The 57,671-nt window shown below is 70.3% G+C and carries 51 protein-coding genes (2 of these 51 running past the window's edge); 30 read left to right on the forward strand and 21 right to left on the reverse strand.

The annotated features are described in order from the left end of the window. Together IU476_RS25795 and IU476_RS25800 are read left to right on the forward strand one after the other, a co-directional pair. Positions 1–105, forward strand: partial view of a PfkB family carbohydrate kinase gene (locus IU476_RS25795; protein WP_195104256.1) — the end only. 30,834 nt of this gene lie to the left of the window's left edge; only the last 105 of its 30,939 coding nucleotides appear in the window; its start codon lies beyond the left edge, outside the window; the stop codon is at positions 103–105. Between the two features lie 76 nt (positions 106–181). Beyond that, the gene (locus IU476_RS25800; protein WP_195104258.1) at positions 182–835 is read left to right on the forward strand and encodes a hypothetical protein; all 654 of its coding nucleotides are present in this window, start codon (positions 182–184) and stop codon (positions 833–835) included. Between the two features lie 9 nt (positions 836–844). On the opposite strand, the gene IU476_RS25805 is transcribed toward IU476_RS25800, so the two are convergent. Continuing rightward, a complete protein-coding gene (locus IU476_RS25805) occupies positions 845–2,089 on the reverse strand; it encodes a cytochrome P450 family protein (RefSeq protein ID WP_195104260.1) in 1,245 nt (414 codons plus the stop codon). A 479-nt stretch (positions 2,090–2,568) separates the two neighbouring features. Here IU476_RS25805 and IU476_RS25810 point away from each other — a divergent pair, with 479 nt between their 5' ends. Next, positions 2,569–3,834 carry a cytochrome P450 gene (locus IU476_RS25810; protein ID WP_195104261.1) on the forward strand — a complete coding sequence of 422 codons (1,266 nt, stop codon included), beginning with the start codon at positions 2,569–2,571 and terminating at the stop codon, positions 3,832–3,834. Between the two features lie 76 nt (positions 3,835–3,910). Here IU476_RS25810 and IU476_RS25815 read toward each other — a convergent pair whose 3' ends face one another. The 4 genes from IU476_RS25815 to IU476_RS25830 form a co-directional block, all read right to left on the reverse strand. Then, positions 3,911–5,185, reverse strand: a complete 1,275-nt coding sequence (locus IU476_RS25815) for a cytochrome P450 family protein (protein WP_438944072.1) — start codon at positions 5,183–5,185, stop codon at positions 3,911–3,913. Positions 5,186–5,481: 296 nt separating this feature from the next. Then, positions 5,482–7,254 (reverse strand): 3-deoxy-7-phosphoheptulonate synthase, encoded by a 1,773-nt coding sequence (locus IU476_RS25820; protein WP_195104263.1) that lies wholly within the window; start codon positions 7,252–7,254, stop codon positions 5,482–5,484. A gap of 24 nt (positions 7,255–7,278) precedes the next feature. Continuing rightward, complete coding sequence (locus tag IU476_RS25825; RefSeq protein WP_195104266.1) at positions 7,279–8,760, reverse strand: NAD(P)/FAD-dependent oxidoreductase; 1,482 nt, start codon at positions 8,758–8,760, stop codon at positions 7,279–7,281. Between the two features lie 570 nt (positions 8,761–9,330). Further along, on the reverse strand, positions 9,331–10,389 hold the full coding sequence (locus IU476_RS25830; RefSeq protein WP_195104268.1) for a hypothetical protein: 1,059 nt from the start codon (positions 10,387–10,389) through the stop codon (positions 9,331–9,333). Positions 10,390–10,820: 431 nt separating this feature from the next. Here IU476_RS25830 and IU476_RS25835 point away from each other — a divergent pair, with 431 nt between their 5' ends. Both IU476_RS25835 and IU476_RS25840 read left to right on the forward strand, forming a co-directional pair. Continuing rightward, complete coding sequence (locus IU476_RS25835; RefSeq protein ID WP_195104271.1) at positions 10,821–12,050, forward strand: cytochrome P450 family protein; 1,230 nt, start codon at positions 10,821–10,823, stop codon at positions 12,048–12,050. Between the two features lie 235 nt (positions 12,051–12,285). Further along, on the forward strand, positions 12,286–12,486 hold the full coding sequence (locus IU476_RS25840; RefSeq protein ID WP_195104272.1) for a hypothetical protein: 201 nt from the start codon (positions 12,286–12,288) through the stop codon (positions 12,484–12,486). 8 nt (positions 12,487–12,494) lie between these two features. On the opposite strand, the gene IU476_RS25845 is transcribed toward IU476_RS25840, so the two are convergent. Beyond that, complete coding sequence (locus IU476_RS25845) at positions 12,495–12,926, reverse strand: hypothetical protein (protein ID WP_195104273.1); 432 nt, start codon at positions 12,924–12,926, stop codon at positions 12,495–12,497. A 157-nt stretch (positions 12,927–13,083) separates the two neighbouring features. On the opposite strand from IU476_RS25845, the gene IU476_RS25850 reads away from it, so the two are divergent. From IU476_RS25850 to IU476_RS25875, 6 genes are all read left to right on the forward strand, one after another. Then, positions 13,084–13,920 carry an AraC family transcriptional regulator gene (locus IU476_RS25850; protein WP_324194312.1) on the forward strand — a complete coding sequence of 279 codons (837 nt, stop codon included), beginning with the start codon at positions 13,084–13,086 and terminating at the stop codon, positions 13,918–13,920. A 199-nt stretch (positions 13,921–14,119) separates the two neighbouring features. Beyond that, a complete protein-coding gene (locus tag IU476_RS25855; RefSeq protein ID WP_195104274.1) occupies positions 14,120–15,952 on the forward strand; it encodes an ABC transporter ATP-binding protein in 1,833 nt (610 codons plus the stop codon). Next, entirely contained in the window at positions 15,949–17,655 is a 1,707-nt protein-coding gene (locus IU476_RS25860; protein WP_195104275.1) for an ABC transporter ATP-binding protein, read from the forward strand. The genes IU476_RS25855 and IU476_RS25860 overlap by 4 nt, the downstream gene beginning before the upstream one ends. A gap of 105 nt (positions 17,656–17,760) precedes the next feature. Further along, positions 17,761–18,444: an arsenate reductase ArsC gene (locus IU476_RS25865; protein ID WP_195104376.1), complete on the forward strand. Its 684-nt coding sequence runs from the start codon at positions 17,761–17,763 to the stop codon at positions 18,442–18,444. A gap of 117 nt (positions 18,445–18,561) precedes the next feature. Then, on the forward strand, positions 18,562–19,332 hold the full coding sequence (locus tag IU476_RS25870; RefSeq protein WP_324194314.1) for a PaaI family thioesterase: 771 nt from the start codon (positions 18,562–18,564) through the stop codon (positions 19,330–19,332). A gap of 350 nt (positions 19,333–19,682) precedes the next feature. Continuing rightward, positions 19,683–20,456: a PRC and DUF2382 domain-containing protein gene (locus IU476_RS25875; RefSeq protein WP_195104276.1), complete on the forward strand. Its 774-nt coding sequence runs from the start codon at positions 19,683–19,685 to the stop codon at positions 20,454–20,456. 52 nt (positions 20,457–20,508) lie between these two features. On the opposite strand, the gene IU476_RS25880 is transcribed toward IU476_RS25875, so the two are convergent. Next, positions 20,509–20,700: a hypothetical protein gene (locus IU476_RS25880; protein WP_195104278.1), complete on the reverse strand. Its 192-nt coding sequence runs from the start codon at positions 20,698–20,700 to the stop codon at positions 20,509–20,511. Positions 20,701–20,948: 248 nt separating this feature from the next. Between IU476_RS25880 and IU476_RS25885 the strand changes: the two genes are divergently transcribed. Then, complete coding sequence (locus tag IU476_RS25885; protein ID WP_195104380.1) at positions 20,949–21,989, forward strand: alpha/beta hydrolase; 1,041 nt, start codon at positions 20,949–20,951, stop codon at positions 21,987–21,989. 186 nt (positions 21,990–22,175) lie between these two features. After that, positions 22,176–22,676 (forward strand): hypothetical protein, encoded by a 501-nt coding sequence (locus tag IU476_RS25890; RefSeq protein ID WP_195104280.1) that lies wholly within the window; start codon positions 22,176–22,178, stop codon positions 22,674–22,676. A gap of 7 nt (positions 22,677–22,683) precedes the next feature. On the opposite strand, the gene IU476_RS25895 is transcribed toward IU476_RS25890, so the two are convergent. Both IU476_RS25895 and IU476_RS25900 read right to left on the reverse strand, forming a co-directional pair. Continuing rightward, positions 22,684–23,961 carry a glycosyltransferase 87 family protein gene (locus IU476_RS25895; protein WP_324194315.1) on the reverse strand — a complete coding sequence of 426 codons (1,278 nt, stop codon included), beginning with the start codon at positions 23,959–23,961 and terminating at the stop codon, positions 22,684–22,686. 172 nt (positions 23,962–24,133) lie between these two features. Continuing rightward, positions 24,134–24,715, reverse strand: coding sequence for a TetR/AcrR family transcriptional regulator (locus IU476_RS25900; RefSeq protein ID WP_195104283.1), 582 nt, complete (start codon positions 24,713–24,715; stop codon positions 24,134–24,136). Positions 24,716–24,784: 69 nt separating this feature from the next. Between IU476_RS25900 and IU476_RS25905 the strand changes: the two genes are divergently transcribed. The 9 genes from IU476_RS25905 to IU476_RS25945 all read left to right on the forward strand — a co-directional run bounded on the left by IU476_RS25905 (position 24,785) and on the right by IU476_RS25945 (position 34,284). Beyond that, positions 24,785–25,609, forward strand: coding sequence for a class I SAM-dependent methyltransferase (locus tag IU476_RS25905; protein WP_195104285.1), 825 nt, complete (start codon positions 24,785–24,787; stop codon positions 25,607–25,609). A gap of 85 nt (positions 25,610–25,694) precedes the next feature. After that, positions 25,695–26,690 carry an alpha/beta hydrolase gene (locus tag IU476_RS25910; protein WP_195104286.1) on the forward strand — a complete coding sequence of 332 codons (996 nt, stop codon included), beginning with the start codon at positions 25,695–25,697 and terminating at the stop codon, positions 26,688–26,690. A 1-nt stretch (position 26,691) separates the two neighbouring features. Next, positions 26,692–27,600: an SDR family NAD(P)-dependent oxidoreductase gene (locus IU476_RS25915; protein WP_195104287.1), complete on the forward strand. Its 909-nt coding sequence runs from the start codon at positions 26,692–26,694 to the stop codon at positions 27,598–27,600. A 1-nt stretch (position 27,601) separates the two neighbouring features. Then, positions 27,602–28,522 carry a ferritin family protein gene (locus tag IU476_RS25920; protein ID WP_195104288.1) on the forward strand — a complete coding sequence of 307 codons (921 nt, stop codon included), beginning with the start codon at positions 27,602–27,604 and terminating at the stop codon, positions 28,520–28,522. Beyond that, positions 28,519–30,042 carry a flavin-containing monooxygenase gene (locus IU476_RS25925; RefSeq protein WP_195104289.1) on the forward strand — a complete coding sequence of 508 codons (1,524 nt, stop codon included), beginning with the start codon at positions 28,519–28,521 and terminating at the stop codon, positions 30,040–30,042. The genes IU476_RS25920 and IU476_RS25925 overlap by 4 nt, the downstream gene beginning before the upstream one ends. Beyond that, positions 30,042–30,914, forward strand: a complete 873-nt coding sequence (locus IU476_RS25930) for a MerR family transcriptional regulator (RefSeq protein ID WP_324194317.1) — start codon at positions 30,042–30,044, stop codon at positions 30,912–30,914. Before IU476_RS25925 ends, IU476_RS25930 begins: the two co-directional genes overlap by 1 nt. A gap of 257 nt (positions 30,915–31,171) precedes the next feature. Then, complete coding sequence (locus IU476_RS25935) at positions 31,172–31,465, forward strand: hypothetical protein (protein ID WP_195104290.1); 294 nt, start codon at positions 31,172–31,174, stop codon at positions 31,463–31,465. Next, complete coding sequence (locus tag IU476_RS25940; protein ID WP_195104291.1) at positions 31,462–33,375, forward strand: hypothetical protein; 1,914 nt, start codon at positions 31,462–31,464, stop codon at positions 33,373–33,375. The genes IU476_RS25935 and IU476_RS25940 overlap by 4 nt, the downstream gene beginning before the upstream one ends. 24 nt (positions 33,376–33,399) lie before the next feature. Then, positions 33,400–34,284 carry a hypothetical protein gene (locus tag IU476_RS25945; protein WP_195104292.1) on the forward strand — a complete coding sequence of 295 codons (885 nt, stop codon included), beginning with the start codon at positions 33,400–33,402 and terminating at the stop codon, positions 34,282–34,284. 5 nt (positions 34,285–34,289) lie between these two features. Here the strand turns inward: IU476_RS25945 and IU476_RS25950 are convergent, their stop codons facing one another. The 3 genes from IU476_RS25950 to IU476_RS37115 all read right to left on the reverse strand — a co-directional run bounded on the left by IU476_RS25950 (position 34,290) and on the right by IU476_RS37115 (position 38,673). Then, positions 34,290–35,660, reverse strand: a complete 1,371-nt coding sequence (locus IU476_RS25950) for a dihydrolipoyl dehydrogenase family protein (protein ID WP_195104293.1) — start codon at positions 35,658–35,660, stop codon at positions 34,290–34,292. A 154-nt stretch (positions 35,661–35,814) separates the two neighbouring features. Continuing rightward, positions 35,815–36,261, reverse strand: a complete 447-nt coding sequence (locus IU476_RS25955; protein WP_195104294.1) for a hypothetical protein — start codon at positions 36,259–36,261, stop codon at positions 35,815–35,817. Positions 36,262–36,342: 81 nt separating this feature from the next. Next, entirely contained in the window at positions 36,343–38,673 is a 2,331-nt protein-coding gene (locus IU476_RS37115; protein ID WP_195104295.1) for a galactose oxidase-like domain-containing protein, read from the reverse strand. Between the two features lie 233 nt (positions 38,674–38,906). Between IU476_RS37115 and IU476_RS25965 the strand changes: the two genes are divergently transcribed. Beyond that, a complete protein-coding gene (locus IU476_RS25965) occupies positions 38,907–40,139 on the forward strand; it encodes a cytochrome P450 family protein (RefSeq protein ID WP_195104296.1) in 1,233 nt (410 codons plus the stop codon). Positions 40,140–40,220: 81 nt separating this feature from the next. Next, positions 40,221–41,714 carry a carboxylesterase/lipase family protein gene (locus IU476_RS25970; protein WP_195104297.1) on the forward strand — a complete coding sequence of 498 codons (1,494 nt, stop codon included), beginning with the start codon at positions 40,221–40,223 and terminating at the stop codon, positions 41,712–41,714. A 42-nt stretch (positions 41,715–41,756) separates the two neighbouring features. Here IU476_RS25970 and IU476_RS25975 read toward each other — a convergent pair whose 3' ends face one another. Then, positions 41,757–43,283 carry a bifunctional phosphatase PAP2/diacylglycerol kinase family protein gene (locus IU476_RS25975; RefSeq protein WP_324194318.1) on the reverse strand — a complete coding sequence of 509 codons (1,527 nt, stop codon included), beginning with the start codon at positions 43,281–43,283 and terminating at the stop codon, positions 41,757–41,759. Between the two features lie 166 nt (positions 43,284–43,449). Between IU476_RS25975 and IU476_RS25980 the strand changes: the two genes are divergently transcribed. The 4 genes from IU476_RS25980 to IU476_RS25995 all read left to right on the forward strand — a co-directional run bounded on the left by IU476_RS25980 (position 43,450) and on the right by IU476_RS25995 (position 47,523). Beyond that, positions 43,450–45,105, forward strand: coding sequence for an alkaline phosphatase D family protein (locus IU476_RS25980; protein ID WP_195104298.1), 1,656 nt, complete (start codon positions 43,450–43,452; stop codon positions 45,103–45,105). Positions 45,106–45,210: 105 nt separating this feature from the next. Next, the gene (locus IU476_RS25985; RefSeq protein ID WP_195104299.1) at positions 45,211–45,612 is read left to right on the forward strand and encodes a hypothetical protein; all 402 of its coding nucleotides are present in this window, start codon (positions 45,211–45,213) and stop codon (positions 45,610–45,612) included. A gap of 134 nt (positions 45,613–45,746) precedes the next feature. Beyond that, positions 45,747–46,097 carry a hypothetical protein gene (locus IU476_RS25990; protein ID WP_195104300.1) on the forward strand — a complete coding sequence of 117 codons (351 nt, stop codon included), beginning with the start codon at positions 45,747–45,749 and terminating at the stop codon, positions 46,095–46,097. Between the two features lie 220 nt (positions 46,098–46,317). Then, positions 46,318–47,523, forward strand: a complete 1,206-nt coding sequence (locus IU476_RS25995; RefSeq protein WP_195104301.1) for a hypothetical protein — start codon at positions 46,318–46,320, stop codon at positions 47,521–47,523. Between the two features lies 1 nt (position 47,524). Here the strand turns inward: IU476_RS25995 and IU476_RS26000 are convergent, their stop codons facing one another. The 6 genes from IU476_RS26000 to IU476_RS26025 all read right to left on the reverse strand — a co-directional run bounded on the left by IU476_RS26000 (position 47,525) and on the right by IU476_RS26025 (position 53,374). Further along, positions 47,525–48,568: a fused (3R)-hydroxyacyl-ACP dehydratase subunits HadA/HadB gene (locus tag IU476_RS26000; RefSeq protein WP_195104302.1), complete on the reverse strand. Its 1,044-nt coding sequence runs from the start codon at positions 48,566–48,568 to the stop codon at positions 47,525–47,527. Positions 48,569–48,593: 25 nt separating this feature from the next. Beyond that, on the reverse strand, positions 48,594–48,815 hold the full coding sequence (locus IU476_RS26005) for a hypothetical protein (RefSeq protein WP_195104303.1): 222 nt from the start codon (positions 48,813–48,815) through the stop codon (positions 48,594–48,596). Between the two features lie 161 nt (positions 48,816–48,976). Continuing rightward, positions 48,977–49,876 carry an N-acetylmuramic acid 6-phosphate etherase gene (murQ, locus tag IU476_RS26010; RefSeq protein ID WP_195104305.1) on the reverse strand — a complete coding sequence of 300 codons (900 nt, stop codon included), beginning with the start codon at positions 49,874–49,876 and terminating at the stop codon, positions 48,977–48,979. Between the two features lie 40 nt (positions 49,877–49,916). After that, on the reverse strand, positions 49,917–50,789 hold the full coding sequence (locus IU476_RS26015; RefSeq protein ID WP_195104307.1) for a MurR/RpiR family transcriptional regulator: 873 nt from the start codon (positions 50,787–50,789) through the stop codon (positions 49,917–49,919). Then, complete coding sequence (locus tag IU476_RS26020) at positions 50,776–52,377, reverse strand: sodium:solute symporter (protein ID WP_195104309.1); 1,602 nt, start codon at positions 52,375–52,377, stop codon at positions 50,776–50,778. The genes IU476_RS26015 and IU476_RS26020 overlap by 14 nt, the downstream gene beginning before the upstream one ends. Positions 52,378–52,450: 73 nt before the next feature. After that, entirely contained in the window at positions 52,451–53,374 is a 924-nt protein-coding gene (locus tag IU476_RS26025) for a BadF/BadG/BcrA/BcrD ATPase family protein (protein ID WP_195104311.1), read from the reverse strand. Between the two features lie 178 nt (positions 53,375–53,552). On the opposite strand from IU476_RS26025, the gene IU476_RS26030 reads away from it, so the two are divergent. Continuing rightward, a complete protein-coding gene (locus IU476_RS26030; protein WP_195104313.1) occupies positions 53,553–54,626 on the forward strand; it encodes a CHAP domain-containing protein in 1,074 nt (357 codons plus the stop codon). A gap of 198 nt (positions 54,627–54,824) precedes the next feature. Further along, entirely contained in the window at positions 54,825–55,874 is a 1,050-nt protein-coding gene (locus IU476_RS26035; protein WP_324194319.1) for an MCE family protein, read from the forward strand. 2 nt (positions 55,875–55,876) lie between these two features. Here IU476_RS26035 and IU476_RS26040 read toward each other — a convergent pair whose 3' ends face one another. Together IU476_RS26040 and IU476_RS26045 are read right to left on the reverse strand one after the other, a co-directional pair. Continuing rightward, complete coding sequence (locus IU476_RS26040) at positions 55,877–57,379, reverse strand: aldehyde dehydrogenase family protein (RefSeq protein WP_195104315.1); 1,503 nt, start codon at positions 57,377–57,379, stop codon at positions 55,877–55,879. Beyond that, a protein-coding gene (locus tag IU476_RS26045) for a GMC family oxidoreductase (protein WP_195104317.1) crosses the window boundary here: on the reverse strand, positions 57,376–57,671 show its end. 1,327 nt of this gene lie beyond the right edge of the window; the window shows 296 of its 1,623 coding nt (coding positions 1,328–1,623); its start codon lies off the right edge, out of view; its stop codon occupies positions 57,376–57,378. The genes IU476_RS26040 and IU476_RS26045 overlap by 4 nt, the downstream gene beginning before the upstream one ends.

Raw genomic sequence — 57,671 nt, forward strand, 5'->3', positions numbered from 1 at the left:
CTCACCGATGTGGCCGCACGCCTGGGGATTTCCTCGACCACCGCCGTTCAGCTCGCGGCCGAGGCGGCACGCCGTCTCCGCGGGGTCTTCGACCGACCGGAATGAGCGGGCGCCGAGTTCATGTCGTGAGCGGTCGGCTCGGCGCGGGGGGTTCGTCGGTGGGCGGGGCTAGGGTGCGGGGATGGTCAAGGCTGATACGGCGTTGCGGCGGTTGCTGCGGGAGACGGGGAAGTCGCTGGGGCCCTATGGGTTCGACGGGGGCGAGCCGGTGTGGGTGCGGGTGTCGTCCGGCGGGGTGGCCGCGGTGGGACGGACCAGGGTGTCGCGCACGTGGACCGGTGGGCAGCAGGTGCTGCGTTTCGGGCTCGAGCTGGCCGCCACGCCGGTGGCCTGGTGGGAGTTTCGCAGGTGGCGGGACGAGCGGCTGGGGCTGCCGGTGGTTCCGCTCGAGCGGGCGAGCGGGCCGGGGCTGCTCGGCGCCGGGGAGCTGGCCGACGAGCTGACCACGCCCTGGTCGGTGCGGGTGGACAACGGCCACGCCGTGCAGGCCGACATCGACACCGTCCGTGCGGAATTGCCGCGGCGGGTGCACGCGTACGCGCGCCGGGCGCTGCGGCTGGTCGAGCCGGGTCGCTACCTCGAGGAGCTGCTGAGCCTCCCGCACCGCGACGGCCGGCATTGGGAGGCGATCGTCGTCCTGCTCGCCGAGCAGGGGCCGAGCCCGGAGCTGGACGACGCGTTCGCCCGACTACGCGAGTGTTACGCGGACGCGGACGCGCTCGTCTACGCCGACGAACTCATCGGCTACGCGCGCGACCGAGCCGCTTTGGTGTGAGCGTCTGCGCTACTCCGACGGAGTCAGCGCCACCTGGAGCACACGGTGGCCGTTGGAGATGAACCCCGGGACCGCCCCGAGTTCGTCCGGCGCGGCGGCCAGCGCCATCTCGGGGAAGCGCTCGAACAGCATGGACAGCGCCGTGGTGGCCTCCAGGCGGGCCAGGGGAGCGCCCAGGCAGAGGTGCTTGCCGTAACCGAAGGCCAAGTGCTGCTTGTCCGCCCGGGTGACGTCGAAGGTGTCGGCGGTCGGGCCGTAGACGCGAGGGTCCCGGTTGGCACCGGCGTAGGAGGCGAGGATGGCATCGCCCTTGTCGAGGTGGATCCGGCCCGCGGGGCTGTCGAGGTCGATGTCCTCGACGGCGTAGCGCAGCGGCAGGTGGGCCACGGGCGCCTCGAAGCGCAGCACCTCCTCGATCAGCTCCCGCCACTCGACCTCGCCGGAGACCACCTTCGCGCGCTGGTCGGGATTGCCGAGCAGCAGGAAGATCGCCTGGTCGAGCAGATTGACGGTGGTCTCGTGGCCGGCGCTGATGATCAGCAGCAGGGTGTCGACCAGCTCCTGTTCGGTCAGCTGGGTGTCGTCCTCCTCGTCGCGGTGGGTGATCAGCACGCTGGTCATGTCGTCGCCGGGGTGCTCGCGGCGGTAGGTCACGAGTTCGCGCAGGATGGCTTGCATCTCCACGAAATTCGCGACCTCCTGCTCGGCGGTCAGCGTGGTGTCGAAGATGCCGTCGACGCACTTGCGCAGCCCCGGGCCCAGCGCCTCCGGCACGCCCATCAGTTCGGAGATCACCCGGATCGGCAGCGGGTAGCAGTAGCCCTCGCGCAGGTCGACCGGGTGGCCGGGTGGTGTCCGGGCCAGCTCGTCGAGCAGGTCGGTGGCGATCGCCTCGACGCGCGGCCGCATCTCCTGGGTGCGGCGATGGGTGAAGGCGGGGGAGACCAGCTTGCGCAGGCGGGTGTGCTCGTCGCCGTAGGCGGTGAACATGTTGTTCACCGCGACCCAGGTGAACAGCGGCCAGCGATCGGTGATCTCGCCGTTGACGAAGGCCGGCCAGTGCTGGCGGGGATCCTTCGAGACGCGCGGGTCGCGCAGCAGCTCCCGCAGGATCGACTGGTCGGTCACGGACCAGGCCGGGACGCCGTCGGGCAGCAGCACCCGGGCGAGCGGGCCGCGGGCGCGCAGGCGCGCGGATTCGCCCTGGATGTCGCCGCCCTCGAGGTCCAGCACCAACGGGCCGTCGTGCTCCATCGCGATCTCCTCCGCAGCAACGTGATCATCAAAAGTATTGTCCCCGAGCATAATTCGGGTCGACGGTCGTCTATCGTACCGACTCGGACGCCTGTCCGCATGCCGAAGGGGAGAGCCGGGGAAGAAGTTGCTGGCAGCGCGCGTGGAGGTAGCCGAGATCCGTTCCGGGCGGACCTCGCCGCCGCCCGAATCGGACAGCGCCGCAGCTCAAACAAACAAACCGGCCGTTCCGCGTAAAAAATTCCCTCCGGTCTGCTCGGTTAGCCTGCGGGATGCTCCGCGGTTGACTACGATGTAGGGCTTGTTGCACCCGAAATATGTTCGGGGGCAACGAGTTTGATGCACCCCGCCGGTATCGCGCGCCTCGACGCTGCTCGGGCGCCCGGACCACCACGTTCTCGTCATCGGAGGGGGAAGTTTGTGCCGAGTGCTGCTGCCGGTGACCGAATTTCGTCTTCCCGACCGTTTGGAGATCACTTGTGACCACTTCCCATCCACCGGGTGCGCAGGCAGCGCCGGGCCGCTCCAGCACGCAGGATTCGCCGCTCTTCGTCGACGGGCAGCGGTTCTCGATGTACACGCCGGAATTCGCCGCCGACCCGCACGCCGCCTACGCGGAGATGCGGCGGCAGCACGGGTCGCTGGTCCCCGTCATGCTCGCACCCGGGGTGCCGGCCACCCTGGTGATCGGTTACCGGGCCGCGGTGCAGATCCTCAACGATCCCGCGCACTTCCCCGCCGACCCGCGCACCTGGCAGCAGTCCGTCCCGGAGGACTGCCCGGTCCTGCCGATGCTCGGCTGGCGGCCGAACGCGCTGCGCACCTCGGGCCGTGAGCACGACCGCTACCGCGACGCCAACACGGCCGCCATCGACGGCATCGACATGCACCACATGCATTCGGTGATCGAGCGGATCGCGATCGCGCTGATCAACGAGTTCTGCGACGAGGGCTACGCCGACCTGCTCGAGCAATACATCTACAAGCTGGTGCGCAACACCCTCGACCACCTGCTGGGGTGCACGCCCGAGATCGGCCAGCGGGTGGCCACCGGCTCGGCGATGATGTTCGACGCCCAGGGCGACGCGGAGGCCGGCAACGCGATGCTGCTCGACGCCCTGCGCGAGCACATCGCCTACAAGCGGTCCCATCCCGGCAACGACATCACCAGCCGCCTGCTGAACCACCCGGCGGGCCTGGACGACGAGGAGATGATGCACCAGCTGGTCACGCTGTACGCGGCGGGCGTCGAGCCGGGTGTGCATCTGATCGCGAACACGTTGCGCCGCATGCTCACCGACGACCATCTGGGCGGCGACCTGATCGGCGGCAGCCTCGCCACCCGCGACGCGCTCGACGAGGTGCTGTTCACCGACCCGCCGCTCGCGAACTACTGCGTGAGCTACCCGCGCCAGCCCATTCTCATCAACGAGGTCTGGCTGCCGGCGCATCAACCGGTCGTCATCAGCATGGCCGCCGTCGGCGCGGATCCCGGTGTCGCCGGGGGTGATCGGACCGGCAACCGGTCGCATCTGGCGTGGAGCGCGGGCCCGCACGCCTGCCCGGCGCGCTCGGTCGCCTATCTGATCGCGCGCGACGCGATCGACCAGCTTCTCGACGCGCTGCCGGAGATCCAGCTCGCCGTCCCGGCCGAACAGCTGGTGTGGCGCCCCGGCCCGTTCCACCGCGCGCTGGTCGCGCTGCCGGTCGCCTTTCCGAAGTCGGCGCCGTTCAATCTCGGCTGACGACCCCCGCGGCCCGCACGTCCCGCCGCACAGCGGATTCGGTCGGTGCGGGCCACGCTCGGGTCGGCGACCCGGCTCAGCCCAGGTACAGCGGCGGGGACGGCGCGAAGGTGACGGGCAGCGACGCGAGCGCGCGGTGGAACGGGCCCGGCCGCCAGGCGAGTCCGTCCTTGCGCACGGCCAGCGTCAGGTCGGGGATGGCGTCGAAGAGCTGATCGATGGCGTGCTGCACGGTGAGCCGCGCGGGGTCCTGCGCGGGGCAGGCGTGCGGGCCGACGCTCCACGCCAGGTGCGAGCGGTTCCCGATGCTGCTCTCGCCCAACTCCGCACCCCGGATCGCGGGATCGTTGTTGCAGGCGGCCAGGCTGATCACGACCGGCTTGTGCGCGGGCAGCCAGACCCCGTCGACCATGATCGGCTGGCGCGGGTAGGTGGTGCAGAAGTTCGCCATGGGCGGGTCGTTGAACAGCACCTCGTCGACCGCGTCGACGGTGGACAGGTTGCGGCCCAGCACATTCTGGCTCTGGAACCGGTCGTCGGTCATCATCAGCACCAGCGCGTTGGTGATGAGGTTGCGCTGTGCCTCGAAGCCCGCGCCGTAGAAGCTCATCAGCTGCGCGAAGACCTCTTCGTCGTCGAGGCCGTAGCGCGGTTCGGCCAGCACCGCGGTGACGTCCGTGCCGCCGTGCTCGCGCTTGAGCCGGATCAGCTCCATCAGCGCCATCTTCAGCGTCTTCATGCCCTCGGGGCGGCCCTCGAAGCGCTGCGCCATGCCCGTCGCCACCTGCTCGCCGATGTCGGTGGGGCAGCCGACCATGTGGTTGAGCACATCGAGGACGAGCGGAAACGCGTACTGGGTCACCAGGTCCGCGGAGCCGTCAGTGCAGAAGTTGTTGATCAGCGGCCGCGCGATCTGCTCGACCGTGGCCGGCACGGCGTGCAGGTCGATGCTGTCGATGGCCGCCCGCGACGGCGTCCGATACCGTTGGTGCTGAGCGCCGTTGCTGTAGCGCGCGGCGGGCAGGTACGCCATCATCGGGCGGACGGGGGAGTCGGCGGGGATGGTGTCCTGCCAGGTGCGGGGGTCGGTGGGGAAGTGGTCGGGGTCGTTGAGGATGCGCACGGCGGTCTCGTGCCGGACCACCAGCGTGGCCGGTACGCCCGGGGCGAGCATCACGGGCACCAGCGAGCCGTACTTCTCGCGCATCTCGCGGTAGGCGGTGTGCGGGTCGTCGACGAACTCCTGGGTGTACATCGGCACCCCGTCGTCGGTGTCCCCGGAGGCCCCGTGCTGAACGGGGCACATCCCGGTCGCGGTGGTGTAGGTGGAGGGGGGCTGTGGTGTGGTCAAAGAGGTGACTCCAGACAAGAGAACCGACGTGAAGCGATCAGTGAGCGCGGGCCCGTAGAGCAGGGCGCCTGCCGCGAGCGAGGTCCGTGGCGCGCCGGGTCGCGGCGGGGGCGGAACAGCAGCCTCCACGACCCGTCGACCGGAAACTTGGCGACTCGCCCACGGGTAGCAACATAGCAACGATCGCCATCGCGTGCGGCAACCTCATCCCACAGCTGGCCCGAACTCGTTATCGCCGCGCGGATGTAGCTGCGCGCCGGTCCGGCGCGCAGCGGCCCACACCCGTCGGTTCCGGCTCAGGTTGCTCGCAGCTCGGCCATCGCGGTCACGACGCACCGCAGGACCTGCCATTCGCCCGAACCGGTGAATTCGCCGGTACCGGGCGGACATTCGAGATGCAGCCCGCCGGGAACCGTACCGGTCGCCCGGCAAACGCGGAGGAACTCCCGGATACCGGCGGTGACACCGTCGATGCGGGCCTGCCCGCCGCCGTGCTGCGCCTGCACCCCGAGGGCCGTCGGGTCGCACATCCAGCACACCGGGGTCTCCCGAGCGGCCACCGTGCCGATCAGCTCCGGCAGCCACTCGGTCACCCGCTCGTCGCCCAGCCGGGCCACCAGCGTCAACCGGCCCGGCCGATCGTCCGGATTCAATTGCTGGCACAGCCTTTCCACCTCGTGCGGGGTGGTCGCCGCGGTGATCGTCACCGCCACGGGATTGCGGATGCGTGCCGCGAACACCCTGCGGCCCTGGGCGTTCCGCACCCGATCACCGATCCACACCAGCTGCGTCGAACAGTCCCACCAGTGCCGGTCCGGTCCGCCGCGGGTGAGCGCGGCCCCGTACCACAGCGTCGGCGCCTCGTGCGAAATATGCAGGCGCGTAATGGAACTGAACAACTCCCGGGAGGCCGTCGGCGCGGACGCCGCCAGCGGCAGCAGCCCGGCGACCTCGCGCATCAGGTCGCGGGTGGCGGGCTCGGCGAACCGGTCGGCCACCTCGCGCAGGAGATCGCCGCTCAGCGCGACCGGAGCCTGCTGCCCGCGCCAGTAGTTGAGCGCGGCGGCCGCGCGGAAGTAGGTCTCCAGCAAGGGATCCGACGCGGTGCGGCCGTCGTCGTCGAGTGTGCCGAGCCGTCCCGGCAGGTGACTGATCGGCACGACGCGCACCTCCGTGCCCAGGCCGTGGGTCAGCACCGCGGTGGCGGCGTGGATCAGCGCCCGGCGCGCGGCGAGGGTGCGGGTGTCGCAGTCGAGGTGCCCGCCGCCGTCGCCGAGGTGCAGGACGAAGGCCTGGCCGCGGGCCGCCGCGTCCAGGTCGGCGGTCAGGGTCTCGCAGTCGCTCGGGTCGACCAGCGGGGGCAGCGTCCGCAGCTGCTCGACGCTGCCCTGCGGCGGTTCGTCCTGTGCCGCAGCCGATTCCCGCGGCGCCGTGGTGAGATCGGCGGGCGTCGGCTCCGGGGTGTCGGGTTCGTCGGCCCAGTGCGGATCGCCCTCGGTGAGGTGGGCGCCCGCGGGCGGGATGACATCCGGGTTGAAGGATTCGCGGATGTAGCACAGCGGCCGGTCGGCCAGCGTGATGATGTACGCCTTGGTGGCGCACAGGCGGCCGTCCGGCCAGCGCGCCACGCCGGCCCGCAGCACCTGGCGGCGCTGGGACACCCCGCGCGAGACCAGGCTGTAGCCGATCGGCATCTGCACGTCGTCGACCCCCGTCGCGGCGGCCGGGCCGCTGACGGTGACCACGTGGTTGACCGACACGGTCACCATGTCCGGGTCGATCAGGCACGAGCGCCGCACGATGACGCGGTCCGAACCCGACACCTGGAGGGCGTCGGTGACGGTGGCCGGCATCCGGCCGGCCGCCACGTCGTCCTGCCGCAGCACCCGCACCTCGAGCTCGGTGCGCAGGATGGCCTCCAGCACCGGCATCGTGAAACCGTCACTGGCCAGCAGCATTCGGGTGAGCGGATGGGCGAAGCGGGCGATCTCGTCCCGGGGGGAGCGCACCCCCGCATCGCCCGGCGAGGAGTCGCCGGGCGACGCGGGAACGGAATGTGTGATCGTCACGAGAAATCCGTGTCCGACGATCCGTCAGTGCGCCTCGACATCGTCACGTTTCGGCGGCAGGAACGGCCGGACGACGCCCTCCATCTCCTCGGCGCTGCGCGGCCTGCTGGTCAGGCCCAGGGTCGGCTCGGTGGTGATGCGCACCTCGCCCATCACCGTGTCCGCGCCCAGTGGATCGCGCCAGATGTTCCAGACCGGGGACATGTCCAGATGCCCCATGTACTTCACATTGACGCCGTCCTCGTCGATGCGCCCGGCCTCGCTGGTGATGGTCTCGGAGTCGGTGCGCTGTTGTTCGCCCGAGGACTCGCCGACATCGGTGAGCCCGGCCATGATTCGGGTGAACGACTGCTCCGGAGTGTCGCCCTCGTGCACCTCGGTCAGCGTGCTGGCGTGCGAGAAGTACTCCTCGGCCCCGATGTACTGCTCGTACATCCGGGAGACCAGCACCAGGAAACGCTCGTAGGCCCGCCGGTAGGTGTAGTCGAAGAACGCCAGCGCCTCCGACTCCGGCATCTCGCCGCGCAGCGCGGTCGCGATCGAGGCCGCGGCGGTCAGTCCGCCGTAGGTGGCCAGGTGCACGCCGGTGGACAGCAACGGGTCCAGGAAGCACGCCGCGTCGCCGACGATGACGTAGCCGGGGCCGTGGAAGCGTTCGGACACATAGGAATAGTCCTGTTCGGCCTTGACGTCCGCGACCTGCCGCGCGCCCTCGAGCATCGCGCCCAGCTTCGGGTTGTTGCGGATGGAGTCGTGGTAGAAGGCCTCGCGGGAACCCAGCTCGCGGATGCGGGCGGCCGCGACCTTGGTGGACACCACGTAGCCGACGCTGTATCGCCCGTCCGCCAGTGGGATGTGCCAGAACCAGCCGCCCTCGTCGGTCGAGACGACGTTGATCGCGCCCTCGGGGCTCTCCGGATGCAGATGCGCACCCTCCCAGTACGACCAGACGGCGATGTTGCGAAACAGATTGTGCTGCTTGCGCATATCGAAGTACCGGCGCGAGAGCAACCCGGCCCGGCCGGACGCGTCGACGAGGAAATCGAAAGTGGTGGTGCGGATCTCGTCGTCGCCGGCCACCTTCCATTCGACGGCCGTCGGGCGGTCGCCGTCGAACAGGATGTTCTCGACGGTGGCCTGTTCGATCACCTCGGCACCCTGTTTGGTGGCATTGCGTAACAGGATGTTGTCGAACTCGGCGCGGTCGACCTGCCAGGACCAGGCCTCGGCATCGATCAGCTTGGACCAGTCCAGCAGCCAGGTGTCGTTCTTCCACTGGAAATAGCCGCCGCGTTTGATCTGGAATCCGTGGGCGGCAACCTCGTCGTAGGCGCCGGACAGGCGCAGTGTCGACAGGCAGGACGCCAGCAGTGATTCCCCGATGTGGTACCGCGGGAATTGATCCTTTTCCAGGAGGGTGACGCGAATTCCCGAACGGGCGAGCAGTGCCGCGGTGGTCGACCCGGCGGGGCCGCCACCGACGACTAGGACATGCGGATTTCCCATAGCAAACTCCTGGAAACTACCGACAACGGAATGCGCACGCCCGCTTCCGGCGACCGGGCCCACTCCGGGCTCACGGGTGATCAGCAACCTGGAACGAGCATTGCCGCTAGATAACTATTCGGCGTGGCGCAAAAGTTATTGTATGAAACGATCGTTGAAACCTCAAGTGCAAGAACATTTCTGGGTGATTGCCGCCGATCGGCGAGAGGCTGCTGAAGGGTAGCGGAGACCCGCGCGTGGGAGCAGCGGCGAACTGCTCACAAGCGGCATGGGGAGAGGGGATGCCGAAGGGGCCGGTCGACCCGGAAGTTGTCTACGGAACTGGACGCTGCGCCGGGAAGGTCACCGCAGGGGGAGGGCCTGATCGGCGGCGGAGCGGCAATGATCGTGTCGTCTCGTCATCACCTCGGTCTTCCTCGTTGACTCGTAGGCCTCGATCCAGAGTACGGGCAAGTGCGGTCCCACGGGACCGTTGCCGACAAATCGGTCGAAACTATGTGTTCGCACTATTGCGAATCGCGCAGCGGTGGCCGCGGCCCGAGATCCCCTCGGGCCGTGCCCCTTCGATGTTCAGTTGCGCGGCGCCGCGGCCACCTCGACGGTGGTCGCCACCGCCTGCTCGGCGCTCGCCGCGGTGCAACGGCCGAGGCCGCAGGCGGTGGCGACGCCGTACACGGGCCGGCCCGCGGCCGACTCGAACAGGTCGCGCGCGCGGAGGCTGTCGGCGGCGGAATCCGGTGACACCACGCCGGCGATCACCCGCCAGTCCGGTGCCAGCTTCCACAGCGGCGCATAGAATCTCGGCTCCAGCGGCGCCGGCTCGGCGCCGAATCCACACGGCACGTGCACCGGCGGCAGTGGCACGCCCGCCTTCGCCAGGCGGCGCGCGGTCTGGTTGAGCAGGGTGACTGCGGGCGTGAGATCGCGCGGGGACAGCAGGCTCTTGTGCTGGTAGTCGCCGTAGCAGAGATGGACGATCGACTCCGCGCCGCGCTCGTGCAGCCGCGTCACGAAACCGGCGAGCTGCGCCGCGACGAGCGGCGCCAGCGCCCACAGTGCCTGCAGCTGCTGGGCTTTGACCATGCTCAGCAGCGCGATCGGCGACTCGACCTGCCACACCACGCGGTCGCCGTAGCGCTCCTGGACCTCGCCCACCTCCTGCAGTACCGCCTCGGTGAACACCGGCAGGTTCCGCAGCGCGGCGACCACGACGTCGAAGTGGCGCAGGGCCTTCCCGGTCGGCAGGCCGGCCTCGACCGCCTTGCCGGCCATCACGAACATCGCGAGGTCGAGCGGGTTCGGCTGGGAGATCTGCACTTTGGTGTCGGCCAGCTCCGGCCGTTGCGCGCGCAGCTCGTCGAAGGCCGCGATCACCTGGGCGATGCGCTCGACCCGGCCCATCGCCACGTCCTTCGGCTCGAGCGTCCGGCCCGGACGCACGCCGTAGGTGGGGAAGGCGCCGTAGTCGGTGTAGTCACCCGGCGCGACGAGCTCGAAGACGTCGTGTTCCTTGCGAGAGAGCAGATAGTCCATGATCCAGTCCGGGTCCAGATCGCAGGGGAGCGCGGTCACCGGACGGCCCGCGCTGTGGTCGGCGAACCACCGCAGCACCGCCTCGTCTCCGGTCATCAACTCTCTCGGCAGTGTCCCGACGTAATGCGCGAATCTTGCTTGCTCTGCTGTGTTCTGCATGCGCGTTTCCGTAACTCGAGTAGAGACAATCTGCCCAATTCACATCGTTTGCCAGCTTTCCCAGGGTACCCCGGTACTTCGTCCCCGATGTGCCGTTCGTGGGAGGTCGCCGGGCCGCGGCCGGGCGAGCAGATTTCATGTGCCTTGTCAAACATGCTCTCTGCCAGCACTTTTCGCGTGTGCATCGAAGTTTCGGTCCGAACGTCGCGCGCTGTGTCGGCGCGAGCGGGCGGTGCGTTCGGCCGACCGCGCGGTTTGCGCGCGAAACGCTGAGTTCACCCGGCGGCCACCGTGCGGTCGAGCGCCGGAACCCTTATGATTTCCGTTGCCTGTCAATAGCTTTCATCCACTTGTGATTTGGAGTTTCCTTGCGCGCACCCGAGTCCGCCCCGTTCGCCGCGACCTGCCCGGTGGCCCACGGCTCACCGCTCGACTCGGACGGCCCGCGGGTGCAGCTGCACTCGCCGGAGTTCGCCCTCGACCCGCACGCGGCGTATCGCGCGATGCGCGAGCGGTTCGGTTCGCTCGCGCCGGTGGAGCTCGCGCCGGGCGTGCCCGCGACCCTGGTGCTCGGCTATCGCACCGCGCTGCAGGTGCTCAACGATCCGGAGCACTTCCCGGCCGACCCGCGCCGCTGGCAGCAGGACGTGCCCGCCGACTGCCCGGTGCTGCCGATCATGGAGTGGCGGCCCACCGGCAGCCGCAACGCCGGGCAGGAGTTCGCGCGCTACCGGCAGGCCACCATCGCGAGCATCGAGGCGGTCGACCTGTACGGCATGCACGCCATCGTGGAACAGATCGCGCAGCCGCTGATCGACAGCTTCCGCGCGGACGGCGAGGCGGACCTGTTGTCGCAGTACGCGTTCCCGCTCACCTTCCAGGTCTGCTGCGCCCTGGTGGGCTGCCCGCCGGAGATCGGCCAGCAGGTGGCCACCGGCATGGCCGCCATGTTCGAGGGGACCAACGCCGAGCAGGGCAACCGGATGGTCAACGACGCCATGCGCGCCCTGGTGGCGCTGAAGCGCACCGAGCCGGGCAACGACGTCGCCTCGATGCTGCTGGCGCACCCGGCCGAGCTCGACGAAGAGGAGCTGGTCCACCAGCTGGTGACCTTCTACGGCGCGGGAATCGAGTTGCAGCTCAACCTGATCGTCAACACGCTGTTGCTGATCATCACCGAGGACCGGTTCGGCGGCACCGTGCTCGGCGGCAGCATGTCCACCCGCGACGCGCTGGACGAGGTGCTGTTCACCGACCCGCCGCTGGCCAACTACTGCATCACCTACCCGCGCCAGCCGATCCTGCTCGACGACGTCTGGCTACCCGCCCACCAGCCCGTCCTGGTCAGCATGGCCGCCTGCAACAACGACCCCGCCATCCGCGCCGACGACCGCACCGGCAACCGTTCGCATCTGGCGTTCGGCATCGGCCAGCACGCCTGCCCGGCCCGCTCGCTCGCCTACCTGATCGCCCAGGACGCCATCGACCAGCTGTTGGACATGCTGCCCGACATGCGCCCCGCCCTCCCCGGCGGCGAACCCACCTGGCGGCCGGGTCCTTTCCACCGGGCACTGGCCGCACTCCCGGTCACCTGGTGAGCGGCGGGTCGGAAGCGGCACGTCCACCGCGATCGACGCCGCTCTGATCGACAATGCGCCACGCCGTACGACGGGGCACGCCGGGTGATCCGTCGTTTCCACCGAATCGCCCGGGGCGCAATGGGACAATCGCGGCGGACGCTGCCGCGCGAACAGTGGCCGCGGCGGTGGCAACCCGCCCCGCGAGCCCGTGCGCGCTGCCGGTCCGATGGAACGGTGATGAGGCGAGGTAGCCATGAAGACCGGAAGCATACTTCTCCTGATCTGGCTGGTCGTCGGATTCGTCGCCGCAGCGCAGCGCCACTATTTCGACTCCGGCCCGATCACCTGCGCCACCTTCGGCAACATCTCGCTGACGATTCTCGCGGGTCCGCTCAACTACATGGGCGTGAATCCGCATCTGGGGAATTGCGAACTGCCGCAACCCAGTCCGTGAACCGGCGGCTACGCGCGGGCGACCGACGCGCCGCCGCGGCGCGTGGCGGCGTAGGTCTTCGCGAACATGTACAACCCGGTGCCCAGCAGCACGGCGAGCGGGAGCAGCGGCAGGTAGGACACCCACACCACCGGTTCCTCCTGCGCCAGCGCGACGACGGTCGCCACCATGGTCACCAGTAGGACCACCGCCGACCACCGATGCGTCGGCCGCACCCAGCCGCGCACCGTGACCACCGCGTCGCCGCGCCCCCGGCGGCGCGCGTAGCGCACCAGCAGGTAGATCCCGGAGATCAGCAACAGCGCGAGCGGCACCAGCGGGACATAGGACACCCACACCGGCCCCCGCAACGCCAGTACGACCACGGTGACGACCACGGTCGCGGTGAACACGACCCCCAGCCACCGGTGCGCCTGCCGAATCCGCCTGCTCCAGCCCATCTCTCCTCCTTCGGACGAATACCTCCCGGCCCTTCGACCAGGAGCGGAAGTAGTTGCCCCGACGTTAGCCATGCCCACCACCTCGCGCTTCTCGATTCCTGACCGTTTCGGACGGCAGGTGGGACGTGGCCCGGCCGGGCGCTCGTACTATGGCGCTGTGCGATGTGTCGAGCCGGTGCGGGATGCGGCGGAGCTGTGGGATATCGCGGTGCCGGGGCGGGCGAGCCGGGTCGCGGGGCTCACGATGGCCGGGTTCCGCGGGCGCACCGGGGAACTCGTCGACATCGGCGTGGTGCCGTATCCGGCGGCGACGATGTTCCTCGATTTCGGGGACGCGCTGCTGACCGACGGGACGCACGGCACCGGGGTGCGGGGGAGCGGCGTGGCCGGGCTCGGGCCCGCGGACATCCGGGGGCGCGGGTGCGAGATCGACTGCTTGCAGGTGCGCTTGTCGCCGGTGCTCGCGCACGCGGTGTTCGGCTCGGCGGCGGAGCTGAGCGGCACGCTGGTCGCGCTCGACGAACTCTGGGGTCCCGAGGCCGCGCGGCTGCGCGAGCAGGTGTCCGCCGCCCGCACCTGGGCGGAGCGGTTCGCGCTCGCCGAGGCCGCGTGTCTGCGACGGCTCCGGACGGGCCGGGCGGTCGACCCGGAGGTCGGTTTCGTGTGGGACCGCATGGTGGCGGACCGCGGGCAGGTCCGGGTCGAGGACTTGGCGGCCGAGGTCGGCTGGAGCCGTAAGCGGCTGTGGTCCCGGTTCCGGTCGCAGATCGGGGTCACCCCCAAGCACGCCGCCAAGCTGGTCCGCTTCGACCACGCCGCACACCGTCTCGCCGGCGGCCACGGCGCCGCCCTGGTCGCGGCCGAGACCGGCTACGTCGACCAGTCCCACCTGCACCGCGACGCCATGGCCTTCGCCGGGCTGACACCCACGGCCGTCGCGGGCGCGCCCTGGCTCGCGGTCGACGACGTCGCGTGGGCCGCCCCCGCGCGATAGCGCACTCCCGCCCGCGCGGGAACATTTGTCCAATACGGCCGCCGCCGCGCGGTCGATCCTGACTGTCATCGGAAACGCTCCGGTCGGCACGCTCTGCCCTGCCGACCGAGGCGCGAGAGCACGGGACGGCAGGAGACAACTCGATGGCACACCTCTCGACCGCTTCGGCGGCAACGGGTTTCGCGGAAGCGCCACGGCGATGACCGCCACCGACCTCGTCGAGGTCCGCACACCGCCTGCGCCTTCGCCGCGCCGCGAGGCACCGGCCGAGAGCGTGCCGGGCCTGCTGCGGCCGTATCTGGGTGGCTTCGGCGCCGTCGTGGTGCTGCAACTGATCGGGTCGGTCGCCGGGCTCGCGCCGCTGCTCGCCGTGGTGGAGCTGGGCCGGATCCTGTTGTCGCCCGGTCCGATCGACCGCGGCCACGTGTGGTCGGTGGTGCTCGCCGGGGTGGTGGGCCTGCTCGTGCGGCTGGTCTGCACGGCCGCGTCGTCGGGTGTCGGGCATCTGCTCGACGGCCGGGTGCAGCTGTCGTTCCGCCGGCTGCTGGCCGCGCGGCTCGGGCGGGTGCCGATCGGGCGGCTGTCCCGCCGCCGCACCGGTGAGCTGGCGAAGGTGGTCGGCGAGGACGTGAGCGCGGTGCACCCGTTCATCGCCCACACGCCCGGCGAGCTGATCTCGGCGTTCGCGGTGCCGCTGGTGTCGCTGGTCTACCTGCTCACCGTCGACTGGCGGCTCACGCTGATCACGCTGATCCCGGTGCTGCTCGCGGTGGTGCTGGTCCCGCTGATGATGACCCCGGCGCGGCTGCGCGAGCAACGCGAGTTCGACGCGGCGATGGGCCGGATCGCGAATTCGGTGATGGAGTTCGTGCAGGGCATCGCGGTGGTCAAGGCGTTCGGCGGCTCCGGGCGCGCGCACCGCCGATTCCGAACCGCCGCAGACGATTTCGCCGACATCTTCCTGCGGATGGTTCGTGGTCTGTCGGGACCCGCCGCCCTCATGCAGGTCGTGCTGGCCCCGCCGTTCGTGCTGCTGGTCGTGCTGACCGGCGGCGCGGTGCTGATCACCGGCGGCGACTTCGCCCCCGCCGACCTGCTGCCCTTCCTGCTGCTGGGCCTGGGGCTCACCGAGCCCGTGGCCGCGCTCGGCCACGGCTTCGACGATCTGCAGGCCGCCCGGCGCGCGGTCGGCCGCATCCGCGACGTACTCGCCGAGCCCGCGCTGCCGGAACCCGCGCAACCCCTTGTGCCACAGGGACATCGGGTGGAGCTGCGGGACGTCCGGTTCGGCTACGACGACGAGCGCGAGGTGTTGCGCGGCATCGACCTGGTGCTCGAGCCGGGCACGGTGACCGCGCTCGTCGGCCCGTCCGGCAGCGGGAAATCCACACTGGTGCAATTGCTGCCGAGGTTCTTCGACCCCACCGGCGGCACCGTCAGCCTGGGCGGGGTGGACCTGCGCGACCTCACCGGCGCGGAGCTGTATCGCAAGGTGTCGTTCGTCTTCCAGGACGTCCGCCTGCTGCGCGCGTCGGTGGCCGACAACATCGCGCTGGCCGTCCCGCACGCCGGGCGCGAGGAGGTGATCCGGGCCGCGCGGCTGGCGCACATCCACGACCGGATCCTCGAGCTGCCGCGCGGCTACGACACCGTGCTCGGCGACGAGGCCGGACTGTCCGGCGGTGAGGCCCAACGCCTTTCGCTCGCCCGCGCCCTCTTGGCCGCGACGCCGGTACTCGTGCTGGACGAGGCCACCGCCTTCGCCGACCCGCAGACCGAACGCGCTGTGCGGCAGGCGTTGTCGGCCTCGGGTGAGCGCACGATCCTCGTGATCGCCCACCGCCTGGAGACCATCGCCGACGCCGACACGGTCGTGCTGCTGGAGAACGGCACCGTGGTCGAGCGCGGCGCGCCCGCCGAATTGCTCGCGCGCGGCGGCATATTCGCTCGGCTGCGGCAGGCGCGGCACACGCTCGGCGCCGACGACATCGACACCGCCAGACCCGCCGACCGAGGAGACGAGACCCGATGATCCGAACACTGCTGCGGGTGCTGGGACCCGAGTACGCCGGCCCGGTGCGCCGCACCGTGGCGCTGATGACGACGACCGCGGTGGTCGAGGGCCTGTCCTACGCGCTGCTGGTGCCGGTGCTGCGGGCGCTGTTCGGCGACGATCCCGGCAGCGCCCGGCCGTGGCTGGTGGCGTTCGGCGCGGCGGTCGCGGTGTACGCGGTGCTGCGTTATCGCAGCGACCTGTCCGGCTTCCGTGTCGGCACCACGCTGCTGCGCGGGGTGTACCACCGGCTCGGCGACCACCTGGCCCGCCTGCCCGTCGGCTGGTACACCGCCGGGCGCGCCGGAGAGGTGTCGGTGCTGGCCAGTCGCGGTGTGCTGCAAGCGATGAGCGTGATCGCGCACCTGCTCGCGCCGCTCGTGTCCGCGACGGTGACGCCGCTGACCATCGTCGCCGTTATGGTCGTCTTCGACTGGCGGATGGGACTGGCCGCGCTGATCGCCGCCCCGGTGGTCGCGGCGATCCAGGCCCGCACGGGACGGTCGACCGCCGCCACCGACGCCGAACGGCACGAGCGCGATCAGCAGGCCGCCGCGCGGGTCATCGAATACCTGCAGGCCCAGCCGGTGCTGCGGGTCGGCGGGCGGACCGGGGAGCGCTTCGAACTGCTCGACGACTCGCTGCGGGAGCTGCAGCGCGCGTCGCGCCGCTCCGCCCTGTCGGCGCTGCCCGGCATCGTGGGCCTGACCCTGACGGTGCAGACCATGTTCACCGCGCTGCTGATCCTCGGCACCGCGCTGGCGCTCGGCGAAAGTCTCGGCGCGGCAGAGTTTCTGGCGATTCTGGTGCTCGCCGCCCGCTGCGCCGATCCGCTGCTGTCGCTGGGGAACATCGGCGGCCGGGTGCGCGCCGCCCGCGCCGAGCTGATCCGGCTCGACGCGGTTCTGCGCACCGCGCCGCTGCCCGAACCGCGCGAGCCGATCCGGCCGCGGCGCCACGACCTCGCGCTGGAGTCGGTCACCTTCCGGCACGGCGACCGCACGGTCCTCGACGACGTGTCGCTGACCGTGCCGCAGGGGCAGCGACTCGCCGTCGTCGGCCCGTCGGGCGCGGGGAAGAGCACGCTGCTGCATCTGCTCGCGCGGTTCTACGACGTGGACGCCGGCACGGTCCGGATAGGCGGCGTGGACGTGCGCTCGGTCGACACCGAGGTGCTGATGGCGCAGTTCGCCGTCGTGTTCCAGGACGTCTACCTGTTCGACGGCACCATCGAGGACAACGTGCGCCTCGGCCGCCCCGACGCCGGCGCGGACGAGGTGCGCGCCGCCGCCACCGCGGCGCAGCTCGACGAGGTCGTCGCGCGGCTGCCCGACGGCTGGGACACGACGGTCGGCGAGGGCGGCGCGCTGCTGTCCGGCGGTGAGCGCCAACGGGTTTCGATAGCGCGGGCGCTGCTGAAGGACGCGCCCGTCGTGCTGCTCGACGAGGTCACCTCCGCGCTCGACCCGGTCAACGAGGCCGCCGTGCACGAGGGCATCGAGCGGCTGCTGGCGGGCCGCACGGTGGTGCTGGTGGCGCACCGGCTGCGCACGGTGCGGCGCGCGGACCGCATCGTATTCCTCGACGGCGGCCGCGTCGTCGAGGACGGCAGCCATGACGAACTGCTGCGCCGGGGTGGCCGCTACGCCGAGTTCTGGGAGATGTCCGCGACACACCGGTGAACGCCGCTCCGGGTTCACCCCGAGTTTGTTGTCCGCGCGGGACCGCGATGTCACCCTGAGGGTGTGTCTACGTCCCAGCGGACGAACCGGGCGGGGTATGCCGAAATCACCCCCGCCTACCGGCTTCTCGACATCGTGCACGCCACCGCGCTCGCCCGTGCCGAGCGCCGGCTGCATCGCGAGTTCACGATCCTGTTCGACGGCAACACGATTCACCGCTGCCTGCACGACTCCTACGCCGAAATCGCCGCGCGCGCACCGGTGAAGCTGTATCTGCCGCTGCTGGCCGAGCGCTTCGCCCGCCAGCGGTTGCACGCGCGGGCCAAGGTGGAGGCCCGCGTCGAGCACGCCGTCCCGGTGGTGCTGTTCCTGTGCACGTTCAACGCCGGGCGGTCGCAGCTGGCGCTGGGCTTCTTCGAGCACTACGCGCGGGGCCGGATGCTGGGGTGGTCCGGCGGGTGCGAGCCCAGCGGCGCGCTGAACCCGGCGTCGGTGGCGGCCATGGCCGAGGTGGGCATCGACATCTCCCACGAATTCCCCAAGGCCTGGACCGACGAGATCATCCTGGCCGCCGACGTCATCGTCACCATGGGCTGCGGCGACGCCTGCCCCCTGCTGCCCGGCATCCGGCACGAGGACTGGATCGTCGACGACCCCGCCGGCCTGCCGGTCGCACAGATCCGCCCGATCCGCGACGACATCCACCGCCGCGTCCTCACCCTGCTCGCCGACCTCGACCTCCCCGTATCCGCCCGCCCGCCTTCGCTTCTGCCCGATTCCGCCGGCTGACACCGCCGCCGCTGTGGTCGGCATCACGGCACATCGCCGCGTCGCGCGCGGTCGCGGAGCGCTACCTTCGAAAGTGTCATTCTCATTATCGAGAATGCATCGGGCGGAGGGTGGATCGTGACGACCATACCGAGCGGCTTGGCCGGACGCGGCCGGATCCTGCGGGAGATGGGCTTCTCGACGCGGCGGGTGGGCGAGGAACTGCACGGGTCCGCCGAGATCACGCCCGAGATGCACGTGCCGGGCGCCGCCGCGCTGCGCACCTCGGTGCTGGCGACCTGGGCCGACACCGTCTCCGGTCTGCTGGCCTCGCTGGTGATGGGCCCGCGGGTGCCCGTCACCCTCGAACTCGACGTCCATCTGTACCGGCCCGCTCCCGCCGCGGGCGAGGTGCGGGCGGTCGGGCGGACGGTGAAGGTCGGCCGCTCGGTGTTCGTGGCCGAGTGCGAATTCAGCGTCGACGATGAACCGATCGCCTTCAGCGGCTCGTCGTTCATGGTGGCGCCCGACCCGGACGTGCAGCTGCCGTCGTGGCTGAGTGTGGACCTGCCGCCCTCGGCGGAGCGACTGCCCGCGCCCCTGGCCGAGCGGGCGCGGTGCGAGCGCGTCGCACCCGGCACGGCGACGCTGCCGCGCACGGAGGAGGGGCTCAACGCCTCCGGCACCGTCAACGGCGGCCTGCTCGCGCTGGCCGCGGAGGAGTCGGTGCTGTCGCTGGCCCCGGGTGACAGCCTGAGCTTTCTCGGTCTGCGCTACCTGCTCGGCGCGCGGGTGGGACCCGTGGTCGCCGAGGCCCGCCGGCACGGCGACCTGGCGCGGGTGGAGGTGCGCGACTCCGGCAACGACAACCGGATCACCACGCTCGCCACCGCCCGCACCTTCGGCTGACACGCCCCGCTGCCGCCGAATTGCCGATCCCACCGGGCGAACCCCGATTCAGCGCCCGCGACTGTTTGCGAGCTGGGGCAACGGGTAATTGCCGTGATGTAGCTGTTGACGTCGTCAGGCGCGTGGAGACCACCGCGCGGCCGGAGTGGGGCGGCGCTACGACTACCGGGCCGTTCCGGGCGGCGGGTTGCCGTCGTGGCCGGACCGGTCGAAGGACGAGAGTGTGTCGCGATCGAGCACGAGAACTGCGAGTGGCACCCCGTCGAGAAACAACTGTTCCACGAATCATGCGGTGTCCCAGCCGCGTTCGCTGCGTGGCACGACGGCACCGACACACATGAGGAGGAGCCATGACACACGCGACGTTGGAATCGGTGATCGGCAATACCGTCTACGACTCCGCCGGGGACAAGATCGGCAAGGTCAAGCAGATCTACCTCGACAACGCCTCGGGTACGCCGACCTGGGCGGCGGTGTCCACCGGAATGTTCAGCGGCGATTCGATGGTCCCGCTGGCGGGCGCGCAACACCGCCCGGACAACAAGACGCTGCAGGTCGGAGTCGACAAGGAACACGTCAAGTCGGCGCCCTACCTGGACGACGACGGCCACATCAGCCGCGAGGCCGAACAGGAACTGTTCCGCCACTACGGCATCAATCCGCAGCAGGCGGGCTGGACGGCGTACGGCCGCCAGCACATCCGCCCCGGACCGGACGAGCCGATGACACACGGCCGTTCGAACGAGGAGATGATCCGCTCGGAGGAGCGGCTCGAGGTCGGGACGCAGCGGGAGGAGACCGGTCACGCGCGACTGCGCAAGTACGTGGTGACCGAGAACCAGTCCGTCGACGTGCCCACCACGCACGAAGAGGTGCACATCGAGCGCGAACCCATCACCGACCCCTCGCAGGTGCGTTCGCCGCAGCTCGGTGAGCAGGAGCAGGAGGTCACGCTGCACGAGGACCGGGTGACCGTCCGCAAGGAATCGGTCCCGGTCGAGCGGGTCCGCCTCGCCGTCGACGAGGTCGAGGACCACCAGACGGTGTCCGACAGCGTGCGCAAGGAGCGCATCGACACCGAGGGCGTCGAGCAGGACAGGAAGCCCCGCAAGGGCGATCACTGACGCACGGTACGCGCGAGAGACCGGGGATCCCCCGGTCTCTCGCCGTGTCCGCTCACACTCCGGACGGCACCGTGTCGAGATGCTGGTGGATGGCGTCGAGCAGGCCGTTCACGGCGGCCAGCGAGGACTCGTGCCGACAGCTCACGGTGGGGAACTGATCGGAGCGGGCGACGAACACGCGCAACTCCTCCGACCAGTGGACGTGTACCGCGGACAGCAGGATGTGGCGGTCGGTGTCGTTCATCGCGGCCTCTCACCGTTGGTGACCGGGATACACGTCGACTGTGACACGGCCGAGCCCGGTGCGGAAGCGCAACGATCTCGTTGATTCATACCCGTAACGCGCGGTTCGCCCGATCGATGCCGCGGGTCGCCCCCCGACACGCCACAGCCGCTGTGCGACAGTGATACGTTGTGCATCCGGTCGGGGCCGGAACGGGTTGGCTACGGGGAGAATTCGGAGTGACACCACATCACGCGGGGCGCGTCGCGATGCTCGCGGCCGTCACGGCGGTCACGGCCGCGTTGACGGGCACCGCCGCACCGGCGGCGGCCGCGCCGGTCGATCCGGTCACCTCGAGTGGGCAGCCGGCGGCCGCGCCGGTCACCGCCGACGGCTCGCGCGTCGCGGGCGTCACCGTGCACGACGAGCGGCGCCTGACGCTGCGGGTGTTCTCGGCGGCGATGAACAAGCAGATCATCGTGGACGTGCAGCGCCCCGCCGACACCTCCGTGCCGCGCCCGGTCCTCTACCTGCTCAACGGTTCCGGCGGCGGCGAGGACCTGGACACCTGGGGCTCGATGACCGACGTGCTGCGGTTCCTCGAGGACAAGAACGCCAATATCGTGCAGCCGATCGGCGGCGCGTGGAGCCTGTACACCGACTGGGTCGCCGACGACCCGGTCCTGGGTCGCAACAAGTGGACCACCTTCCTCACCGAGGAGCTGCCGCCGCTGGTCGACGCGGCGCTGAATGCCAACGGGCGCAACGCGATCGTGGGATTGTCGATGGCGGGCGACTCGGTGCTGGCGCTCGCGATGCGCAAGCAGGGGCTGTACCGCAGCGTCGCCTCCTACAGCGGGTGCGCGCAGACCAGCGATCCGCTCGGGCAGCGCATCGTGAAGACCATGGTCGAGGTGTGGGGCCACGGCGACCCGGTCAACATGTGGGGCCCCGACAACAGCCCCCTGTGGGCGGCCAACGATCCCTACCTGCACGCCGACCGGTTGCGCGGGCTGAACCTGTTCCTCTCGGCCGGCAGCGGGCTGCCCGGCCCGCACGACACCGTGGACAGCCCGTTCCTCACCTACGGCACCACCCGCGGCCCGGAGACCTTGGCGAATCAGATCCTGCTCGGCGGCCTCATCGAGGCGGGCGCCAACGCCTGCACCCAGAATCTGCGCACTCGGCTGGACGAGCTAGGCATCCCCGCGACCTACGACTTCACCGCGAACGGAACGCACTCCTGGGGCTACTGGCAGGACGCGTTCAAACGGTCCTGGCCCGTGCTGGCCGCGGGCCTGGAGCTGTGACTCGGGCGCACCTCGAGTTCCATATCGTGGGATCGCCGGAGTCTTTCGATAGACAAGATCTCTGATAGCTGGGAGTATGCCCGCGTCGGAAACGATGGATATTCGGGCTGGTGATCCCACCCGGTGTCATCGCGAGCAGTGGACGACGCCGCCTCCGACGCGGCGGCCGGTCAACGAGGGGGTCGTGTGGCGACGACTGCGCAATTGAGGGCGGTGCTGGCGGTGCTGCAGGCGGGCGCGAACGGCGCCGCCATCGACGGCCTCGCGCGGGATCCGTCGATCGAGCATGCCGAGCTGGCGGGTTTGCTGCACCGGCTGATCAGCAACGAGCTGCGCGAGGTGATCGTGGCGGCCCCGCTCGGCGAGACCGGGCGGCGCTGGTCGGCCGCCGCGACGGTGCCCGCGTCGCCGGGCGAGACGACGCTGTCGGAGCAGGCGCAGTTCGACGCGCGCTGGCTGCGGGACCGGATCGCCACCCTGGTGTCGCGCAGCGGGCCCGAGCCGATCCCGGCGCTGCTCGCCGCCGCCGTGCAGGCCGTGGACGCGGCCACCGCGTTGCTGGCGTTGGCGCGCGACCCGCACGGCGACGGCAGCGACGGTGCCTGGCAGGCCGCTATCGACGATCTCGCCACGGCGTTCCACCTGGTCAACGATGAACACAACAGCGTGACCCGGCCTATTCGATAGGCCGGGTTCACGCTGCGGCGGGCGTCCGCTCGCGGTCGGGGGTTCTCCGCAGCGCCACGAAGGCCGCCGCGAACAGCGCGACCGTCAGCCAGACGTAGGCATTGTGATAGAAGACCTGAAGGTGCCAGCGGGGCGGCAGATTCAGCACGCTTGCGAGCATCGGGTCGTAGAAGGCCAGTACGCCGCCGGACGCCACCACCGCGGCGACCAGCCAGCCCAGCGGCGCGGCCAGGCCGCGGCGGCGCACGGCGAGATCGGTCAGATAGATCAGCAGCGGTGCCAGCCAGACCCAGTGGTGCACCCAGCTGTACGGGGACACCGCGGTGGTGGTGAGCCCGACCAGCACCACGGCCGCCAGCTCGTGCCCGCGCCGCGACAGCGCGCGGGCCAGCGCTAGGCACAGCCCGGCCAGGACCACGGCACCCAGCAACCACAGCAGCTGGTGCTCGCCGCCGACGCCCACGGTCCGGGCGATCATGCCGCGCAGCGATTCGTTCTGCGGATTCTCCGGGACGCCGACCCGGGTGGGATCGGCGAACGCGCCGCGCCAGTAGGTGAGCGAATCCTTCGGCAGCGCAACGAGACCGATCAACACGGTCGCGGCGAAGGCGCCGGTCGCCGTCGCCGCGGCCCGATAGCGGCGGGTGACCAGGAGATAGACCACGAAGAAGGCGGGGGTCAGTTTGATCCCGGCGGCGATCCCGGTCAGCACGCCCTTCCAGCGCGAGGAGTCCGGCAGCGCCAGGTCGGCGAGTACGAGCAGCAGCAGGAAGATGTTGATCTGACCGAAGGCCATGGTCTCGCGCACCGGCTCGCACCACAGCAGCAGTCCGGCGATCGGCAGGCTCGCCACCGCCAGCCGCAGGTCGCGGCGGTAGCCGAGCATCGACAGCGCCGCCCAGCAGGACGCGGCCAGCAGCGCGAAATTGCCGAGCGCGCCCGCATAGCGGAACACGTCACCGCTCAACGCGACCAGCGGCGTGAACAGCAGCGCCGAGAACGGGGTGTAGACGAACTCCCACACGCCGCGCGTATTGCCCAGCAGCGGGGTGTCGTAGACCGAGATGCCGTCGGCCGCCCGGTTCCCGGCGATCTGATACACCTTCAGATCCATCAGGTGCATCATCACCTGCGGCGTCGTGACCACCTGTTTCAGCCAATACCCGCCCGCGATTCCGCCGAGCGCCAGCAGGACCCAGAACGCGCCGGCGGGCAGCGGCCGACGCCGCGCTGCTGTTCTTTCCGAGGACGGCGCTACCGCGTCCTCGATCGTCGCCAGCGACACACACCCTCCCAACGATCGGGCTCCGGACCGGCCCCACGGTAACCGCATCCACCCGGCACATGCCAGTCGCGCTTTCGTCGTCCGGGCGCAGGCCGGTCGCGCTTTCGTCGTCCGGGCGGCAGGCCGGTCCCGCCGTCGTCATCCCGGCACGTTTTTGGCCGGGATCCACTCGTCAAGCCTCGCCCACGACCGTGCCGACCATCTTGCGCACGGCCCGCGCGTCCGGGCGGGCTCCGGTCCGGTCGGCGAACAGGAGGTGGCCCGCGCCGACCAGCATGGGGGCGAGGCCGTCGACGTCGGTGTCCGCGGGGAGGCGGCCCAGCGTCCGCTCGGCGGCCAGATACTCGGCGATCATGGTGGCGGCGTCGGTGAGGACCGGGACGCCCGCGGGCCAGGTGGTGCGCAGCCGGGCGCGCAGTTCGTCGCGGAAGGTGACCAGCGGGACGATCGCCACGGCCACCGACTCGAACACCGCGCTCAGCGCACCGGCGAGATTGTCGACGACGGTCCCGGACCCGGCCGACGCGAGCAATTCCGTTGCCTGCGGGGCCATCCGGTGCACCCGGTCGAGCACGAACTCGGCCAGGAAGGCGTCGAAGTCGGCGAAGTGCCGATGCAGCACGCCCTTGGCGCACCCCGCCTCGGTGGTGACGGCGCGGCTGGTCAGTGCGCTCGGCCCGTCCCGGAGCAGGATGCGCTCGGCGGCGTCGAACAACTGCTCGCGCACGTCGCGCAGGGCGACTCCGGTCGGCATGCGACGACTCTCCTTCTGCCGTGGGCGAATTCGGCCTCGAGTGGGCACTTGCCCACTTAGAGTGGGCGCATGACCACTCTACCGCCGGGGCCGGATCGCCCCGCTGCCACCGAACCACACCGGCACCGCCGGGTCGCCGAGTCCTTCGGCACGGACGCGCCGCGTTACGACCGCGCCCGGCCGAGCTATCCGCAGGCCTTGATCGACTGGCTCGTCGCCGCGAGCCCCGGGCCCGACGTCCTCGATGTCGGTTGCGGCACCGGCATCGCCGCGCGGCAGTTCCGCGACGCGGGCTGCCGGGTGCTCGGCGTCGAACCCGATGCGCGGATGGCGGAATTCGCCCGCGGCACCGGACTCGAGGTCGAGGTCGGCACCTTCGAGGACTGGGACGCGGCGGACCGCGGCTTCGACGCCGTGGTCGCGGCGCAGGCCTGGCACTGGGTGGACCCGGTCGCCGGCCCGGCCAAGGCGGCCCGGCTGCTGCGGACGGGCGGGCGGCTGGCCGTCTTCGCGCACGTCTTCGAGCCGCCGCGGCCGGTGGCGGGTGCGCAGCTGGCGGCCTTGCGGCGAGCCGTTCCCGACTCCCCGTTCGCGCAGGGTGTCGAGTCGCCGGGCGGCATCGTCGAGGCCTACCGGCGCGGCTTCGAGAAGTTCGCGGAAGACATGCGCGCGGCCGGCGCTTTCGGCGAACCGGAACACCGGCGCTTCGGCTGGGAGCGCACCTACACCCGCGCCGAATGGCTGGACCTGACCCCGACGACCGGCGCGCTCACCCGGCTGCCGCGCGAGACCCTGGCCGAGGTGCTGGCCGAGATCGGCGCGGCCATCGACGAGCTGGGCGGCAGCTTCACCATGTCGTTCACGACCTTGGCCGTCAGCGCCCCGAAACTCTGACGTCTTCCCTGTTCAGCGCGCTGCGAACACGGATATAACGAATGTGCTATTGACAACTGGCGCATTCATGACTGATGCTGACCGCATGGCTGAACCAAGGTCAACGGTGACCTCCCCGGCCGTCCCCGCATCGGCCTCGCCGCAGGCACGTCTCGCGGCGGCGGCGTCGGTACTGGGCGTCCGGCAGATCAACGCGCTGCTGCCGCGCAATCGAGTCGGCATCCGCGCCGGCCGGAGCCTGATCGCGACGATCATGGCGACCTTCGGACCCACTCTCCCCGGAACCCGCGTGCAGGCGGTGCGTTCCGACTCGGTGCGCGGGGAATGGGTGCGGGCCGCGGGCGTGCCGCACGGCGACCGCGCGATCTACTACGTGCACGGCAGCGGTTACGTGGTGTGCTCCGCGCGGACCCACCGCGGCCTGGCCTCGCGGCTGTCGAAGGTGACGGGCCTGCCGGTGTTCGTGGTCGACTACCGCCTAGCGCCCGAGCATCCCTTCCCCGCGGCCGCCGACGACGTCGCCGCCGGATACCGCTGGCTGCTCGGAAACGGTTACCGCCCAGCGGATCTGGTGATCGGCGGCGACTCGGCGGGCTGCCACCTGAGCTTGGACCTCGCGTTGCAGAACCTCGCGTCCGGCCGCCCACAACCGGCGGGGGTGTTCATGTTCTCGCCGCTGCTGGACCCCACCCTCACCCTGGCCGAACAGCGCGATCGGGTCCAGCCCGACCCCATGGCCCCCGCCCGGGTCGGCCGGCGGCTGATCGAGCTCTACACCGCGGGCGAGCCCGCGCACTCGCCGCGCCTGCGGCTGACCGTGCCGCCCGGCGCCGCGCTGCCGCCGCTGTTCGTGCAGGCCAGCGCGGGCGAGATGCTCAGCGACGACGCCCGGCAGCTGCACGCCATGGCCACCGCCGCCGGGGTGCCGTGCGAGCTGGAGCTGTGGCCCGGCCGCATCCATGTCTTCCAGGCGCTGCCGCTGCTGGTGCCCGACGCCGTTCCGGCCCTGCGCCGCACCGCCGATTTCGTCGCCTCCGCGCTCGCGGACGCGAATTCCCTACCGCGAGAACGGGTGAGCTGACATGTGGATTCTCGACAACCTGCGGGCGGCGCTGAGCGGTCCCGGCCGCAGCCGGGCCGCGCGGGCGGTCGTCACCGGGGCGGGCAGCGGCATCGGCCGCGCCTTCGCCCTCGAACTCGCCGCCCGCGGCGGTGACGTGCTGTGCGCCGACATCGACGTCGAGCGCGCCGAGGAGACCGTCCGGCTGATCCGGCGCGTGCACGGCGCCACCGCGCACGCCTTCCGCTGCGACGTCTCCCGCCGCGCGGACGTGGAGAGCCTGGCGCTGCACGCCGAACTGATCTTCGGCGGCCCGCCCACCCTGGTGATCAACAACGCGGGCGTCGGCATCGGCGGAAAACCCGTGGGCGACATCGGATTCGACGACTGGCAGTGGGCCCTGGGCATCAACCTGTGGGGCGTCGTGCACGGCTGCGAGATCTTCGCGCCGCAACTGCGCGCGGCCGGGCGCGGCGGCATCATCAACGTCGCGTCGGCCGCCGGTTTCGCCGCCGCGCCCGGCATGGCCGTCTACAACGTGTCCAAGGCCGGTGTGCTGTCACTGTCGGAGACGTTGGCCGCCGAGCTGTCCGGCAGCGGCGTCGCGGTCACCGTGCTGTGCCCGACCTTCGTGCGCACCAACGTCGTCGCCGACGGCCGCATCACCTCGGCGTCGACCACACTGGCCGAGACGCTCATGCGGCTGACCGGCTTCTCGCCCGAACGCGTCGCGAGCCTGACGCTCGACGCCCACGACCTCGGCCGGCTCTACGTGCTGCCGCAGCTGGACGCGCACCTCGTCTGGCACCTCAAGCGGCATTTCCCGGCCCTCTACACCCACGCCCTCGGTGTCCTGAACCGCGTTCTGCCGCAGAACGATTCGGCATCCGGCTCCGCCGCGGGCGCGGCCATCGAGAAGACAGGAGTATGACATGGCCTTCGATTTCGACGCCATGCTCGGCAAGATCAAGGCCCGGCAGTGGGCGCTGGCCGACATCGACTGGGACGCACCGGGAGCCGAGCTCATCGACCCCGAACTGCACGCCAAGCTGAAGCCGTTCATGGCCGATCTGATGTGGATCGAGAACGTCGGCGCGCGCGGCTTCGCGGCCATGGCCAAGAAGGCGCCCACCGAGACGTTGAAGGAGATCTACCGCTACTTCCACGCCGAGGAACAGCGGCACGCCAACGCTGAACTGGCGCTGATGCGGCGCTGGGGCATGCTCGACGGCGACGTCGTCCCGGAGCCGAACATCAACGTCAAACTGGTGATCGACTTCCTGGACAAGCATTCCGACGAGATGTCGCTGTCGTTCCTGGGCACCGTCATCCCGATGCTCGAGGTGGCCCTCGACGGCGCGCTGATCAAATTCGTCACCGACGAGATCGCCGACCCGGTCGCGCAGGAGGTCTTCAAGAAGATCAACGCCGACGAATCCCGGCACCTGGCCACCGATTACGCGGTCATGGAGCTGCTGGGCCACGCCACCGCGCGCAAGCTGTTCATCGATCTGGTCGGCGGCTGGGCGAAGCCGTCGTTCCTGGTCGGCGTGCTCAGCTACGTGCCGCTGCTGAACAAGATGCGCGACAACATCGTCGAGATGGGGGTCGACGAGGAGAAGCTGTACGCGGCGATGCGCAAGTTCAAGGCCGTCGGCGAGCGCACCCCGATCGCGAATCGGGTGCCGATGTACCGCATCGTCAAGATGCACAGCGGCTGGGTGATCAACCGCGGCCACCCGTACCACCTGTTCGCCGACGCCATGGTCAAGGTGACCGCACGCATTCCGGACCGTTTCCTCCCGCCGCAGCCCACGTGGTCGAAGGAACTGACCTACGAGCCGGTCGCATGAGCGCCGCGGGCACGCCGCTGGACGTGGCGATCATCGGTGCGGGCTTCGCCGGCATCGGTGCCGCGATCCGGTTGCGGCAGAAGGGGATCGGCAACTTCGCGTTGTTCGAGCGCGGTGACCGGGTGGGCGGCACCTGGCGCGACAACACCTACCCGGGCGCCGCCTGCGACATTCCCTCGCGGCTGTACTCCTACAGTTTCGCGCCGAATCCGGAGTGGTCGCGGACCTACTCCGGCAGTGCGGAGATCCTCGGCTACATCGACTCGATGGTCGCCGAGTTCGGCATCGGGCCGCGGATCCGGTTCGGGCACAACGTGTCCGGGCTGGCGTTCGACGAGCAGGCCGGGCTGTGGGAGGTGTCGTTCGCCGGGCCGCAGCGAAAGGTGCTGGCGCGCACGGTAGTGCTGGCCTCCGGGCCGCTGGCCAACGCCGGGCTGCCCGACATCCCGGGCATCGACACCTACGAGGGCCACAAGATCCACAGTGCCCATTGGGATCACGACTACGACTTCACCGGCAAGAAGGTGGCCGTCGTCGGCACCGGCGCCAGCGCCGTGCAGATCATCCCCGAACTGGTGCGGCAGGCCGGGTCGGTGAAGGTCTTCCAGCGCACGCCGGGCTGGGTGCTGCCGCGGGTCAACCGGCGCACCGGCGAACTCACCAAACAGCTCTACCGCCAGGTGCCTGCGGCCCAGTCGCTGGCCCGCGAGGCGTGGTTCTGGGGACACGAGTCGGTGGCGCTGGGCGTGGTGTGGAATTCGCCGCTGACCCGGGTGGTGGAGTCGGTGGCGTTGCTGCACTTGCGTTCTCAGGTGCGCGACCCGTGGCTGCGCCGCCAGCTGACCCCCGACTTCCGGGCGGGCTGCAAACGCCTGCTGATGAGCAGCGACTACTACCCGGCCCTGCAGCGCGACAACTGCAAGCTGATCACCTGGCCGATCGCGGAGATCTCCCCGCACGGCATCCGCACCGCCGAGGGCATCGAGCACCGGTTCGACTGCATCGTGTTCGCCACCGGATTCGAGGTGTCCAAGCAGGGCACGCCGGTGCCGGTGACCGGGCGGGACGGTCGCGTGCTGGCCGACGAATGGCGCCGGGGCGCTTACGCTTTCAAGAGCGTCACGGTCGCCGGGTACCCGAACCTGTTCCTCACCTTCGGGCCCAACTCCGGCCCCGGGCACAACTCGGCGCTGGTGTACATGGAGGCGCAGATCGATTACCTGACCGACGCCATCGGTATGGTGCTCGACCGCGACCTGCGCATGCTGGAGGTGCGCCGCGAGCGCCAGGACCGCTACAACGCGCGACTGCAGCGGCGGCTGACGGCGACCACGTGGAATTCCGGTTGTCGCAGCTGGTATCTCACCGAGGACGGCTTCAACGCCACCATGTATCCCGGCTTCGGTTCCCAGTACACGCGCGAACTCGCGCGCGTCGATCCGCGGGACTACGTGCTGACGCCCCGCGAGCCGGCGCACGCCGCGGGTGTCGAGGGCCGGACGACCGTGCCGCTCGGCTAATGTCGACACGGAGCGTGCTGCCCGTGCCCGCGGTGCTGACCCGCACCCGGGCGTGGGCCGCGCGCGTCGTCGGCGAACGGCTGGGAGAAGGGACGGGCGAGGCAGAGATGGCGGAGTACCGCATCGACGAACTCGCCCGTGCCGCCGGCACCACCAGTCGCAACGTGCGCGCCTACCAGGAGCGCGGCCTGCTACCCACGCCGACGCGGCGCAGCGGCCGCGCGCTCATCTACGACGACAGCCACCTGGCCCGGCTGAAGATCATCGATGCGCTGCTGCAGCGCGGCTTCACCACCGCGCACATCGCCGACTTCATCACCAGCTGGGAGACCGGCAAGGATCTCACCGAGATCCTGGGCCTGCAGCACGCGGTCACCGCGACCTGGGGGAAGGCCGAGGAACCGCTCGAGGTGCCGCGCGAACTGGTGGACACCTTCCTCGGCGACGCCGACGGCCGGCCGGTGCCGGGCGAGGATCTGGACCGGCTCGCCGCGCTGGGTCTGGTGCGATTGCAGGGGGAGACGGTCGAATTCACCCGGCCCGAACTGCTGGAGACCTTCGCCGAACTGAGCACCTACGGGTTCGGCCTGTCCGGGCTGATCGATCTGCAGGCCGCGGTGGTGGACCGCCTCGAGGACATCGCCCGCCTGATGGTCACCGCCGCCAAGGACCACATCGTCGACCAGCACGGCCCCGGCTGGCTCCCCGACTCCGACGCCGAGATCGCCGAGACCACCAAGATGCTCAACCACCTGCGCGACCTCGGCACCCGCGCCGTACGCAGCAGCCTCGACCAGGCCTTGGACAGCGTGCTGCGCAACGAACTGAGCGCCTACCTCGCCGACGCCGCCGCCAAACACGCCGACGGCTGAGCGAAACTCCCTCGCGCCGCGGGACGCCGGTGGGGTTACCCACGAAAGCGAGTCCCCGGTATGGAACGAATCGAGAGTGCGGCGAACACGCTGAGGTTTTCAGCATTCCCGACGCGAATTCCCAGCAATAGAGATATCTTCCGATTCCATTAGGGGTCTGTCACCACACACCTGCTCTTTCCTGTGAACAGCTGTATTATCAGATCCAATTCGAAAGCCTGACGGACACAGCCGTATTCGTGAGGAGGGGGATCGGCGTGCAGGTGAATCCAGACGCTTTACGCGCGTGGGCGAAATGGCTGGACGGATTATCGGGGGAGATCAGGGGCCTGGCCGACGGCTTCGGCACGGCGGCGACGGCCGATCCGTTCCCGGGCACGACCCTGGCCACCGCCGTCTACGCCGTGCGTGACGAAGTGAAATCCTCGCTCGTCTCGTTTTCCGGCCGTACCGCCGAGATGGCGCAGATCGCCAGGGGAATCGGCGGTGGATACGAGATCGAGGACAACGATTTCGCCCTCCGGCTGCGAGCGATGGGCGGACTGCCGTGAGCCCGCGTCCGACGCTGCTGATCTCCCAGATCGAGAACTGGAACACCGGAGTACTGGCGACGGACGCGACCACGATGGCCGAACTGGTGACCAAGGCCGACGAAATGCTGCACTCCATGCTCACCACCCAGGACGACCTCGCCGAGTCCTGGCGGGGCGCCGGTGCGGACGCCGCGGCGGCGCGGGTGGTGAGCGAGAAGACCGCCGGCAGTCACATCGTGGGGCAGATCAGCAACCTCAGAGGCGCGTACACCACACACCAGACGGCGTTGACCGACGCGAAGAACCTGGTCGTCACCAAGCGGAATCTGTTTCGTGACACTCGCGGGTTCGACGTCCGAGATGATGGCACGGTGACTGCCGAAACCAAGATCCGGCAGCTCGAGGCCGCGGGCAAGGATCGCGGCGACGTGGCCGGAGCACGCATCGATCTGATGTACGAGGCCGGCCAATGCCAGTTGGAGCTGTTGTCCGCGTTGCAGAACGCCGACAATGCCGCCACCGCCGCCAGGACCCAGATCGAACTCGCCAAAGCGGAATTGGGAAGGGTGGCGCTGAGCGAGGCGCCCTCGAAGGAGATCCGGGCACTGTTCTCAGGCCCGGCGCAGCCGGGAACAGCTGCGCCCGCGCCTTCCCCGATCGTCGGTGAGGCCTGGAAGTTGCAGCAGGGCATCCCGATTACCCTCACCAATCCGGACGGCTCGGTCAAAACCGTCACACCGAATCCCGACGGCACCATCACCGTGGCGACATCGGCGCAGCAGCCGGACGGTTCGATCCTCACGACCGAAACCACGGGCACCCGCCCGCCCGTCACGACCGTGGCCACCTCGCGTTCCGACGGTTCCGGCATCGTCGACCTGACCGTGACGACCGCGGACGGCACCGGTCGGCAACTCCGAAAGTTCCCCGAGAACGGGGGAATTACGAGCACATTCGCGGTGGGCGCGGACGGCTCGCAGATCAGGGTGTCGTCGTCCTACCCGCTGAACGGCGGCACGGTCACCGACAGATACGGCGCGAACGGTGTGATCGACCGCCAGTGGGAACGTCCCGACGGGTTTCGCGCCTTCGAGCAATACGTGCCCGCGCCGGACGGAAAGCCGATGCTGGTCGGCACCGCGAATTCGGCGGGCATGCAATCGGTGCAAAACCCGGACGGCACGATCACCACCTTTTTCCCGGACGGGAGGACCGCGCATACCGAACAGTTCGCGGATGGCCGCATCATCACGAAGTTCCCGGACGGGTCGATGCTGGATTTCGACCCGGCCGCGGCACCGCCCGGCACTCCGCGGCCGACCGTATGGGATACGACGAAGGCGTGGACGGAGACCCAGTGGATCAGCTTCGCCGACTCCACCGGGGAGAATGTCACCCGGCATCCGTGGATGACGGCGTTCTCCGGGGCAACGGCGGCCGGAGGTGAAATGGCATCCCGGGCAGCCCCGTACATGGCGGAGCAGGTGCAGCACGCGGTATCCGACTCGTATGCGCATCAGGTACGTGCGCTCGACTTACTGGATTCCGGAACACCGGGGGCCGGGCACGCTTTCGTCGGTGCCATGGACTCCGCCACCGATGCCGCGTCGAAGGCGCAGTTCGCCCGCTGGCTGGAGCCGGAAGGCAGATTCCTCGGCGGATGGCCGTTGGGTGCGGCCGTCAATGCCTATGTCAATTGGGACGATTGGAAAAATTACGGGAAGCCGTTCGACGAGGCCGCCGCGAATACGGTGGGAAGTACGGTCGGCGGTTCCGCGGGGGCCTGGGGCGGAGCGCTGGTCGGTATGGCGGTGTGTGCCCCGGCGACGCCGATCGGACAAGCCTTCTGCGCGGGTATCGGCGCCGGGCTGGCCGGGTTCGCGGGCGGCGCGTTCGGAGGCTGGGCGGCCGAGCAGCCGTTCAAGTAGGGCACGGCAATCAGGAGGTACGGATTGTCCGCAGGAGACGCGAAACGCGAGGCGCCGCTGCTCGATTGGCCGGACGAGTGGGGCAGGGAGCGATTACCCGGCCGGCTGATCGCCGCGCTGCTCATTCTCGTGTCGATAGTTCTGATCTCGGTTCCCTACACGCTGAGTTACATCGAGAAGGACGAACCGCTGCGTTCGGCGCTCGGTGTCCTGGGCGGCCTGGTGTGTTTCAGTATGCTGCTGGCGTTCGTGCCGCGGCTCAAGGTGCGACGGAAATACATCGCACCGAGTCTGAAGATCCGCAGAATCCCGGAACAAGGACCCGGTCTCCGCGCCGACGTGCATTCCTCGTGGCGGCCACTGCTTTTCGCATGGCTCGTGCTGGGGGCCGCATTTCTGGTGTTTCGCGGCATCCTCTTCGCGTCCGACCTCGACGAGGCGGCGGGTTCGGCGCGCAGGGGGATGGACGCGGGCGGATTGATTCTCGTCGTATTGGTTTTCGCGATGATCGTGCTGCTGGCTCTCTACCTCTTCGCCGGTCGCAGCCGACGGTACTTCCTCGCGATGTCGGAGTACGGAATCTCGCAGGCGCTCGGTCGCACGGTACGAACCCTGCGGTGGAACGACGTGGCGGCGGTCCAGCCGATCCTGTTGAACAACAACCACACTGTCCGCATCACCCCTGTTCCGGGAAGCAAAGTTCACGTGGATACCGGACGTAGCCTGATCGACCGTATGCAGCGGGGCTTGCTGGAAGGGGCGATCGACGTTCCGGTAGGAACGCTCGGCATCGATCCCGCGCTGATGCTGCATGTGATCCGGTTCTATTGGCTGCATCCGCGTTCCAGGCACGAGCTGACATCGGAGTCGGTCATCGACCGCATGCGCCGCGGCGATCTACCGGGCTGAGGCCGCTAGCTCAGGTCGTTCAAGGCTGCCTCTATGGCGCGGTGGAAAGTGGGGTAGGCGTAGATCATTCGGCGGAGGGTGGTGGTGGGGACCTCGGCGTGGACGGCTACGGCGAGGGCGGAGAGGACCTCGCCGCCGACGGGGCCGATGGCGGTGGCGCCGATGAGGATGCCGCGGTCGGCGTCTTCGACGAGTTTGATGAGGCCCTCGTTGCCGGACTTGTGGATCCAGCCGCGGGTGGAGGCGGCGGCGTCGGTGCTGCCGGTGCGGACGGTGCGGCCGGCCTCGCGGGCCTGGGCCTCGGTGAGGCCGACCGCGCCGACCTCGGGATCGGTGAAGGTGACGCGGGGGACGGCGTGGTAGCTCGCCGCCTCCGAGCGGTCGCCGAGGATGTCGGCGGCGGCGATGCGGGCCTGGTACATGGACATGTGCGTGAAAGCGCCCTTGCCGGTGATGTCACCGATGGCCCAGACACCGTCCGCGGCGCGCAGGTGGTCGTCGACCTCGATGCCCCGGGCGGATTCGTCCAGCCCCACCGCGCCGACGCCGAGGGCGGCCAGGTCGGTCTTGCGGCCGGTCGACACCAGCAGTTGCGCCGCGCGCAGCGGTTCGCCCTCGCTCAGGTGCACGGTGAACCGGTCGCCGTCGTGTTCGACGCGGGTGGCCTCGGCTCCGGTGCGGATCGAGATGCCTTCGTGGGCAAAGACTTCGGCGATCAGGTCGGCCGCTTCGGGCTCTTCCTTGGGCAGGATGCGGTGCGGCACGACGATCGTGACGTCCGCGCCGAAGCGCGCGAAGATCTGCGCGAATTCCATGCCGACGGGGCCGCCGCCGAGCACGATCAGCGAATCGGGGACCGCGGTGGCGGTGACGGCCTCCCGGTTGGTCCAGTACGGGGTGCCGGCCAGGCCGTCGAGCGGCGGCACGGCCGGCGCGGTCCCGGGGTTCAGCACGATCGCGCGTTCGGCGCGGAATACCCGCGGCCCTTCGGCGGTGTCCACGGTGACCTCGCCGGGCGCCGAGATGCGGCCCCAGCCGCGCACGAAGCGCCCGCCGGACTTCTCGAATCGTTCCACCGCGACCGTGTCGTCCCAGTTGTCGGTGGCCTCGTCGCGAATCCGGTCGGCGACCGGCCGCCAGTCCGGCCGCACCTCGGCCGATCCCGCCAGCTCGCCGATCCGGCGGCCCTCGGCCAGCGCACCCGCCGCGCGCACCATCATCTTGGTGGGCACGCAGGCGTAGTAGGGGCATTCCCCGCCGAGCAGCCGCCCCTCGACGCCGACGACGGCGAGTCCGGCGGTGGCCAGCCGCGTCGCGACGTCCTCCCCACCCGGACCCATCCCGATCACCACGGCATCCACGGTCTCGATCGACATGCGCGCACTCCCTCGATTCGGCGGCAACGGCTCGCTGCGGTGCGGTCTGGCACCGCCTCCAGACTCCCACGACTCGCCGCGAATGTGGGGAATCGCCCCCCGGCCCACGACGGCGCTTCGTGCGCGGCCGCCTCTGTCTCACATGGATGATTCGTTAAGCCGAGGCCCGCTCGCGGGGAACCAGCAGTGCCAGCAGGGCGATGAGGAGTCCGCCGCCGAGCAGGTACAGGCCCCAGGCCCCGCTCAACAGGTGGCGGTAGTCGTCGCGCAGCGGGTCCTCGTACCGCTGATACAACCGCCAGGTGAGTACGCCGATCGTCACCAGCCCGGCGAGCACGCCGAGCCAGCCCAGCGCCCGCGAACCGAACAGCGCGGCCAGCAGCACCACGGCGGCGATCACCAAGATGACCAGCGCCGCAGACGTCTGTAGCGCGGCCGACTGACCGCCCAGCTGAGCGAGGGAGCGGTCGGCGGGGAAACCGTCGCGCAGGTCGACCAAGCGCACGTCCCGGGCGTCGACCGAGCCGACGAGCGGGCCGAACGCGGCCACGGCGAGCGCGATCGCGCAGGCGAACAGCACCAGATGGACGAAAGTGCGCATACACCACGGTATTGCTTCCCGGCCCGCCCGGCGCGGAATTGTCGCGATAATGCCACGCCGAATGCCGGACAGCGGAACCGATCAGGTCAGGTGCACCCAGTGCCCGACCGACGGCACGCCCGCGGTGTCCACGGCGAACACGAGATACCAGCCCGGCGGAGCCAGGGCGGGATCCGACGGCAGGGCCAGCGAGACCGAGCCGGGCGCGGTGACCGTGACCGGCAGATCGACCAGCCGCTGGTCGTTGTTGCTGGAATGCGTGCACGAGGTGGGATGCACCAGGCAGGCGTCGCGCAGCGTCGCCGAGGTCGTGGCGGTGAGCGCCGTGCCGTACGTGGCCGTGTCGGTGGACAACTGGAGTTCCGGCCGCCGCCCCCGGAAAAGGTATGGCGGCCAAAACATCTCGATGCGCAGTTCCTCGGTCTTGCGCTGCGGATTGGAGCCCGCGGTGAGCACCCTGCCATCCGGCGTCAGCAGCGCGACCGAATGGTACAGGCGCGGAACACGTTCCGGCGCGGTGTGCATCCACCTGCCCGCGTCGGGGTCGAGCAGTTCCGCGTGCGCGGGCGCCATGTCGGCCATCTCCTCCATCGCCGAGCCGCCCGCGACCAGCACCGTGCGGTCCGGCAGCAGTACCGCGCTCAGATGCATCCGGGGGTGGTTCATCTTCGGCCCGGGTTCGTACGCGGGCGTGGGGGCGCTCAGGTCCACGATTCTGGTGTCGTCGAGAACCGTTGTGGCCGAGTGGATGTCGTACCCGCCGCCGCCGAGGATCATGACGCGCTGCCGCTGGGCGGGCGGCAGCAGCACACTGCTGGACTGGTTGCGCGCCTCCGGATCGGTCAGCCCCGCCACCACGGTCACCGCGCCGGTGGCCGGATCCCAGATCGAGGGCCGCATGCCGTTGTTGCCGCCCATCTGGCCGCCGGTGTAGAACAGCCGCCCGTCGGCGAGCAGGATCAGGTGGCCGTACATCGGGATCGGCCCGGGCACCGGCAGTTTCGACCACGTCTGCGTCGCGGTGTCGAACAGTTCCGGCACCTCGGACAGGAAGTTGTCGGTGCCCAGCCCCGACGCCGCCACCACATTGCCGTCCGGCAGCTTGGCCAGCGTCGGATACCAGCGCCCGAAGGCCATGTCCGGCACGCGGTTCCAGGTCAGCGCGGCCGGATCGAAGAGCAGCGCGTCGGTCAGGCCGTAGAAGGGGTCGTAGCGCCCGGTGCCGCCCACCGCGAGCAGCCGGCCGTCCGGCAGCAGGGTGTGGCCCGCGCAGAACATGTCGATGGGCGTCTCCGGCGCGGCCAGACCAGCGCGCGGGTAATGCCAGACGCGCGTGCGGAATTGGTGTGCGTCGAGCCGGTCCGGGTCGTTGCCCGAGCCCGCGAAGAACAGCACGTCGCCCGTGTGCAGCAGCGCCGCGTGCACCGGATTGATCTCGGTGCCGAAATCCAGGATGCGCCAAAGCCCTTCGTGCGCCGCGTGATCCAGGTCCGTTTCCGGCGCGATCACGCGCAGGTAGCCGGCGTTGCCGCCCTGCGGGTGGTCGACGGTGGCGACCACCAGTTCCGGGCCGTCCGCGGTGCCGAGCAGGGCGATCGCGACGCCCTGGTTCTGGGTGAAACGCCAATCCGGCACGATGGACCAGCGGCTCCAGCCGTCGAGGCAGTGCCCGCTGCCGTCCAGGCCCCAGCCGATCGTGTACACCCCCGCGTTGCCCTGCGCCGGGTGGTCGACGGTGAACACGATCAGTTCCGGCCGGCCGTCGCCGTCCAGGTCGGCGGCGGTGAGGCCCGCGCCCTGGTTCTCCCAGCCGTACCAGTCCGGCACCGGCACCCACGGCGTCCACTCGGCGACCGTGCCGTCGGCGGCCAGGCCCTTGCCCAGGCGGAACTGCCCGGAGTTCGGGCCCTGCGGGTCGTCGACGGTGAGCAGGACCAGCGTGGGCCGATCGTCGACGGTGGTCACGCAGATGTCGGCGCCCTGGTTCTCCCAGCCGTACCAGTCGGGGACCTGCTGCCACGGCGTCCAGCCGCCGGTGACGGCGCCGTCGGCGGCCAGGTCCCGGCCGATCCGGAAGTAGCCCTGGTTCTGGCCCGCGGGATTGTCGACCAGGAACACCACGAGGTCCTGCTGCCCGTTGCCGCTGAGGTCGGCGAGCGCGATGCCCGCGCCCTGATTCTCCCATCCCCACCACTCGGGGACGGAAAGCCATGGGCCCCAGGACTTTACGGAGCCATCCGGCTGGAGGCTCGCGCCCACCCGATAGAACCCGGCGTTCTGCCCGTCGGGATCGTCCACCCGCAGCACCACCACATCGGGGGTGCCGTCGCCGTCGAGGTCGGCGATCGCGATCCCGCAGTCCTGGTCCTGTTCGGACCGCCAGTCGGGGATCGGCACGAAATCTCCTGCCACACTGCCAGTTTGATCTCTCGGCGAGTTCCCGTCGAGTGATCTCCGCGAATCGATGCGCGAAGGGCCGGAACCCGCGAGTCGGGGGTGGTGCGCGGCGCGCCGTGCACCCCGCCGCTGAACTGCGAAGACGGCGCGAGCGCACGTATTTCGGTAGCTTTGTGGCGGTCCAGGGGGTCGCTGAACCGGTCGGCGTGGCGACCGCGGCCGAGCGTGCGGGAGACAGCGAGGACAGCATGGCCGATACCGAGGTCTCGAACCGGATCGAAGAGGTGGGGGAGGATTTCCACCGCGACCCGCACCGCTACTACGCGCGCTGGCGCACACGCGGCCCGGTGCACCGGGTGCGGTTCTCCGACGGTGTCTCGGGCTGGGTGATCATCGGCTATGCCGAGGGCCGCGCGGCGCTGACCGATCCGCGCCTGCGCAAGAGTGCCGCGGGCATCTACGAGATCTTCCACGACCGCCGCGATTCGGCGCTGGTGGCCAACGCCGACGCGCAGGCGCTGGCGACGCACATGCTCAACAGCGACCCGCCCGACCACACCCGGCTGCGCAAACTGGTGACGAAGGCGTTCACGCCGCGGCGGGTGGCGGCGCTGCGCCCGCGCATCGAGCAGATCACCGCCGACCTGCTCGACGAGATGGCCGCCCGCCCGGAGGTGGACCTGCTGGCGGCCTTCGCGAATCCGTTGCCGGTCACGGTGATCTGCGAGTTGCTCGGCGTGCCCTACCGGGACCGCACCGATTTCCAGGCGTGGACCCGGGTGCTGGTCGGTTCGGTCGGCGGTGTCGCCGAGCGCAACGTGGCATCGAACGCGATGGCGGGATATCTGCGAAAACTGGTGGCGGACAAGCGCGAATCGCCCGGTGACGATCTGCTGTCCGGCCTGGTGCACGTCAGCGAAGGCGACGATCAGCTGTCGGAGTCGGAACTGGTGGCGATGGCGTTCCTGCTGCTGGTCGCCGGGCACGAGACGACGGTGAACCTGATCGGCAACGGCGCTTACGCCTTGCTGCGCAACAGATCTCAGTTCGACGCGCTGCGCGCCGATCCCGAGGGCGTGCCCGCGGCGGTGGAGGCGTTCCTGCGCTACGACGGCCCGGTCGGCTGGGCGACGGTGCGCTACACCGGCGAACCGGTGGAGATCGCGGGTGTGCGGATCCCCGCGGGGGAGCTGGTCTACGTCGCACTGGCCGCCGGGAACCACGATCCGGCCCGCTACGCCGACCCCGACCGGCTGGACATCACCGCGGATTCGTCGGGGCACCTGGCCTTCGGGCACGGCATCCATTTCTGCGTCGGTGCGCCGCTGGCCCGGCTGGAGGCGGAGGTGGCGTTCACCCGGTTGCTGCAACGCTTTCCGGGCCTCGAACTGGTGGAGCCGTTCGTTCCGCGGTGGCATCACGGGGCGCTGATCCGCGGCATGCACGAGCTGCCCGTGCGAGTGGGCGAGCGAGTCGGGTAGGTGGGGAGAGGGACGGATCGAGCGCGATCGGCTGTCGTACGGCGGTCCGTACGAGAGAATCTAGCCGACGAAGGAGTCCCTATGGAAACGATTGTGTCCGTCACCGGCGGCAAGGTCAGGGGCCGCCTCGACGGCGGGGTCAGCAGCTTCCTCGGCATCCCGTACGCCGCGCCGCCCGTCGGGCCGGCCCGGTTCGACGTGCCGCGGCCGGTGCGGGAGTGGGAGGGGGTGCGTGCGGCCGTCGAATTCGGTCCGACCTGCGTGCAGTCGCCGTATCCGGCGCCCATCCACGCGCTCATCGGCAGCGACGGCATCCCCGGGGACGAGTACCTGAACCTGAATGTGTGGACGCCCGACGCGGGCGGTTCGGGCCTGCCGGTGCTGGTGTGGATCCACGGCGGCGCGTTCGTTCGCGGCTCCAACGCGCGCGCGATCTACGACGGCACCGCCTTCGCCCGGGACGGTGTGGTCCTGGTGTCGATCAACTATCGCCTCGGGATCTCCGGCTTCGCGGCCGTGCCGGGCGCGCCGCTCAACCGCGGGCTGCGCGACCAGATCTTCGCGTTGCAGTGGGTGCAGGAGAACATCGCGGGCTTCGGCGGAGACCCGGGCAATGTGACCGTGTTCGGTGAGTCCGCCGGCGGGATGAGCGTGGTCGACCTGATCGCCTCGCCGGCGGCGCGCGGACTGTTCCGCCGGGCGATCGCGCAGAGTGCCAACGGTTCCGCGGTCGCGGAGGCCGACGACGCGCGGAAGGTGGCGGAGAATCTGGCCACCACGCTCGGGATAGCGCCCACCGTCGAGGAATTCGGGGTGCTCGAGCCGGAACAGTTACGCACGGTGCAGGATTCGGTCGCCCTGGAACTGATGACCGATCCCGACCCCGCCCGCTGGGGCGCCACCATCATCCGCAACGGGCTGGGGGTGCTGAGTTTCTTCCCGGTGATCGACGGTGAACTGCTCACCGGCCGCCCGACGGATGTCATTGCCGCCCAACCGGATCGGACGGTGCCGCTGATCACCGGCTGGACCGCCGAGGAATTCCGCTTCTTCACCTTCCCCACCGGTCTGGCCGCGGGCATCACCGCGGACACCCTGCCGCTGGCACTGGCCCGGTACGGCGTGGACGCCGCGGTGGCCGAGCGCTACGCCGCCAACCGCCCGCACGCCTCCGCGGCCGACGTCTTCGCCGCCGTCGTCACCGACCTGGTGTTCCGCGACGACGCCGTCCGCCTCGCGGAATCCACCGCGGCCGCGGGCAACCCGGCCTACGTCTACGAATTCGCCTGGCGCTCCACCCTTCCCGACCTCGGCGCCTGCCACGTCATGGAGGTCCCGTTCGTCTTCGACCGAATCGCCCACGCCCACACCCTCACCGGCCCCAACCCACCCCAGCGCCTCGCCGACGAGGTCCACCGAGCCTGGGTCCGCTTCGCCACCCACGGCGACCCCGGCTGGTCCCGCTACGCCCCCACCCACACCGTCCGCATCTTCGACACCCCGGAGTCCCACGAGGTAGCCGACCCTCAAGCCGACGAATTACGGGCATTACGAAGGGGTTCGGCACACGGGTGAGAGCCGCCGCCGACGACGGCGGGTAGGACGGCCCCGGACTCGCTACTGGCGGTGGTGGGGACGGGGGCGGTCCTGCCAGCGGGGGTTGTTCTCGTCTCGGCGGTAGACGGCTATCTGGCCGGGGACGGAGAAGCGGAGGCGGGTGCATTCGCCGATTACTTCGCCGTCGGTGGCCAGGGGCTGGGGTTCGGGGAGACGGACGGTGAGGGCGGCGACCATTTGCTCGCCGTAGACCTTGCTGTGGCCGATGGCGGCCAGCAGCAGGGCTACCGCGGCGCGGGTGCGGGAGAACTTCAGGTCGGCGCGGAGCCAGCGGACGTCCAGGAGGCCCGAATCCAGACGGGAGCGGAAGGCCGGGACCGCGCCGGGCGGATCGTAGGAACCGTTGCCCACGAACACGAACCACACGGTGCGGCGACGGCCGTTCAGTTCGATGCGAATCGGTTCGGCGCGGCGCAGCGTGACCATGAGCGCCGCCGCGAAGGCCGGCCACTTGCCCCAGCGGCCCTCCCACTTCTCGCGCAGCCGCACCAGGTCGGAGTACGCGCCGAGGCTGGCGGTATTGATCCAGTACTGGGTGCGCGAGTCCGCGTGATCGCCGTACTCGACGCTCGCCACGTCGACCGACACCGCCTCCCCGGCGCCGGTGGCGTCCACGACCTCGCGCAGGTCGTACACGCCGACGTCGCGGGCGAAGTGATTGAGGGTGCCGGTCGGGATGACCACCAGCGGCAGCCCGTACCGCAGCGCCACCGCGGCGATCGAGGAGACCGTGCCGTCCCCGCCCGCGACGCCCACCGCGGCGGGCGGGTCGGGGCGGTCGGCCAGTTCGCGCTCCAGCTGCTCGACGCAGTCCACGCCGGGCTCGGTGCGCAGCACGGTCGCCATCGGCAGTGCTCGCGCGACGTCGTCGGTCGGGTCGTAGCCGGGCGTGCCGGACATCGGGTTCACCATCACGACCAGGCCCTTGCCGTCGACCAGCACGGGCGCCTCGCGCACCGGCCGCGCCTGCGCCTCGTCCGAGTGCCGCACCGGCCACCACCGCCGGGTCGCCAGCGCGATGCCGCTGCCGACCGCCGCGCCGACCAGCACGTCGGAGGTCCAGTGCACGCCGGTGTGGATCCGCGAATAGGCGACCGTCGCCGCCAGCGGCGCCACCACCCGCGCGCTGCGCGGGCTCTCCATCGCGACCGCGGTGGCGAACGCGGCCGCCGAGGCGCTGTGCCCGGACGGGAAGGACGACGAGATCGGCCGCCGGATCAGCCGCCGGTCCAGGGGCAGCAGTTCCGGCCCCGGGCGACGCCGCCCGACGACCGTCTTGAACGTGTTCGCGCTCAGCGTGGCGCCACCGAGCGCCACCACCCCGCGCAGCGCGGCCCGTCGCGTCGCACCCTTGCGGGTGGCCAGCACCGCCGCGATGCCCAGCCACAGCAGGCCGTTGTCGGCGGACCGGGTCAGCCGCAGCATGCCGCGGTCGGCGGCCGACACCGGCAACAGCGCCACTCCCGCACTCACCGCCCGATCGAACCGGCTGACCGGGCCGGACTTCCGTCGCAACCACTTCCTCACCGAGTCGACAGTACCGGCGGCCCCGGACCACGCCCCATCCCCGCCACGAGAAGTTCTGCCCCACAGCACCTTCGAGCCCACCCCGGCCCCCGAATTCCGTTGCGGCGCGGTTGCGTAGGCCCGTCACGAATCGGAGGACCCGGCTCCGGTCGGGTTAGGCTGGCATATGACCCTGTCGCGCCGGGAGCTGCTGAGATTCGGGACCGCGGGGTCGGCCGCGCTGCTCGCGGGGGTGGCGTCGGGGGCGAGCGGGCCGTTCGCCGCGCCGCGGCGGCTCGGGGACGATCCGTTCTCGCTCGGGGTGGCTTCCGGTGATCCCGCGCCCGACGGCGTGGTGTTGTGGACGCGGCTGGCGCCCGATCCGCTCGCGCCCGACGGGCTCGGAGGGATGGCGCTGGCTCCCGTGACCGTCGATTACGAGGTCGCCGACGACGAGAACTTCCGGCGGGTGGTCGCTCGCGGCGCGGTGGTCGCGACGCGCGAGTTCGCGCACAGCGTGCATCCGGAGGTGCGTGGCCTGGCACCGGATCGCTGGTACTACTACCGCTTTCGCGCGGGCGCGGCGCTCTCGCCGGTGGGCCGGACCCGCACCGCCCCGGCGCCCGGCAGTCCCACGGCCCGGCTGCGGTTCGCGTTCGCCTCCTGCCAGTCCTGGAGTTCCGGCCACTTCACCGCCTACGAGCACATGAGCGCCGAGGACCTGGATCTCGTTGTGCACCTGGGCGATTACATCTACGAGCGGGCCTGGGTCCTGGCCCGCGCCGGGGCCACGATGGACCGCCTGTTCCGCACCGAGGCGGTCGACCTGACGGGTTACCGCCTGCGCTACGCACAGAACAAGGCCGAACCCGCGCTGCGGGCCGCGCACGCCGCGTTCCCCTGGCTGGTCACCATGGACGACCACGAGGTCGACAACAACTGGGCCGGAGACTCGCCCGGCCTCGGCTTCGACATCTACCGGATCCCGGCGCTGTTCCGCCGCCGCCGCGCGGCCGCCTTCCAGGCCATGTACGAGCACCAGCCGCTGCGCCTGGCCCAGCTGCCGTCCGGACCCGCCATGCGCCTGCACCGCCGCTACCGCTTCGGCGATCTCGCCGAGATCACCATGCTCGACACCCGCCAGTACCGGACCGCCCAGGCCTGCGGCGACGGCAGCCTGACAACCGACTGCCCCGAGCGGTTCGCCACCGACCGCACCATCCTCGGTGCGCGGCAACGGGACTGGCTGATCGACGGCCTCGCCGCATCGCCGGCGCGCTGGCAGATCATCGGAAACCAGGTGGCGATGGCCCAGTCCGACTACGACCCGGGCCCGGCCACCGCCGTGGGCACCGACTCGTGGGACGGCTACGTCGCCGACCGCAACGCCGTGCTGGGCGCGGCCGCCGACCGCGGCGTGCGCAATGTCGTGGTGATCACCGGCGACCGGCACGAGAACTACGCCGCCGACCTGCGCCGCGACTACGCCCGCCCCGAATCACCGGTGGTGGCCGCCGAATTCACCGGCACCTCGATCACCACCAACGGCGACGGCGCCGACCTGACCGACCGCGGCCGCGCCCTGCTCGCGGCCAACCCCGACCTGAAGTTCTTCAACGGCCGGCGCGGCTACGTGCGCGTCGACCTCGATCACGGACTGTGGCGCAGCGACTTCCGGGTCGTGCCCTTCGTGCGGCACCCGGGCGCGCCGATCACCACCTGCGCGCGATGCGTTGTGCGGGACGGCGTTCCGGGCACCGTCGTGGCGGAACACGCGCCGAGCGCGACCGCCGATGCCGCCGAAAGCGGAGTAGCACAGCGCAGTCCGCGCCCGCCCGGCTAGTTGCCTTCACCAGTGGGAAATACGCTCGAACGGTGAAAGACCCGAAATGCATGTATCGTCTGCGATCGCTACGACGTTACGACACTCTCCCGCCGGTATCGAGGAATGACTGAACTCACCACCGCCCAGGCCTATGCGCTCGAGGTTCTGTCCGAGAGCCGAGCTGCCCGCACCGCAGACGAGTTGGCCCGCCTACTGGACGAACCCGCCTACGAGGTCGAGGACACCTTGGCGTGGCTGAAACGGCACCGCTACATCGTGGGCGTCACCGCATGGCAACTCGCGGTGGGCGCCACCTACATGCTCGCCTCGCACCACCAGCTCACCGAATTCGAGCTGTACGTGCTGCACGAGATCCGCGAGGCCGAGGGGGTGCGCACCATCGACGAGCTGGCGCGCGACTCCGGTCTGCCCGCGGAGGATCTCGCCGAGACGGTGCAGTGGCTGAGCCGCAACGGATACCTGCAACCCGTCACGGCCTGGCGTCGCCCCTCCGCGTACTCCTGACCGGGCGTTCCCCGCCCGCGCACCCCGCCACCGCCGGAATCTGAGAAAACTCATAGGAAGACCTCAGTCTCCGGTCAGCCGCGATCCGCATGCTGGTGGATGACCAGTTCATCCCGGTGAGAGGCAGGTGCACGATGGTCGACATCGAGGTCACGGGAACCACTGTGACGATTCATGTCCGCGGCGCACATCGCTTCCTCGGGCTGCGCGAGCAGCTGAGCTTCGACCTGTCCGACGTCGTGGCGGTCGGCCCGGCCCCGGTGGACAGCCGTCCGCCCTGGGTGCGCACCCCGGGCACCTTCTTCCCGGGCGTCATCGCCGCGGGCACGTTCCGGGGTAAGGGCCGGAAGGAGTTCTGGGATACGCTGTTCGACGGCCGCGCGCTCCGAATCGATCTCTCCGGACCGGATTTCACCCGCGTCGTCGTCGACGTGGCGGACCGTGACGCCGTGCGTCGGATGCTGACGACGGCTGCCGCCGCCTGATAGAGTCCAACGTCGTTTGCCGCAAAACCGACGAATTGTCCTGGTCTACAAGGTCACTCCGACAACGACTCTCGGCGTGTCGCGCGCGGCACGCCGATGAAGTTGGGAATTCGGCAAATCTACAGTTTCGCGGACGGCGGTCGATCGACTAAGAATGTCGTGTGCCGTTCCCACACGTGATCACTTGTCGGCCATCGTTTGTCACCGGGCGGTGGTCGCGTTGACCCTCGAACGTCCCCAAGGAGACGAGGTCGCGCAGCTGGCGAAGCGTGTCGAGAAGGCTCGCGGGCGCCTGGCGTACCAGTTCGATCCCGCGTTGACCGATGCGCTCTCCGAGGACGAACTCCAAGCCGAACGCGAACTCGCCGAGAAGATCCGCGAGCAGGAACGCGATCAGCGCTGGAAGAACGTACAGGCGGCGGCGTCCGCATCGGACCGCGCCAGGCAGACCTCAGAGGCGATCGCGAAGGCCGATATGCGAGATCTGTTGATGGCCCGCAAGGCCATTGCCGCACAGCGGCGTGAGTCCAGCCCGCACGCCAAGCTCGCCTCGCTGTACCGACACCGAGCCTGGTCGCAGCGCGGTCTGGCGGCCGTGGTGGCCGCCGGCATGCTCTGGTCCGCGGTCAACGTGCAGCACAACATCGCGCCCGGCGGCGCGGCCGACCCGCTGTTCTGGTTCAGCTACCTGCTGGAAGGGATGATCAGCGTCTGTCTGATCATCATCATGATCGGCACCAACAAGGTCGCCGAGTGGGGCATCCTGGACAGCGCCCGCCAGGTCGCGCTGGCCGAACTCGGCCTGCTCTCGCTGACGGTCATCCTCAACACCTACCCGTATCTGCGCTCCGGCCAGTGGTACGAGGTGGGTGTGCACGCGGTCGCGCCGGTGATGATCGGCGTCTCGCTGCTCATCCACAACGCCGCCAGCCACCGCTACGGCCAGGCCATCGTCCGTGCCACCGAACAGGTTCGGGAGCTGCCCGACCCGGCCGAGCAGATCCGGCGCACGCTGCCCACCTTCGTGAGCTTCATCCGGCAGGCCGCGCCCGACACCCGCCCGCCGGTGCCGCAGGCCGCGCTCCCGGGCGCGGGCGAGGGCAAGGCGGCCGACGCCCAGACCGGCGACGTCCTGGACCCGGTCGAGGAGCCCGACATCTGGACCGCGAAGACGGCCAGCACCACCACGGCCAAGAGCTGGCGGGTCGACGAGGCCAAGGGCGAGACCAACGGCTCGAACGGTGCGGCCAAGGCCAAGAAGTCGGCCGAGGCCGCCGACGACGGCGACCCGCTGAGCGTCTACGACACCGGCCAGTTCCGCATTGCCGACACCCTGGAGCAGGAACTCGCCGAACTGCGGGCCGAACGCCGCCGTGCCCGCGCCGCCAAGCAGCGGGCGAACGGCGGCTTCGACCCGGACGAGTAGTTCAGCGGAGCGCGATCACCGCGGTGGCGCGGCTGAACAGCTTGCGCCCGTTGCCCGTCGCGGTGAGCGCGATGGTCGCGGTCCGCTGCACCGGGTCCACCGACTTCACCGTGCCGCCGAACTCGATCGAGCTGGGCGTGCCGTTCGAGACGGGCAGGGTGCCGGCGAAGCGCACGCCGTATCGGGTCAGGGCCGCCGGGTCACCGGCCCATCCGGTCAGGTAGGCGGCGCCCAGCCCCATCGTCAGCATGCCGTGCGCGACGACCGACGGCAGTCCCGCGGCCCGGGCGACCTCGTCGCTGAAGTGGATCGGGTTGGCGTCGCCGCTCACGCCCGCGAAGTTGGCGAGGTCGCCGCGGGTCAGCTGCACGGTCCGGGTCGGGAGCTGCTCGCCGGGTGCGAGATCGGCTGCGGTGCAGGCGGTTCGCGGCCGCCGGACGCGCGGCGTGACGGTGATCGCGTCGCCGGAGACCGGCAGCAGCGCACCCGCGTCCCGCGCGTGGCGTGCCCGCCGGTCGGCGGTGGCCAGGCCGTTCATGATGATCCCGTCCACCAGGTCGGCCAGGTCGGAGCGGCCGCCACCAGCGCGTGCGACGAGCGTGGTGGTCCCGGCCTGCACGGGCACGCCGTGCCGGTCGGTGAGGACGTTCTTGGTGGTGAGCAGGTCGAGGTCGCGCACCTGGCGGAAGGACTGGAAGTACACGTCCGCAGTGAGCTCGTCACCGGCCGTCAGCGGCCGGGCGAACTCCAGCATCTGATCGGCCTGCAGCACCTGACCCAGGTCGTAGTCGTACAGGTGGGTGCTGAACACCTCTTCCTGCACCCGCATCCACGGCAGCGTCGCGAAGGTCGGCGGGGCGATCAGCGCGTCGAATCCCAGTTCCGCGGCGCCCAATTCGTTGTGGTACGCCGGGTGCGGGTCCTGGAGGGCCCGCGCGAACTCGCGTATCTTCTCGCGACCCACCTCGTAGTGGTCGGTCAGCCGGTATCGGTGCCCGACCAGCCGGCGAGCCTGATCGGCCGGTGTGCGGGTCAGCGTGTCCATGGTCCTCCTACGGCCGGCCACCGCGCTAGCGGGGCATCACATTGGTCCAGCCGACCCGCGAGGGCGGCACCACCACCGGTGTCGCTGTCTCCTCCGGCAGCGCGCCCGCGACCAGCGCGTAGCACCCCGCCGCCACCACCGCGAGCGCGCCGATCGCCAGCAGGATCTGAACGACGACCACCCGGTTGCGCTTCGCTGCGGCACGGGAGTCGGGCACTGCCTGGGGCCACGACGGCTGCGTACTCATGTCGGCTCACTCTTCGCGTTGCTGGGATCCGGGGCGCCGCTGACCCGTCGAACGGAGAAGGTAATCCGTACGAACGCGAAAAGTATTACGCCGCAGCTGATTTGTTGCCGCTCACCATGATCGCCGGGGGCCTCGGTGACGCGGCCCAAACGACCCGGTGATCAGGTCTCGCGGACGGCCCGGCGCACGAATCCGTTGGTGGCGGTGAGCATCTGGCGCGCCCGGGTGGCGTCGACCCCGGCCAGCTGCATGACGATGGCGGTCTTGGCGTGGCCGCCGGCCGCGTCGAGCAGCGCCGCGGCCGCCCGCGGGTCGACACCCGTGGCCTCGGCGACGATCCGCTTGGCGCGGTCCACCAGTTTGGTGTTCGACGGGTGCATGTCGACCATCAGGTTGCCGTAGACCTTGCCGGAGTAGACCATCACGGCGGTGGAGAGCATGTTGCACACCATCTTCTGCGCCGTGCCCGCCTTGAGGCGGGTGGAGCCGGTGAGAACCTCGGGGCCCGTGTCGATCTCGATGGGGATGTCGGCGTGCGCGCTCAGCTCCGCCGGGCGGTTGCACGACAGCGCGACCGTCGCGGAGCCGGCCGCGCGGGCGTAGTCGAGGGCGCCGATCGCGTACGGGGTGCGCCCGCTGGCGGCCAGGGCGACCACCACGTCGCGTTCGGTCAGCGCGATGGCCGCGAGATCGCGCTCCGCGCCGGCGAAGTCGTCCTCGGCGCCCTCCACCGCCTCGGTGAGGGCTCGTTTCCCGCCCGCGATGATGCCGAGCACCTCGCCGGGCTCGGTGCCGAAGGTGGGCGGGCACTCGGCCGCGTCCAGCACCCCCAGCCGGCCGCTGGTGCCCGCCCCCGCATAGATCAGCCGTCCGCCGTGCGCCCGCGCCGCGACGATCCGTTCGACCGCCCGGGTGATCTGCGGAATCGCCACCGCCACAGCGGAAGCCACCTGTGCGTCCTCGGCGTTCATGGTCCGCAGCAACGCGTCGACCGGCATCGAGTCGAGCCCCGCGGAATGCGGATTCGACGTCTCGGTGGCGAGTGCCCCGATCTCCTCCATCAGTCCTCCCGCCGCGCGACCGAGGCGCCCACCCCGCCCATTACGCCTCCCTGGGCCGGCGGGGCATCCGGCGGTCGGCGACCGCGTCGTGGGTGCGGTGCAACGCCTGCGCGGCGGCCGGGGTGCGTTGCAGCACACCGACATACAGCGCGTCGACGATGAGCAGCTGACTCATCCGGCTCGCCATCGCCGCGGACCGGAAGCCGTCCTCGCGGCCGGCCGCGAGCAGGGTGCGCGCCGCCGTGGCCGCCAGCGCCGAACCGGCTCCCGCGGTCACCGCGACCGTCGCCGCTCCGGCCCGGGCCGCCCGCCGCACCGCCTCGACCACGCCGCGGGTTTCGCCGGAGTGCGAGAACGCCATCGCGACGTCGCCGGTCCCGAGCAGGCTGGCCTGCACCAGCGCGTCGTCCTCGGAAGTGCAGGCGCCGCACCACATTCCGATGCGGGTGAGCTTCTGGGCCATATCCATCGCCACCAGTCCCGAGGCGCCGATGCCGATCAGCTGGATGCGGCGGGCCTGCGCCAGTTCCTCGGACACCGCCGCCATCGTCGCCGCGTCGGCCCGCTCGGCGGTGGCCAGCAGTCCCTCGGTCTCGAAGGCGGCCAGCTTGTGCAGGACCTTCGGCGGGGTGTCGTCGGGGTCGATGTCGGTGGCCAGCACCGGCGTGCGGTCCTCGGTGCCGGTGGCCGCCAGCGCCAGGCGCAATTGCGGATAGCCCTCGTAGCCAAGGGTTTTGGCCAGCCGCACCACCGCCGAGGTGCTGGTCTCGGCCCGCTCGGCGAGCTGGTTCACGGTCAGCTGCGCCGTGCCCGCCGGATCGTCGCGGATCACCTGCGCCACCCGGCGGGCGGTCGGGGTGAGCCGGGGGAGCGCCGTCAGCAGGCGCGTGCGCACATCGTCACCGTCGTTCATCGCGAGTTCCGTCCAGCGTGAGGGGTGGGGGAGGGGCAGCGGTCGATCGGCACGAGGCGACGATATCGCCGGACGGACGGGCCGATCGCACGAACACCCGTTCCGGACGCAATCGGCTGCCGAGCCCGCCGACCAGGAGGGTGACCGCGACGCCGATCGGCACCAGCCACTGTGCGGCGACGGCCTTTTCGGTCACCGCGCCCGCGACGGTCACGTCGATCCGGACGACCCGGACCACGAAGGTCATCACGAGCACCGTGACGACGAAGGCGACGATCGCGTCCGCCTGGGTGGCCCGGCGGACCAGCCGGCCGAGCAGGAAGGCGCCCAGCAGCGCGCCGTAGGTGTAGCCCGCGATGGCGAGCGCGGTCAGGTACACGTTGCCGGTGGTGGCGCTGAAACCCATGGCGAACACGGCCATCAGCACCGCCCACACCAGCGTCATGGCCCGGCCCAGCCGCAGCATCGCCGCGTCGGAGAGTTCGCGGCGGGAGAAGCTGTGGACGATGTCGGCCACCGTCGAATTCGACATGGAGTTCAACGCCGCCGACAGCGAACCCATGGCGGCGCCGAGGATTCCGGCGACCAACAGGCCCGAGATCACCACCGGCAGCCCGTGCAGGATGAAGTCCGGATACAGCCCGTCGGAGCTGGACAGGCCCAGCTCCTTCGGCGTCGCGCCGTCGTTGTACGCCCACAGCAGCGCGCCCACCAGCGAGAAGGCCGCGAACTGCACCGCGATGAACACCCCCGAGGCGATCATCGCCCGCTGTCCCTCGCGCACCGAGCGGGTGGCCAGAATGCGTTGCACGATCAGCTGATCCGAGCCGTGCGAGGCCATGGCGAACAGCGCGCCGCCGACGATCGCGGTGGGCAGCGCGAAGCTGCTGGTGAGGATGTGGGCCGGGGCGAAGTCGGTGTCGAACAGGCGGAACTTGCCGTCGTGCCACGCCCGCGCGTACCCGGACGCGCCGACGTGTCCGGTGAGCACGGCGATCGCGATCAGCGCACCGAGCAGATACAGGCCCATCTGCAACGCGTCGGTCCAGATCACCGCCTTGATGCCGCCCAGGTAGGTGTAGCCGACGGTGAGCAGCGTGAGCACCGCGATGATCACGTCGTAGCCCAGGGTGAGGCCGAACTCGCCGAGCAGCAGCTTGATCGGGATGGCCGAGGCGAACAGCCGCACGCCCTCGGCGAGCAGCCGGGTGACCACGAACGTCACCGCCGCGACGCCCTGCAGGTAGCGCCCGAACCGCTGCCCGAGGTACTGGTAGGCGCTGACGAAACCGCCCCGCTTGTACAGCGGTATCAACGCGATCGCGACGACCGTGCGGCCGATGATGTAGCCGAACGCCAGCTCGACGTTGCCGAATCCTTGATCGGTGTACGCGCCGCCCGGAATCGAAATGACCGTCAGCACACTGGTTTCGGTGGCCACCACCGAGAAACACACCGTCCACCAAGGCATTCGGCCCGCGCCGACGAAATAGTCGCCGGCGGAGCGCTGCTTTCCGGACAGCCGCACGCCGATCCATGCCACGGTCACCAGATACACGACGATGACCGCGACATTGAGTGCGTTCATCGCGAACTCCCGGTGGCGCAGCGGGCAGACTGCAATTAAGTGTCAGACGAAATAGTTAATCTGTCAACGATTCTCAGGAAATCCGTGTGATCAACGGTTCCAGCGCCGTCGTCGTGTCGGCGCCCAGCAGCGCGGCGCCATCGATCGGATGGCCGCGTGCGGGCCGGCGTTCGACGGCCGTGCCGAGCGCGTGGTCCAGTGGGGTCCACAGTGCCGTACCGAGTCCGATCAGTCCACCGGTCACCGCATACGGTACCGGTGCCGGCACGCCGCCGCGGGCGATCGCGGCACGGACCGCGCGGGCCAGCGCGTGGGCGGCCGCGGTCATGATGCCTGCGGCCACTTGGTCGGTGGCGGCGGCCGCGGCGACCGCGGGCGCGAACCGTGCCGCGAGCAGGGCGGGATTCTCGTGTTCGCCGAACAACTTCGGCAGCGCGTCGAGGGGACCGTAGTGTTCGGCGGCCGCCGCGGCCAGCGCGGTGGCCGGTCCGCGCCCGTCGTGGCAGCACAGCGCGGCCCGCAGGCCCTGCACGCCGATCCACCCGCCGCTGCCCTCGTCGCCGAGCAGCGGACCCCAGCCGTCGACGCGGGTGAACCGGCCCGCCGCGTCGATCGCGGTGGCCACCGCGCCGGTGCCCGCGGCCAGCACCACGCCGGGCTCCCCGCCGAGCGCTCCGGCGTGCGCGGTGACGGCGTCGGAAGTGACCGCGACCGCCGCCACCCCGGGCAATTCGGCCAGGTGTCGCGCGAGCCGCAGGCGCGCGTCCGGCGCGGCGGCCGCCCCGGCCGCGCCCACCGACAGCACGAAAGGGCTTGTTACGCCGTCGATTCGACCCAGCACGGTCGCGATGGCGCGGAGTGCGGCGTCGACGCCGTCCGCGGTCGCCAGGCCGGGAGCGCCCGGTCCGTCGGCGCGCGCGATCTCGCCGTCGGCGGTCCGCAGCGACGCGCGGCAGCCGGACTTGCCGAGGTCGACGGCGAGGAGGGCGGTGGTCATGTCAGCATCATGGCCAATCGGCAGTCGATCGGTCACGTCCTGTCCGGTATGTCCGCAAATTCACTCGTGATCCCCAACTCTGGGAATGGCCGATACTCGAACCACGTCGGTCCGGGTGAAACACAGAAGGATTCCCGATGGCGCTGTTCGTGAGTCCGCCTCGCAACCGGGGGCCGCAATGACTGTCGACCATTATCGGGTCGTCCCGGAGTTCGTCCTGCCGCCCTTCGCATCGGGCACCTTGCGGGGCATCGTGAACGCGACGCACGCCGCGATTCAGGCCAATGTCGACAATCTGGGCGCGGGCACTCCCTTCAAGGGACCGCAGTTCGTGAAGTTGTTGCGCGAGAAGGGCTTGATCGACGATCAGAACGAGTCGATCGCCACGACCAACCACAACGACATGGTCACCACGCTGCAAGGCATCGAAACCCAGATGGAGACCAACGACGAGGGCGTCGACAGCTCCTCCTACGGCGCGTACACCGCGGCGGGCGATGCCTACACCGATATCGATGCCGCAGTCAAGGATCTGCAGGGCACCATAGACGATTCGGTGAAGAAGTTCCCGGCCAGCGTGAACAAGGACACTGGTGCCGAGTTCTGGCCGTGGTCGGTCGAGGGTCCGCTGTGTACCGCGTGCGCCACCGCCGCGGCCAAGGTGGAACAGCGGATGCAGCAGGCCTCGACCGACATTCAGCAGCATGCCCGCCACATCGACTACTCGGCCCCCGGCAATCCGATCCCGCGTGCCTACGGTGGCACCACCGCACCGATCACCCAGGCGTGGTCGGGCACCAGCTACGTGCCGCCCGCCGACGCCGGCACCATCGACAAGATCAAGGGATTCGCCGCGAACGAGCTGGGTGTCACCGAACAGGGCACCAACCACGTGAACCGGCCCTACAACATCAACGACGCGTGGTGCGCGTCCTTCGCGACCTGGGTGTGGAAGCAGTCCGGCATCGACGTGGACTGGACCAACAAGAACTACGTGCCCAGCGTGTGGTCCGATGCCGCCAAACAGGGGCTGGCCGACAGCAACATGTCCGCCGCGCGCCCCGGTGACCTGGTCGTCTTCGGCGGCCAGCACCACATCGGCGTGGTGGTGGCCCGCGACGGCAACACCATCACCACCATCGAGGGCAACTCCGGCGACGCCGTGCGCCAGCACACCTACAACATCTCTGGTGGGAATTTCGCGGGTGTCATCCATCCACCGGCCAAGCAACTGGCGACCACCGGGGCGTAACCAGCCGACCGTCCCCGGCGTGTGATCCGCGGTATTTCGCCGTGGCGCGGGCGTATTCGGCGTGGTGATCGACCCTGTCCCGCGCCCGCCCGGTACCCTGCTCCCGGGTAGCTGAGTCATTGCCAGAGAATCGAGTTCGTTTCAGATCTTCGAGGAGCGTGGTGTGCTCGTGACCGGGTCGGTATCGGAAGTGCGCGCGTGAGCCGAGGCCTGCGCAAGCCCCTGCTCGGCTTCGGCGCGTTCGCGCTGGTGGCGGTGCTGGTGACCACACTCGTCTGGAATACCCTCTCGCGCAACGTCAGTGGGCCCACCACCGGCTACACCGCCACCTTCAGCGATGTGCTCGGGCTGCGCGTGAACGACGACGTGCGGATCGCCGGGGTGCGGGTCGGCAAGGTGACCGGCATCGGCCTGGCCCGGGATCCGGTTACGCGCAAGCACGTTGCCCGAGTGCGTTTCGTGGTGCAGCGCAATCAAACCCTGTACAACGACACCAAGGCCCTGGTCCGGTATCAGAATCTGATCGGTCAGCGATATGTGGCGCTGGCGCCGGGCAATCGGCCCGACAGCTCGCCGCTGCCCGGCGGCGGCGAGATTCCGTTGCAGCGCACCGAGCCGTCGTTCGACATCTCGGGCCTGCTGGGCGGCTTCCAGCCGATCTTCGAGAACCTGCTGCCCGACCAGGTGAACGACCTGTCGAACACGCTGATCCTGGCATTGCAGGGCGATCGGGTGTCATTGAGCGCGTTCATCACTCAGGCCGCCGCGGTGGCCACCGACTTCCAGCGGCGGGACGCGATCCTGGCCGATGTCATCACCAACCTCGGCGGCGTCATGCAGGGGCTGGCCAAGCGCGGCGACGAGCTGGAGACGCTGGTGACCCAGACCCGCGCGCTCATCGGCGGGCTGTACGAGCAGGGGCAGTCGCTGCTCGCGTCGACCGAACAGATCGCGGGGGCGTCCGACGCGCTGGTGCGCTCGGTCGGGCACGTGCAGCCGACGCTGGCGCCGGCCCAGCGCTCCGTCCGCGACGCCTTCACCCTGCTGCTGGACAACGGCGCGAAGCTGGACCGCGCGGCGGTGGACATGCCCGCGCTGCTGGCCGATCTGGGGCGGTTCACGCAGAACGGCGCGTACGCGTCCGCCTACCTGTGCACCCTGGACATCTCGCTGTACAACATCCTGCTGCCGCGCGGTCTGCTGCCGCTGATCGGTGGCAGCTCGCACTCGGCGGTGTGCCGCCCGTGACGTCACTGCCAGCGGCGGCGGCCGTGTAGCAGGGTCAGCGCCTTGGCGACCAGCGCGTCGGTGCTCGGCGTGCGGTCGAAGGTGGTGAGCGCCAGCAGCGGGGCGAAACGCTGCCGGGCCACGGCGTGCGCGAAGGTGAACTCGCGCAGGCCGTCCGGGCCGTGGATGCGCCCGAATCCCGAGTCCGCGACCCCGCCGAACGGCAGCGACGGGATCCGCGGCACGTTGAATACCGCGTTGACGCCGACCATGCCGGTGCGCAGCCGGTCGGCCAGCTCGCGGCCGCGGGCGACGGAGTACACCGCCGCGGACAGTCCGTAGCGGCTCGCGTTCGCCCGCTCGACCGCCTCGTCCATATCGGCCACCTTCGCCACCGTCAGGGTGGGGCCGAAGGTCTCCTCGGTGACGGCGAGCGCGTCCTCGGGCACGTCCACCAGCACGGTGGGCTGCACCACCTGCCCGGAGATCGCGCTCACGCCGCCGGTGAGCGCGCGGCCGCCGCGGGCCACGGCGTCCTGGAGGTGCCGCCGGATCACCTCGACCTGCCTCGGCATGGTGATCGGGCCGATCCGGGCCGCGGCGTCCGTGCCCGCGTGTACGGAATTCGCTTGTGCCACAAGTTTTTCCAGAAACGCGTCGTACACCCGCTGATGCACGTACACCCGCTCGGTGCCGATGCAGGACTGCCCGGCATTGGCCATGCCCGCCCACACCGCGGCGGCGGCCGCGCTGTCGAGATCGGCGTCCTCGTCGACGATCAGCACATCCTTGCCGCCGCACTCGGCCACCAGGGGAGTGAGGGATTCGGCGCACACCGCCATCACCCGCTTGGCGGTGTCGGTCGAGCCGGTGAAGGCGATCTTGTCCACGCCCGCCCGGCACAGCGCCGCGCCGGTGCCGCCGTCGCCGGTGAGCAGTTGCAGCACAGGCTGTTCGGGGACGACCTCCGCGAACATGTCCACCAACCAGCGCCCCACGCCGGGACTGAACTCGCTCGGCTTGAAGACCACCGCGTTCCCGGCGGCCAGCGCGTAGACGATCGAGCCGAGCGGGGTGAACACCGGATAGTTCCACGGGCCGATCACGCCGACGACGCCCAGCGGCTTGTACTCGACCGACGCGGCTTGGTCGAAGGTCAGGAGACCGACCCCGGCGCGACTGCGCCCCAGCACCTTTCGCGCGTTTCTGCCCGCCCACTTCAGGTGGTCCAGCGCCAGGCCCACCTCGAGCGCGCCGTCGGAGTACGGCTTGCCGGTCTCGTCGTGGACGACGGCCGCGAGCTGGTTGGTGCGGCGGGCCAGCACACCGGCGAAGCGGGCGAGCCGGTCCGCGCGCTGGGCGTAGCCGAGCCCGGACCACCAGGCGAAGGCGGTGCGGGCCCGCGCGACGGCCGCGGCGGCGTCCTCGTCGGTCTGCACCGGGTAGGTGCCGACCAGGTCGCCCGTGCCGGGGTTGCGGACCTCGAAAGTCGCTCGCGCGGTGGTGGTTTCGTCGAAGGTGGTCATCGGCTGCTCTCCTTCGCCGCGGTCGCGTTCGCCGAGCGGTCCCGGCCGCGAATCAGGTCGGCGGCCTTCTCGCCGATCATGACCGTGGGCGCGTTGGTGTTGCCGCGGACGATGCGCGGCATGATCGAGGCGTCGACGACGCGCAGGTTCTCCAGGCCGTGTACCCGCAGTTGCGGATCCACCACCGCCGTCTCGCCGGTGCCCATCGCGCAGGTGCCCACGGGGTGGAACAGCGTCTGGGTCCAGCGTTCGGCGTGCGCGCGCAGGGCCTGCTCGTCGGCGGGATCGGCCG

The organism is Nocardia blacklockiae (assembly GCF_015477355.1).
In the GTDB taxonomy this organism is placed as follows: Bacteria; Actinomycetota; Actinomycetes; order Mycobacteriales; family Mycobacteriaceae; genus Nocardia; species Nocardia blacklockiae.

Bases quoted from the DNA above. Each gene is read 5' to 3' on its own strand.
- IU476_RS25800 (WP_195104258.1), top strand. From the start codon at position 182: ATGGTCAAGGCTGATACGGCGTTGCGGCGGTTGCTGCGGGAGACGGGG.
- IU476_RS25805 (WP_195104260.1), bottom strand. From the start codon at position 2,089: ATGGAGCACGACGGCCCGTTGGTGCTGGACCTCGAGGGCGGCGACATC.
- IU476_RS25825 (WP_195104266.1), bottom strand. From the start codon at position 8,760: ATGGGAAATCCGCATGTCCTAGTCGTCGGTGGCGGCCCCGCCGGGTCG.
- IU476_RS25830 (WP_195104268.1), bottom strand. From the start codon at position 10,389: ATGACCGGAGACGAGGCGGTGCTGCGGTGGTTCGCCGACCACAGCGCG.
- IU476_RS25840 (WP_195104272.1), top strand. From the start codon at position 12,286: ATGAAGACCGGAAGCATACTTCTCCTGATCTGGCTGGTCGTCGGATTC.
- IU476_RS25845 (WP_195104273.1), bottom strand. From the start codon at position 12,926: ATGGGCTGGAGCAGGCGGATTCGGCAGGCGCACCGGTGGCTGGGGGTC.
- IU476_RS25855 (WP_195104274.1), top strand. From the start codon at position 14,120: ATGACCGCCACCGACCTCGTCGAGGTCCGCACACCGCCTGCGCCTTCG.
- IU476_RS25860 (WP_195104275.1), top strand. From the start codon at position 15,949: ATGATCCGAACACTGCTGCGGGTGCTGGGACCCGAGTACGCCGGCCCG.
- IU476_RS25875 (WP_195104276.1), top strand. From the start codon at position 19,683: ATGACACACGCGACGTTGGAATCGGTGATCGGCAATACCGTCTACGAC.
- IU476_RS25880 (WP_195104278.1), bottom strand. From the start codon at position 20,700: ATGAACGACACCGACCGCCACATCCTGCTGTCCGCGGTACACGTCCAC.
- IU476_RS25885 (WP_195104380.1), top strand. From the start codon at position 20,949: ATGCTCGCGGCCGTCACGGCGGTCACGGCCGCGTTGACGGGCACCGCC.
- IU476_RS25900 (WP_195104283.1), bottom strand. From the start codon at position 24,715: ATGCCGACCGGAGTCGCCCTGCGCGACGTGCGCGAGCAGTTGTTCGAC.
- IU476_RS25905 (WP_195104285.1), top strand. From the start codon at position 24,785: ATGACCACTCTACCGCCGGGGCCGGATCGCCCCGCTGCCACCGAACCA.
- IU476_RS25910 (WP_195104286.1), top strand. From the start codon at position 25,695: ATGGCTGAACCAAGGTCAACGGTGACCTCCCCGGCCGTCCCCGCATCG.
- IU476_RS25915 (WP_195104287.1), top strand. From the start codon at position 26,692: ATGTGGATTCTCGACAACCTGCGGGCGGCGCTGAGCGGTCCCGGCCGC.
- IU476_RS25920 (WP_195104288.1), top strand. From the start codon at position 27,602: ATGGCCTTCGATTTCGACGCCATGCTCGGCAAGATCAAGGCCCGGCAG.
- IU476_RS25925 (WP_195104289.1), top strand. From the start codon at position 28,519: ATGAGCGCCGCGGGCACGCCGCTGGACGTGGCGATCATCGGTGCGGGC.
- IU476_RS25930 (WP_324194317.1), top strand. From the start codon at position 30,042: ATGTCGACACGGAGCGTGCTGCCCGTGCCCGCGGTGCTGACCCGCACC.
- IU476_RS25950 (WP_195104293.1), bottom strand. From the start codon at position 35,660: ATGTCGATCGAGACCGTGGATGCCGTGGTGATCGGGATGGGTCCGGGT.
- IU476_RS25955 (WP_195104294.1), bottom strand. From the start codon at position 36,261: ATGCGCACTTTCGTCCATCTGGTGCTGTTCGCCTGCGCGATCGCGCTC.
- IU476_RS25965 (WP_195104296.1), top strand. From the start codon at position 38,907: ATGGCCGATACCGAGGTCTCGAACCGGATCGAAGAGGTGGGGGAGGAT.
- IU476_RS25970 (WP_195104297.1), top strand. From the start codon at position 40,221: ATGGAAACGATTGTGTCCGTCACCGGCGGCAAGGTCAGGGGCCGCCTC.
- IU476_RS25980 (WP_195104298.1), top strand. From the start codon at position 43,450: ATGACCCTGTCGCGCCGGGAGCTGCTGAGATTCGGGACCGCGGGGTCG.
- IU476_RS25985 (WP_195104299.1), top strand. From the start codon at position 45,211: ATGACTGAACTCACCACCGCCCAGGCCTATGCGCTCGAGGTTCTGTCC.
- IU476_RS25990 (WP_195104300.1), top strand. From the start codon at position 45,747: ATGGTCGACATCGAGGTCACGGGAACCACTGTGACGATTCATGTCCGC.
- IU476_RS26000 (WP_195104302.1), bottom strand. From the start codon at position 48,568: ATGGACACGCTGACCCGCACACCGGCCGATCAGGCTCGCCGGCTGGTC.
- IU476_RS26005 (WP_195104303.1), bottom strand. From the start codon at position 48,815: ATGAGTACGCAGCCGTCGTGGCCCCAGGCAGTGCCCGACTCCCGTGCC.
- murQ (WP_195104305.1), bottom strand. From the start codon at position 49,876: ATGGAGGAGATCGGGGCACTCGCCACCGAGACGTCGAATCCGCATTCC.
- IU476_RS26015 (WP_195104307.1), bottom strand. From the start codon at position 50,789: ATGAACGACGGTGACGATGTGCGCACGCGCCTGCTGACGGCGCTCCCC.
- IU476_RS26020 (WP_195104309.1), bottom strand. From the start codon at position 52,377: ATGAACGCACTCAATGTCGCGGTCATCGTCGTGTATCTGGTGACCGTG.
- IU476_RS26025 (WP_195104311.1), bottom strand. From the start codon at position 53,374: ATGACCACCGCCCTCCTCGCCGTCGACCTCGGCAAGTCCGGCTGCCGC.
- IU476_RS26030 (WP_195104313.1), top strand. From the start codon at position 53,553: ATGACTGTCGACCATTATCGGGTCGTCCCGGAGTTCGTCCTGCCGCCC.
- IU476_RS26040 (WP_195104315.1), bottom strand. From the start codon at position 57,379: ATGACCACCTTCGACGAAACCACCACCGCGCGAGCGACTTTCGAGGTC.